The organism is Amycolatopsis orientalis DSM 40040 = KCTC 9412 (assembly GCF_000478275.1).
Taxonomy (GTDB): domain Bacteria; phylum Actinomycetota; class Actinomycetes; order Mycobacteriales; family Pseudonocardiaceae; genus Amycolatopsis; species Amycolatopsis orientalis.
Map to the genome: position 1 here is coordinate 172,024 of NZ_ASJB01000069.1, position 54,205 is coordinate 226,228.

Consider the following 54,205-nt stretch of genomic DNA (forward strand, 5'->3'; position numbering starts at 1 on the left):
GCGTCGCCCAGGTCGTGATCACGCCGAGCGAGGCGATCGCGATCGCGATGTCGAAAGCGTCCTTCGGCACCAGGTAGTTGAGCACCACGCCGAGCACGTAGGCGGCCGAGGTGAACAGGATGCCGCCGTAGGGCACGTGACGGCTGCTCATCCGGCCGACGAACCCAGGCGCCTCGCCCTTGTCCGCGAGCGCGCGCAGGATGCGGCCGGTCGAATAGAGCCCGGAGTTGCAGCTCGACAGCGCGGCGGTGAGCACGACGGCGTTCATCACGTCGCCGATGCCCGGGATCCCGAGGCGGCTGAACACGGTGACGAACGGGCTTTCGCCGCCGTTGTAGAACGGCCACGGCAGGAGCATCGCCAGCAGCAGCACGGATCCCACGTAGAACACGCCGATCCGCCAGACGACCCCGTTGATGGCCTTCGGCAGCACCTTGCGGGCGTCCTTGGTCTCGCCGGCGGCGATACCGACGACCTCGATCGCGGAATACGCGAAGATGACCGCCTGCAGCGTCATCAGCGCGATGCCGATACCGGCCGGGAAGAATCCATTGTGGGCGGTCAGGTTGTGCACTCCCGCCGTGGTGCCGCCGATGTCGGCGCCGGTGAGCACCAGCCCGGCCGCGGTGACCAGGAAGACCACGATGGCCAGCACCTTGACCACCGAGAACCAGAATTCCAGTTCGCCGAACAGTTTCACCGAAAGCAGGTTCACCACGATCAGCACACCGAGCGCGACCAGCGCGGTGATCCACTGCGGCACGTCGGGCAGCCATTTGTGCACGTAGATGGCCACCGCGGTGATCTCCGCGATCCCGGTCATCGCCCAGTTCACCCAGTACATCCAGCCGGAGGCGAAGCCCGCCCACGGCCCGATGAACTTGCGGGCATAGGTGACGAAGCTGCCGGAAGTCGGCTCGTGCAGCACGAGTTCGCCGAGTGCGCGCATCACGAAGTAGGCGGCGATGCCGCAGAGCGCGTACGACAGGACCAGTGACGGTCCGACCTGGTGGAGTTTGCCACCCGCACCGAGGAAAAGCCCGACGCCGATCGCGCCGCCGATGGCGATCATCTGCACTTGGCGGTTGCCCAGCGCTTTTGAGTAGCTTTCACCTTTTTCGGTGAGCAGCGAGGAATCCATGGTTGCCAGACGCTAGAGCGTGTGCGGCAGGTCACCAACACTGCTAAGGAAGACTTAAGGTGTGCCGGACGTCACTCCGGTGGTTTTCCTGGTATTTCCCTTTTCGATTTGACAAGTTCACTCGCGAACCCCGATCGTCGCGCGCGAAGGCGGCCTCTTACGCTACGGCCGTGGACCTCGCAGCGCTGCTGGACCGGATCGCCGACGACGTCGCCCCGGAGATCGGCCGCGGCTCCGTCGCGGACTACATCCCCGCACTGGCCAGGGTCGAACCGCGGCGGTTCGGGATGGCGGTGGCCGAAGTGGACGGTCGGCTGCACGGGGTCGGCGACTGGCGGACGCCGTTCTCCATCCAGAGCATGTCGAAGGTCTTCACCCTCGCGCTCGCGCTTTCCCACGGCGACGGGGTCTGGACGCGGGTGGGCCGCGAACCGTCGGGCAACCCGTTCAACTCGCTGGTACAGCTGGAAAACGAGGACGGGATCCCCCGCAATCCGTTCATCAACGCCGGCGCCCTCGTGGTGACCGACGAACTCGCGCACCACGGCGACGCGGCGGAAACCCTGCTTCGGTTCCTGCGTGAGGAAAGCGGGAACGCGGACATCGGGATCGACGCCGAGGTCGCCGCGTCCGAGGCCGGGCACGCCGACCGCAACCGCGCGCTCGCGTACTTCATGGCGTCCTACCGGAACATGCGCCGTCCGGTGCCCGACGTCCTCGACCAGTACGTGCGCCAATGCTCGATCGCGATGAACTGCGCGGACGTCGCGCGCTCGGCGGTGTTCCTCGCCCGGCACGGCGTCCGCAACGACGGCAGCCGGCTGCTCGGGCTCAGCGCGGCCAAGCGGGTCAACGCGGTGATGCTGACCTGCGGCACCTACGACGCGGCGGGCGAATTCGCCTACCGGGTCGGACTTCCCGGCAAGAGCGGCGTCGGCGGCGGCATCGTCGCGATCGTCCCCGGCCGGTGCGCGGTCTGCGTCTGGAGCCCCGGCCTGGACGCCCGGGGCAACTCCGTGGCGGGCGTCGCGGCGCTGGACCGGTTCACCACCCTCACCGGCTGGTCGATCTTCTGACCAGCGCGGTTTCGAAGTCCGGTGGACCGGGAAGCCACCCCGTGTGCAGACGTTCCTCCCGCTCGCCGACTTCCGGGCCTCGGCCGCCGCACTCGATCAGCGACGGCTCGGCAAGCAGCGCGTGGAGACCATCCAGGTCCTGCGCGCGCTGACGGTGCCCGGCTACGGCTGGCGCCACCATCCGGCGGCGGCGATGTGGGCCGGCTACGAGGAGGCGCTCGTCCGGTACGGATTCGACGTCTGCGAGGTCTGGTGCGCGACGGGCAGGCAAGACACGTGCCGGGAAACACTGCGGCTCGACCTGCTTGACGCCACCGGGCTGGACCGGGTCCGCACCCAGGCCGAACTGGCGGAAGACGGCGGCCTCCCGCCTTGGCTCGGTGACCCCGAATTCCACCTCAGCCACCAGTCCGCCCTCGTCCGCAAACTGCCGGAGCACTACCGCCCGCGGTTTCCGGACGTGCCCGACGACCTGCCCTATCTCTGGCCGGAGTCGGACCGTCCACGACGGATTCCCGTCCGGAAAGGATCCTGATGAAACGCTTCCACAAGGGAGACAAGGTCCGCTGGAACAGCCACGGCGGACACGCCGAAGGTGAGGTGCTCCAGGAGATCACCTCCGACACCGAAGCGGCCGGCCGTACCGTGCGGGCTTCGAAGGAAGAACCGCAATACCTCGTCCGCAGCGACAAGAGCGGTGGCAAAGCCGTCCACAAGCCCGAGGCACTCGAGAAGATGTGAGCCACCCAAGTGTCCTGGCTCTAGGCTGATCGGCGACGAAAGGGGACACTGTGCGGCAGAACGTGCACTTCATGACCTTCGCGACCGCCGACCTGGACGCCGCGCGTCGCTTCTACGCGGACGCGCTGGGCTGGCACCCGCTGGCCGACGTACCGGGCGAGATCATCTTCTTCCAGGTGGCGCCGGGTGTGGTGCTGGGCCTGTTCGACGCGGCGAGTTTCAACCGCGATCTCGCCGACGGTTCCGACCACACCACGGTCTCCGGTGTGACGGTCTCGCACAACGTCGACAGCCCCGAAGAGGTCCGGTCGATTGTGGACGCCATGACCGCCGCCGGCGGAACCATCCTGAAGGAGCCGCAGCCCGGCGAATTCGGCGGCATCTTCCATGCCCATGTCCGCGATCCGAACGGCATCGTCTGGGAGATCGCCCACAACCCCACCTGGCACATCTCCGAAGACGGCACGGTTTCGCTCGGCTGACGACAGGGAATCACCCGATCATGGCCGGATCACCCACAGAACCTGACGACCAGACGATCGACGCCGTCGGAAAGCTGGTCTTCGCCCTCGAAACGGTCGAGCAGGCGCGCGGCCACCTGTACGCGTTCCATCACCTCACCGGAACCGCCGACTTCGCACTCGGCGAGGCCGTCGAAGGGCTCAGGAAGGCCGGGCATCCGGACTGGGCGGACCGGATCCAGGCGGAGCTGATCGGGCTCAACGTGCTGGCGGATCGATGGACCTTCCAGGTGGTCGAGGAGTACGACGACGGCTACTACTCGACCTTCCGCGGAATGGCCCGGGACGTCGCCGAAGACCTGACGGGTGGGCGGCTGCATCTGCATGAAGAGCAGCTCAAGCGGCGACGCCGCACCGAAGGGCGGCCGGGGCACGAAATGGGGCGGCCCAGCACCTGAGCAGTGGGGCACGCGGGTCGTGAGTGGCAAGTGTCGTTCTAACCGTCATTACCACTCACGAGGGGGCGGCACTCACGACCACGGCGGTCTTCGCGAACGAGCGGATCAGCGGGCTGTCCTGGCCGGTCACCCACGCGACGACGAGCGGGCTCGGCGGCATGTCCGCCAGCGGCACCCAGACGAGTCCGGCGGGCAGGGCGTGCCCGCGCGGCGCGATGCCGGTCGCGCCGTTCCACAGGACGGCCTGCTGGCATTCGGCGACCGTGCGCACCACCGGGCCCGCGGGCCGCTCCCCGACGGGCACCGTCCCGTGCCAGTATTCGCGCCAGAGCGGGTCCGTTCCGTCCGGCAGCTGGAACCAGGGCCGATCGGCGACGTCGGCCAGCCGCAGTGACGTCCGGCCGGCGAGCGGGTCGCCGTGGCGCAGGACGATCCCGACCGGGTCGGAGCGCAGGACGCGGACGCTGAGGCCGGTTTCGTCGAACGGTGACCGGGTCAGCGCGACGTCGGCCAGACCGGCGCGCAGGCCGGTGGTGGGGTCGGTGAAATCCGCTTCACGGAACCGGATCGAGACCTCGGGATGACGACGGCGGAAGGCCTCGGCCAGCCGGTCGCCCGCCTCCCCCGCGCCGTCGGCCAGGATGCCGACGGTGAGCGTCGCGGGGCCCGCCGCCGCCCTCACCAGAGCGCGGGCGCGTTCGGCCTGGTCCAGCAGGGTACGGGCCTCGGCGTAGAGCGTGTTTCCGGCCGCGGTGGGTTCGACGCCGGCGGCCGAGCGGAGCAGCAGCACCACGCCCAGGTCTCGCTCCAGCTGCTGGATGGCCCGGCTCAGCGGCGGCTGGGTCATCCTCAGCCGCGCGGCCGCCCGGCCGAAGTGCCGCTCGTCGACCACGGCCACGAAGTAGCGCAGCAGGCGAAGGTCCATCACCGGCGATGATACCCATCCGGTATCGGAGCGTCGAAATCGGACTTGGACGGCGGACGGGCACCGGCGGGAGATTGGGATCATGCCCTTCGAACCACTCACCCACGAGCCCGCCGTCGAACCCGGCCAGGCCGTCGAAATCGCCCGCGACGTCGTGGTGATCCCGAACCACGGTGTCGAACTCGTCCCCAATATCGGCGTCATCGGGGGTGGGCACTCGGTGCTGGTCGTCGACACCGGGCTCGGTCCACGCAACGCCGAGAAGGTGCTCGCCTTCGCCGCCGAGCAGGCCCGTGGCCGCCGTCTGTACCTGACCACGACGCATTTCCACCCCGAGCACGCGTTCGGCGCGCAGGTCTTCGCGGATCAGGCCACTTACCTCGTCAACAGCGCGCAAGCGGCGGATCTGGTCCACAAAGGACCGGGCTATCTCGAAATGTTCCGCGGCCTCGGCGCCCCGGTCGCACGGAATCTGGAGGACGTCGTGCTGATCGCCCCTGACGTGGTCTTCGACGACGGGTACGAACTCGATCTCGGCGGACGGGTCGTGCGGCTCGGCGCCACCGGCCGCGCTCACAGCCCCGGCGATCAGGTGGTGACCGTCCCCGACGCCGGTGTGCTGTTCACCGGGGATCTGGTCGAGGCGGGCCAGTTCGCGATCTTCCCGTGGTTCCCGCCGTACGACACCGACGTCTCGGGATCGCGGTGGATCGAGGTGCTGCGACGGCTGGACGCCGCCCGGCCGGACCTCGTTGTCCCTGGCCATGGCGACGTCTCCGGGCGCCGGATCCTGACCGACGTCCGCGAGTACCTCGAACTGCTGCGCGACGAGACCTGGCGCCGCCGCGACTCGGCTCTCCCCGAAGAGACGATCGCCGCGGAACTCGAAGCGCTGATGATCGAACGCCACCCCGAATGGGAAGGCCGCGACTGGATCGCGAAGGGCGTCGGCTGCTTCTGCGCGGACCACTCAGGCCATCAGGCAGCAGGCGCCGGTGAAACAGCCGAAAGCGCCTCCGCTTGACGTGTTCTTCCAGTTGTCGAAGTGATCGATCACGACCTCGACTTCGGCCTGGCCCGCCGCGGAGACGTCGATCCCGGAGTCGGCGAAGAAGTGGCGGATATCGTCGGAAACGGCGGTCTTCATTGGAAAACTCCCTCTGAACCTGCGGTGTTCGGTACTGAAATCGTGCAGGTTCGGACCCCATCGCCGACAGTGCGAAGCACCATGGGCGACGTGTGGCTTTCGACTGCTCCACTTGCTTCAAGCGGGTCGTTCAAGTGGAGCACTCGTCAGCGGGACCACCCTCGCCGGCTCACCGGACCGGACGGTTAGGCTCCTCGGTGGCGAAAACCGCCATGCACCACGACGCCGGGAGATCTGAACCGCCATGCTGGACCGAGCAGTCATCGACGCCCTCTTCCCCGCCGACCTGCCCGAACCCGAGCACTGGGAACAGCGGTACCCGGCCCGCGACCTCCCCGAGGGCGCGCTGATCACCCGCTTCGGCCCTTCGCCGACCGGATTCGTCCACATCGGCGGCATCTACGTCGCCACCATCGACCAGGACGTCGCCCGCCGCAGCGGCGGCCGGTACCTCGTCCGGGTCGAGGACACCGACCGGTCCCGCGAGGTCGAGGGCGCCATCGACCAGTTCGAGCGCGGCTTCTCCTACTTCGGCCTCGCCGCCGACGAGGACATCCACCGCGGCGGCGACTACGGCCCCTACCAGCAGTCCGAGCGCGAGCAGATCTACCTGACCTACGTCCGGCACCTGCTCCGCCTCGGCCGCGCGTATCTCGACTTCGCCACCAAGGAAGAGCTGGCGGCGATCACCGCGCGGCAGCAGGCGACGAAGCTGCCGACCGGCTACTACGGCTCGTGGGCCATCTGGCGGGACGCCGACCCCGCCGACGTCCAGGCCAAACTCGACGCCGGCGACCCGTACGTCGTGCGGTTCCGCGCCCCGGACGACACCGGCGCCCGTGCCCGGTTCACTGACGCCATCCGCGGTCCGCTCGAAGCCGAGGCCAACCGCAACGACGTCGTCATCCTGAAGAGCTCCGACCAGAGCCCCCGGCTGCCGACCTACCACTTCGCACACGCCGTGGACGACCACCTCATGCGCGTCAACCTGGTCATCCGCGGCGACGAGTGGATCTCGTCGGTGCCGGTGCACCAGCAGCTGTTCGACGCGCTCGCCTTCGAGCCGATCACCTACGCGCACATCGCGCCGCTGATGAAGCAGGAGGGCGGCAGCAAGCGCAAGCTGTCCAAGCGCAAGGACCCCGAAGCGAGCGTCGACTTCTACATCGAGTCCGGCTACCCCGCCAAGGCCGTCCTGTACTACCTGCGCGGCCTCGCCAACGGCCGTCTCGCCGAAATGCCGCTCGACCAGGCGCTGGCCGAGCCGATCAACCTCGACGAATGCGGCGTCGCCGGACCGCTGGTCGACCTGGTCAAACTCGACGACATCTCGGCCGACCACATCGCCACACTCTCCGGCGCCGAAATCCTCGATGAGGTCCGCGTCTGGGCGGAGCGGTTCGACCCCGAGCTGCGGACCGTGCTCGACGCCGAGCCCGAGCTCGCGCTGCGGGCGCTCGCCGTCGAGCGCGACGGCGCCGAGAACCCGCGCAAGGACCTGAAGAAGTGGAGCGAGTTCCGCGCCGTCTACGGCTTCTTCTTCCCGCAGCTGCACGCCGCCGTCACCGGCCCCGACGACGAGCGGATCGCCGCGCTGGGCGTCGACCGCGAGGTCGTCCAGGCCGTCGCGCGCGACTTCGTCGGGAACTACCAGCAGCTCGACGACGGCCAGGAGTGGTTCCAGCAGATCCGCGAGGTGGCGGCGAAGCACGGCTTCGCGAAGAACGCCAAGGAGTTCAAGAAGAACCCCGAAGGCTTCCCCGGCTCCATTCGCGAGGCTTCGCAGATCATCCGGATCGCGATCACCGGTTCGACCCGGAGTCCGGATCTGCACTCGATCACACAGGCGCTGGGCCGTGAGGAGACGCTGGGCCGGTTCTCCGGTCTCGTCGGCTAGGTGGGTCGTGAGTGGTAAGTGCCGTTAGAACGACACTTACCACTCACGACCACCTCGGCCCACGCAGCCGGTACAGGACCTCGTGAGTGGTAATGAGGGTTAGAACCGTCATTACCACTCACGAGCCGAGTGTGAACTGGTCGTAGAAGGCCGACTTGATCGCGACGACGGCCTGCTCGGTGTCGCGGAACCGCTGCCGGGCCTCGTGCGAGTCGATCAGCTGCACGAGCCGCAGCCCCAGCTGATCGGAATGCGTGAGCGAAAGCGGCGAGACGGCCGCGAGCGGGCGGGACTTCGCGTCGTGCACGTGGTGCGGGTAGTAGAAGACGGACTTGTCGCCGAGCATCGGGCCGATCCGGCGCCACAGCTCGCCGTACTCGACCGAAACCAGGACCTCGCCCCAGAATCGCAGGATCGTCAGTAGCTCCACGTCCGCGTGCTTCGACTCCCCCGCGGTCGCGATCAGCTCCATGGTGGTGTCGATACAGGCCGACGTGGCGAGGGTCTTCCGGGACCGCACCAGCGCCTCGCGGGGGACGCCGAGGGCGAGGATGTCGGCCTTCATGTCCTCGTGGTGCGAGGGCGTACTGCCCGGTGACGTGTTCCCCGGGTACTCCTCGCGGATGATCATGCGGGCGATCCGGATGGACTGCTCGTCGGTGAGCAGGTCGATCGCCAGGTCGTAGGCCATGGTGGAGGCCAGCGACAGGAAGCGCCGCTGCAACAGAACGGTTTGCAGGTCCTCCAGCGGCAGGTCCGCGACACCCCGCAGCACCGGATGGTTCCGGAATCGCTCGATCAAGCCGTCTTCGAACTCGTCCAGTTCTCGCATCACTGCACCCCTCGCTCAGAAACTCGCCAGCCGGCCGTGCAGCTCCAGGTTCGGGATCCAGGTGTTCAGGATCGTCACCTGTTTGGCCTTCGCCACCCGCGCGGCGAACGCGTCGCCCGGAAACCGTTTGTGCACCTCGACCACACCGCTGACCATGATCAGGGTCGAGGTGGTGACACCCTTCGGCGCGACCTTGTCCAGCCAGCCGAGCTGTTCCGCGATACCGACCGCGAAGCCGACCACCGCGAAACCGCCGAGACCGAGCAATTCACGCCGCCATGTTCCCACGATCGGGGAATTCGCTGTGATCGGGGTCACCGGCTCGGCGTGCCGTCGACCACCCCACGAAATTCACGAAAAAGCTCGAATTCCAGGCGGGAATCCGCAGCTCGCCAGGGGTGTCGAGCACCCTTGCCCGGCACTCGGTGGCGACGAGGTGAAACGCGCGAGCGCCGAGAAACGACTTACCCCGTACGCAAGTACGGAAAGTTGTGGTCCATGAGCGCTGATCGCGTTGTCCAGCTGCGCTGGGAGTCCCGGCAGGTGGCCACCGACGTCGGTACGGCGCTGTCCTACGCCGGGATCTCCGTGATCCGCCGACGGCACGGCGAGATCGTCGACCGGGTTTGGGTGCCGGTCGGGGAAGAACCGACCTTCGCCGACGACGAAGCCCTGATCGCGGCACTGCACGACGCCTGGCGCTGGAGCAGGCCCGCGGCGTAGACCGTCCACTTCGGACGGTCTACGGAACGCTCACTCGTCACCCGACCTGTACCGCCGCTGGAGTTCTTCCTCCTGCTCGCGCGGCGACTTGGCGACCCAGCGGCCGTGGACCAGGTCGTTCTCCGTGTAGTCCGCGCGCCGCGAGACCCAGCTCGGCAGCATGAGCTTGCGAGTACCGCCTCGCCCCCGATCCCGCAGATCGGTGACCACGGCGATGCCGATCACCAGGACGAGTACCCCGAGCGCTATCCAGATCCCGACCATATCCGCTCCCCCACAGGATGAATCAGTTCCCCGAGAATAGCGTCGAACCGCGCGCAGACGGCGGCCTTTTCCGCGGCACCCGGCACGAGGCCTCGCGGACGGCCCAGGCCCAGGCCTTTGCGCTCCGGCGCAAAAGTGTCGTCCCCTCCGGCCCCTTCCGGCAGGCTTTGCCGGGTCACGAGGGGGAGAACATGAGGATTCAGCCGAGGAGCGCGGCGCCGAGCGGGGTCAAGCTGTGCAGGACCATCGCGCCGTCACGTGTACTGGCGATCAAGCCGTTGTCGCGTATGACGATCCCCGGTGTCCGCGACCTCTCGCGGGCACCGGGGATCGGGGGCGGTCAGCCCCGGGCGTTCGGGTCGAACACGCCGCCGGCCAGCCCGGTGGCGGCGTCGCCGAGCGCACCGGTGGAGTCGACGACGCCCTGACCGGCCGCGGTGGCCGAGTCGACGGCGTCCTGTCCCGCGGCGGTGGCGTTCTCGGCGAGGCCCTGACCGGTCTCGGTCAGTCCCTCGGCGGACTGGGTGACCTGGTCGGCGGCACCGGAAAGGTCGACGCCGGTCAGCTCGCTGACCTTGTCCCCCGCGCCGCCCAGCAGTTCGGCGGCCTTCTCCTTCAGCGAGTCGAACAGGCTCATCAGGGGTACTCCTCGGATCGGTCGAGCACGGGGCGGCTGAAAGTCCACCGTACAGGACAAATCGGGCACCGTGCGTGACGACCCGCCTCAAGTCCCCTCGACGCGGACGCGTTCAGAGGCAGGGCGGCCGGTAGCGATCGATGGCGAGACCGCGGAAATCGAGCCTGTTCGGGGTTTTGCCGACGAAGACCAGGCCGCGCGCCTCGGTCAGCGCCGACGCGAACGAGTACGACGGTTCACCCAGTTCGGGCAGGGTGGTCCACGCGCTGGGCGCGAAGCTGAAGAACCTCTTCGTGAGCTTCCCGCCGGTCGACGGCACCTTCGTGAGCCACTTGTCGCCACCGCTCCAGTGCGAGGCCGGGCGCAGCTGAACGTAGAGGTCGTCCGTCGCGCTGTAGGTCATCCAGAAACCGGCGGACTTCGAAAGATCGGCCTGCGCCTCGAAGCGATTTCCCAGCCAGACGACGATCACATGCCACTCGGCGTTGAGGAAGTCCACCTTGGCCGCGTATCCGCCGCGTTCACGGACGAGCAGGCTGCCGGTCGCCGGAACCGTCGTCCCCTCACCGGACGCGAGCCACTGCTGCAATCGGTCGATCGACGGGGTCGCGCATTCGCAGCCATGCCGCGAGGGCCGGCCGCCGGACGCGTTCGCCGTCGCCCCGGCACCGACGAGCGAGATCAGGAACACCGATACGGCCACCGCGAGCGTCCTACCGAAAGGAACCCTGGATCCTCCGCGCATTCCGGGAAGTTAGCACGGAAACCGCCGCACAACGGGAAAGCCGGCCGGAGTGCCCCACTGAGCGGGAACAGTCCATTGTGGAGAGTGACCTCAGTCCGCGAGCATGTCGTCCAGTTCGGCGGCGAACAGCAGGGCGGGATCGAACCCCATTCCGGCGAAATGCCCGGCGAGTTCGAGCGACAGGACGCCGTGGATCCGCGTCCAGAACGTGATGGCGCGCCGGAGTACCGCCGACGGTGCCGGATGATCGCCTGCCCACTCGCGATGCTCTACGAGATGAACATCGAAGGGCGTCGGCCCGCCGCGTCCGGCGTGCGCCTCATGGACGTCGAGCAGCACCTTCATGATCTCGTTCGAGATCCCCGTCGTGTCACCGGGTGCGTGATAGCCGGGGATCGGCGTGCCGTACACGAGCAGGTAGCGCTGAGGATCGGCCAGCGCCCATTCCCTTATGGCGTAAGCGACTTCGGCCATGCCGCCGTCCGCCGCCAGGACGGCGTCGGCGAGGCTGCGGTAGGCGTCGCGGACTAGGTCCGTGATCAGGTCATCGCGACTGGCGAAGTACCGGTAGAGCGCGGGACCACTCATTCCCACATGTTTGGCGATGGCGTTGAGGGACAGCGCGGAGACGCCCGTCGTGGCCAACTGTTCCCACGCGTACCGCTTGATCTCCGCGCGCACCTGAGCCCGGTACCGCTCTCGCGAGGTCGTCCCGTCCGTGTCCATCGGCCACTCCTTCCCGGTCTCGGCGCCCTGTTCAGTTAGAGGCTATCACTTTTCCTATTGGCACTCACTCGTTCTGAGCGACACCGTGACGCCCGCCCAGGCCGCCACCACCGGATCCCCTGCTGACCACATCCCTCGTGAGTGGTAATGACGGTTAGAACCGTCATTACCACTCACGAGCTGGGCAGGAACTCCCGGCCGAAGGACGCTTTCCGCGACGCCCGTCGCAGCGTGGCGAGCACGGCGGGTCCCAGCACCAGGATCGCCACCGTGTTGGTGATCGCGCGTCCGGTGTCCCAGCCCGCCGTCGAGGTCAGCAGGGTGAACACGGCGAACCGGTGCAGGTTCTCCAGCACCGGTGCACCGGGCACGTAGGAGATGTGGCCATCGTGGTACGGCACTTCGGCGTCGGTGATGAACGGCCAGAACCACAGGTTCATCAGGAATCCGAACACGTACGCGACGAAGATCCCGTAGCCGACCAGCATCGCGATCTCGGCCTTGCCGGTGACGCGGCGCGGCAGCAGCCCCGCGCCCATCCCGATCCACGCCGAGCACATCATCTGGAACGGCAGCCACGGCCCGACTCCCGCGGTCAGCAACGCGGAAGCGAACAGCGAGGTACAGCCCAGCACGAACCCGAATCCCGGCCCGAGCACCCGCCCGGCCAGCACCAGGATGAAGAACACGGTCTCGATCCCCGCCGTCCCCGCACCCAGCGGACGCAACGCCGCGTTCACCGCCGAGAGGACGCCCAGCATCGCGAGGGCCTTGGAATCCATGCCCCCTTCGGACATCTCGGCCAGCACGATGACGATCAGGGCGGGGAGGAGGCCGATGAACACGAACGGCGCGTCCGGGCCGTGCTGCATCGACTGCGGTTCGACGCGGACCAGTAGCGGCCACAGGAACATCATCAGCCCGGCGAGCGACGCGAGCGCGAGCACCAGCGCCGAGCGCGGGCCCAGCCGGACCGCGGGCGCGGTGGTCACCGGACCTCCTGCGGAAGCGCCGAGCGGACGTCGTCGACGGTGAGCCACGGTTCCCCGAGGATCTTGGCGACCTGCGTCGCGAACGCCGGCGAGCCGCCCAGCACCCGGTCGGTCGGGCCGTCGGAGACGATCTCCCCTTCCGCCATCACCACCACGCGCTGCGCGACCGTCGCGACGAACTCGACGTCGTGCGTGGCGACCACGACCGCTTTGCCTTCGGCCGTCAGTGCCGCGATCATCTGCGCCAGCGCGGCCTTCGCCGTATAGTCGAGGCCCCTGGTGGGTTCGTCCAGCAGCATGACCCGGGGCGCGGCCGACAACTGCACCGCGAGCACGAGCGCGAGCCTTTGTCCCTCCGAAAGGTCACGAGGATGCGACTCGGGATCGATGCCCGGGGCGAGCCTGTCGAGCAATGCGCGGCAGAATCCCGTTTCCGCGCCCGACTCCGCGTCGGCGGCTTCGCATTCGGCAGCCACGGTCTGGAGATACAGCAGATCGCTCGCGGTCTGCGGCACCATGCCGACGAGCGCGCGGGCCGCGGCGCTGCTCAGCGTCTTCGGGTCCTTGCCCTCGACGGTGACCTTGCCACCCTGCCGGGGTCCGGAGCCCTGCACCGCCCACAGCAGCGACGACTTGCCCGAGCCGTTGCGGCCCATCATCGCGAGTACTTCGCCCGCGCGCAGGGAGAGGTCGGCCTCCCGCACCGCGACCTTCGGCCCGTACCGCACCACGATCCCGGACGCGGTGAGCACCTCCTCGCCCTCGCTCGTGCTCCGGACCGGCGGGGCGCCCAGTGCCAGCGAGGAAGCGCGCCGCCGGGCGTCGCGCACGGTCATCGGCAGCGGGTCCCATGAGGCCAGCCGTCCTAATTGGACGATCGGCGGCGCGATGGGCATGTCCTTGAGCACCTCGGGCGGCGGGCCGTCCACCACTCCCCCGGTACCCGGAACATAGATCATCCGGTCCGCGAACGGGATCACGCGTTCCATCCGGTGTTCGGCCATCAGCACCGTCGTGCCGAGGTCCTCCACCAGCCTGGCCAGCGTCGCCAGCACCTCCTCAGCGGCGGTCGGATCCAGCGCGGACGTCGGTTCGTCCAGCACGAGCACCTTCGGATGCGTGGTGAGCACCGACCCGATCGCCACCCGCTGCTGCTGTCCGCCGGACAACGTCCGCAACGCGCGCCTGCGCAGTTCGGCGATGCCGAGGAGATCCAGGGTCTCCTCGACGCGGCGGCGCATCACCTGCGGCTCGAGGCCGAGCTGTTCCATGCCGTACGCCAGTTCGTCCTCGACGGTGTCGGTGACGAAACCCGCGAGCGGGTCCTGCCCGACGACGCCGACCAGATGCGCGAACTCGCGCGGTGGCCGCGACCGCGTGGTGACCCCGTCGACGGAGACCGTGCCTTCCAGATGGCCGCCGGTGAAATGCGGGACGAGGCCGTTGATCGTGCCGAGCAGCGTCGACTTCCCCGCCCCCGTCTGGCCCGCGAACAGCACGAGTTCGCCCTCGCCGATGGACAGCGTCACGTCGGCCAGCACCGGCTCGGAGCGGTCGCGGTAGGTGAAGGTGACGTGGTTCAGTTCGATCATGCGTGCACTTCTTCTTCGAGCGCGGCGTACGGGGGTTCGGGGACCGGGGTCAGGAAGGCGGGCAGCACGCCGACCAGCACGCCGAGCAACGGCAGCCACGACAGCGACGGCCAGGACAGGGCGATCAGTGACGGGTTGAGGTCCATCGGATTCACGCTGGAGGTCATGAACAGCACGCCCGCGACGCCGATCCCGCTCGCGGCGACGACGAGTTCCGCCGGCTGCCAGCGATCGGGGCGGTAGCGAGTGCGCCGGACGCGTTTGCCCGCGGACCAGAATCCGGCGAGTCCGACCACCACCCCGGCGGAAAGCACCGGTGCGGCGAGATATCTGGGCGTCGAACCGTCCAAAGTGGCGTAAACGCCGACACAGACGCCGAGCAGCCCGGCGATCATCAGCGTGCCGGTGAGCAGCCGGGCGCGCGCCTCGATCCGGCCCGCGCGGCCGTAACCGCGGGAGTCCATCGACGCGGCGAGCTGCAGCGAGCGGGACAAGGCGTCCTCCAGTACCGGGATGAGGATGGCGTGCAGTGCCTTCGCCTTCTTGCCCGAACCGCCCCGGAGCTTCCGGGCCCGCTGGACCCGCAGCACGCTCTCGGCGAGCTGCGGGAACACCGACAGCGCGACGATCACCGCCGTGCCCACCTCGTACAACGCGGGTGGCATCGCCTTGAGCAGCCGTTTCGGATTCGCCAGCGCGTTGGCCGCGCCGAGACAGATCACCATCGTCGCCAGCCGCATCCCGTCGTAAAGCCCGCCCAGCAACGATTCCGCGGAAACGTCACCGAAGAGCCGGATGCCCGCCGCCCAGGCGGGCAGCGGGATTTCGGGCAGCCGCAGGATGATCGTGGCCCCCTCGGAACCGCCGAAGACGAGCCGGAAGAACACCCGCACCGCCACGATGACCGCGCCGAGGTAGAGGTAGAGCCGGAACGCCAGCGCCCACGGGGCCTCGGAGCGCCGGGCCACCACGACATAGCCCGCGACGGCCACGATCGTCAGCAGCAGCCACGGATTCGTCGTCCGGGCCGCCGCGACGGCCAGCCCCAGCGCCCACACCCACCAGGCGGCCGGATGCAGGTCGCGCGGCAGGAAGTACGACGTCATCAGGCTCCCTGCGCGCGTTTACGCCTGCGCGCCACCAGGAATCCGGCCACGCACAGCGCCAGGACGGCGCCGCCCGCCGCCCACGGTGCCCAGTCGCTCGCCCCGGACTCGCGTTCGATCAGCGCGTTGACGTCCTCAGCGTTCTCCCCGCCGGTGAACGCGACGTTGCTCGACGGATCCTTCGCCTTCGGCCGCGCCGACGCGCTCGGACGGGGCTTCGGCGGCGGCAACGCGCCCGGACTCTGCCCCGCGACCGGAGGTGCTCCCGCACCGGGCTCTCCGCCCGCGGGCGCCTGCTCGCCTTCTCCGGGTTGCTGCCCGTTTCCGGCCTGGGGCTGGGGTCGCTGCCGTTCGCCGGGATCGCCGGTGACCGGCTTCGCCTCCTCACGGGGAACGCAAGGCTGGCCTTCGGTACCCGGCCGCACCGCGGAGACGCGGGGAACCGGGTTGGTCTCCGTGGTGGCGTTCAGCGAGAACGACCAGCCTTCGAACCCGCCGGGAATGAAGTCCCGGTTCTTCACGCCCCACTGGCTGTAGTCCCAGGCGCAGTTGTTCGAGGCATGCCAGTAGGACCAGTACCCACCGGCCGGTGGGGTGTCGACGCACTGCTCACGGTAGTTTTCGCGACCGGCGACCGGAAGCTGCTCGGTCGCGGACGGCCGGTTCTCGATCCGGCAGACGAACCCCTCGCCCCAGCGCTGCACCCCGGCGATCTGGAAACCCGCGCCCTTGAGCGCGTCCAGTCCGGTGCCGCGCGACGACTGGGGGTCGCAGCGCACGATGGTCGTGCCGCCGAGTTGCTGGAAGTCGACGACCACGGTGACGCCGGTGGCGTCCTTGCAGAAACCGGGGTGGCCCTTGCCCTGATCGATCGCGTACGCGGACGGCGAAGTGGCGGCGATCAGGACGATCGCCGCCACCAGGCCGAAGAGCCTCCTCATTGGACGGTGCGGGCCGGGTTCGACGGTGTGACCCCGGGCGGCGGGTTGGTCGAGGCGGACTTGTTCAGCGAGAACGACCAGCCTTCGAAGCCACCGGGGACGACGTTGCGGTTGAGGGCACCCTGGGTGCTGTACGTCCAGGCGGAACCGGATCCGTCGGCGTACCAGTAACCCCAGTACGCGTTCGCGGGCGGGGTGTTGACGCACGCTTCCTTGTAGTTCGGGTTGCCCGACAGCGGAAGGGTTTCGGTCGCGGACGGGCGGGTCTCCAGGCGGCAGACGAAACCGAGGCCCCATCGCGCGGTCCCGGCGACGGCGATCCCCGCGTCCTGCAAGGCCTTGATGCCCGTACGGGCGGTGCCGGGGGTCGCGTTCGGCGAGCAGCGCGTGATCGTCGGCGCGGCGGTGCCGCCGTTGCCGTCCAGTTCCTGGAAGTCGACGACGACGGTGACGCCGGTGAGGGCGTCGTTCCCCGTGCAGACGCCGTTGTACCCCTTGGCCGGATCGACCGCCTGCGCGGTCGCGGGCACGGCGATCGTCAGTCCGATGAGGACGGACGTGACGGCGAGCAGTTTTCTCATGACGAGACCCCCTTGGTGTTGGTGAACCGGCGAAGCAGGAAAATCAGCGTGATCACCGCGAGCAGCAGCGCTCCGGCGAGTCCGGCCAGGCCCCACGTCAGCCACGACGGCGGGCCGGGGGCCGGTGTCTGCGAGCCGGACATGGCGTGCGCGGCGTCGGCTGTGGCGACCTCGGAAAGCGGTAGCCGGAGCGCGGGCGACAACGGCGATTCCGCCGCGGTGAGCCACGAACGGCCGGCGACGCCCTGCGCGGCCGCCAGGCTCGTCGGGAAGTCGGTGCTCCCGTCGGAGCCCTTGGCGAATCCACCGTCGGCCTGGACGAGTCCGCCCAGCGCACGCGCGGTCCGGCTCGCGTCCAGCCCCGCCACCTGCCGGGCGGCGGCGACGGCGGCGCTGAGCGCGACGTCCGGTACCCCCGCCTCACCGGCCACCATGCCTTCGCCGGTCGGCCGGACGCCGAGCGCGCCCACCGCGGCGGTGAACGCCGACACGCGCCGCTCGGACCAGCCGTCCGGCCGTTTGGTGGCGGGTGCGGCGTCGGTGAACGGCCGTGCGGCGAGGGCCGTGACAGCCGCGGCCGTCGCACCGAGGTCACCGGATCCGCACTCCGGGGTGTCGAGGTGCTTCGGGAAAGTGCCGTCGGCGCACTGGGCACCGAGGAGCAGTTCTACGGCGGCACCGGGATCGGCGGCGGTGGCGAGCAGGGCCCAGGCGTGGCGTTCGACCGTCTCGTCCGCGTCGGCGAAGGAACCGGTGTCGGTGAACCTGCCGTCCGGACCGCGCCGTGCCACCAAATCGGCCCGCAGCTGAACCGCGACATCGGACGCCTTCGCGAACTCGGCGACGAGCACGAGCTTCGCCAGCGGCCCGGCGTAGGACGCCCCGCCCTGTTCGTACGGCGCGCCATGCGCGTAGGCCCGCACGGCCTCCGGCGTGAGCAGGAACCGCGACGCGCGTGCGACCGAGTCCGGTTGCTCGTCCAGCGCCCGCAACGCGAGCACGACCTCCGCGGTGGCGTCGTAGTCGACGTAGGTCTTGCCGTCCTCGATGACCTCGACGTGGTCGCCGCCGACCAGCCGGTTCGCCAGGTACGCGCCCAGCCGGGCCGACGGCGTCGCCGTACCCGTGCCCGCCGGCGGGACCGCCGTCACCGGCGGCGTGCGGAGAACCGTGGTCCCCCTCTGTCCCGTCCTCTTCGGTTTCGCCGCACCGGCCTTCGGGGCGGGCCCGGTGGCGGGCTTGGCCGCGGGCGGCGTGACGGTGACCGTGCTCGTGCCCGGGTTCGGCGGTGGCCCGGCGCGTTTCGCGAGCGCGTAGAAGCCGGTCTGTGCCAGTCCGAGCGAGCCCTGGGCACCGGCGCGGATCCAGGTGTCGAGCCCGCTGATGCCGCCGGTGCGCGCGGCCTGGTAGGCAGCGGGACTGTAGGCGATCGCGCCGACGTCGTCCGCGAGCCTGGTGCCGGAGTCGGCCGCGGCCGTGGCCTGCGCGGACTTGAGGAAGCGCATCCCGCGGTCCACCGCCGCTTCCGCCCCTCCGGCGTCGGCGAGCGCTTGGACGATCAGGCCGGTGCTGTTGGTGTTCGGGGCCTCGGTGCCGACGCCGCCGCCCCAGCCGCCGTCCGCGCTCTGGTGCGCGGTGAGCCAGGAGACGGTTTTGGCGATCGGCGCGTCGAGTCCGGTCGCGCCCGCCTTCCGCGCGGCCAGCAGCGCCGACAGCGAGAGACCGGTGGCGTCGCCGTCCGGCGCGGACTGGTCGGTCGCCTTGCCCTCGTCGCACGTCGCGACCTTGTAGCCGCCCGGGCGGACGTGGTCGCCGGTCTCGGTCGTCTTGACGTCGCTGAAGAAGATGCGGAAGTAGCCCTCGGAACACTGCTGGGTCAGCAGTTTGTCGATCGCGAGCCGCTCGTTCTCGCCCGCCGCCGCGAGCCCGATGACGCCGAGCGCCTGGCCGAACATGTTGGCGTTGTTGCTCACGGAGCCCGCCAGGTCCGGGTTCTTCGAGTAGTCGCTGATCCGGCCCTTGTCCGGGCCCTGGCGCATGATCGCGCCGTGGGTCTCGGCGATCATGTCGTGGCCGTCGAAGTTCCGCGGGTCCCGGCCGGAGACCTGGGCGGCGACCAGCGTTTTCGCCACCGCGCCGCCGACGATGACGGCGTCGTACCCGGCTCCGGGGACCAAGCCGTCCCAGGTGAAGTAGTCGGTGGCGTGTCCCTGGTCGTCGAGGAACTTCATGATCGGTTCGGCGCGCGCGCCTTCGCCCGACGCGTACATCGCGAACAGCACGTCGAGCATCAGGCCATGGTCGGGTAACACGCCGCCGTTGGGATCGTCGAGCGTGCCGTCCGGCTTCAGTTTCGACGCGAGCCACCGGGAATTCGCCTGCGCCGCGTCGCGGTCGCTCGCGGCCGTCGCCGTGCCCGTGAGCAGTGCGGCGACCACCCCGGCGCTGACGGCGAAGGACAAGGCGGCCAGAGATCCGCGGCGCATGTACTCCTCCTTTGCGGCACGACGGAGGACAGGCGCGGAACGCCGCGGTCACCCCTGTTTATCGCGACAGTGGTTCGGACTTCTGGTTCGTTCGTCCGCCCGTTCGGTATCCCGGCTCGCCCTGGTGAAAGGGCCCACGGTTGCGCGACAGCGCCGGATTTCGACCGGCTTCCCCGTCACGGGCGGCGGTGTTGAATTGTCGAGCCAGCCGAGGTTAGCACCCGATCTTCGGCGGCAGGCACCGCTGACCAGGTCGTTGCCAGGATCACAGCGCCACTCGCGTGCGGCGGTACCGCGGCACGCGTCCGGGATGACATTCTTCGGACCGTCCGATTCAGCGCGGTCGTGGGGGAAGTCCGGTGAGAGTCCGGCGCTGTCCCGCAACGGTATGCCTTCCCGGCGAGCCCGGTCACCCACGTCGCGCGGTGTCACCACCGACTCCTGTCGTGGAAATGCGGGAAAGGGTTCTCATGAGACGTTTCGTCCTCGCCGTCGTCATGCTGTGCGGCCTCGGAGTGGTCGCCGCACCGGCTGCGGCCGCGGCCACCACCGACAAAGCGGACGCCGCCGCGGGCTGGCTCGCCAGGCAACTGACCGACGGGGAACGGTTCGAGGCCGACTTCGGCGGCCAGAAGTTCCCTGACCAGGGCCTGACGATCGACGCCGTCTTCGCGTTCGCCGCCGCCGGGGTTTCGGACACGAACGCGGGCAAGGCGATCGCGTGGCTGGCGAAGCCGGAGATCACCACCGGCTACGTCGGCGCCGGCACCGAGGCTTACGCGGGCGCGCACGCCAAGCTGATGCTCGCCGCGCAGATCCGGGGCAAGAACCCGTCGTCGTTCGGCGGTGTCGACCTGAAGGCGGGTCTGCTCTCGCTGCTCACGCCGTCCGGCCGGTTCTCCGACCGGTCCGCGTTCGGCGACTACTCCAACGCCCTTTCGCAGTCACTCGCGCTGCTCGCGCTCGACCGCACCACCGAGGGCGCTCCCGCGTCCGCCGTGACCTTCCTCGCGGGCACGCAATGCGCGGACGGCGGCTTCCCGCTGAACTTCGGGGAAGCGACGTGCACGAGCGACGTCGACGCGACCGCGACGGTCGTCCAGGCGTTGCGCGCCACCGGTGACACGGTGAACGCAGGCGAGGGCACGGCCTGGCTCGTCACCAAGCAGCACGCGAACGGCGGCTTCGGGTTCGGCGCGAACGCGCCCAACGCCAACAGCACCGGCCTCGCCGCCGAAGCGCTGGCGGGTCACCGTCCCGCCGCGGCGGCCAAGGCCCGCGAATTCCTGCGGTCGCTGCAGATCGGCTGCGCCGGCGCGGTGGCAGACCGGGGCGCGATCGCCTACGACGCCACCGGTCTGAACCCGTCGACCGCCCCGCGCGCGACCGCCCAGGCGATCCTCGGCCTGGCCAGGGTTCCGTTGAGCGACCTGCACGGCGGTGGCCGTCCGCAGGCGCCGGTACTCGCCTGCCCCGGCGCTTAGCCGCCGCGGGGCTGCCGCATCCAGAGGACTAAATGCCCCGATCGACCACCGGCTGACCGTATATCCCGGTCCGTGAAGGCCTCCTTCCCTACCTTGAGGGTAGGTAAGGAGGCCTTCACGACAGCGAGCGGGCGCCGCGGGGCTGCCGCATCCAGAGGACTAAATGCGGGCGGGGAGGGGTGCGGTCACGAGTCGGCGAAGCGGCGCGCGAGTTCGACGCGTGAGCGCACCCCCAGCGCGGTGAAGATGTTGCGCAGGTGGTGATCCACGGTCCGGTGGCTGATCACCAGCCGCCGCGCGATCTCCTTGTTCGTCTCCCCCGCCGCGACCAGGCGCGTGATGGCGTCCTGCTGCGGGGTGAGGCCGGCGAGGGACCGGTGCGGCGCGTCGACGGTCTCGCCGGTCGCCCGGAGCCCGGCGCGGGCCCGTTCGGCGAACCGGGTCGCGCCGACGTTTTCGAAGCCGCGCAAGGCATCGCGGAACTGATCCCGCGCGTCCCTCGTCCGCCGATGGCGGCGCAGCAGGGTGGCGTACGCGAACCGCGTCCTGGCGAGTTCGACGGCGCCGCCCGCCCGCCGGTGCGCCTCGATGGCCGCCCGGAAACGCCGTTCCGCCACCACCGGATCCTCGGCGGTCAGCGCGTGACAGCGGTGGCTCAGCGCGAGCCAGCAGGGTTCCGCCCCGGCCAGGGTCCAGCGATCGAACACCTCCAGCGCCGTCCGCGCGCGTTCGGGCCGCCCGGCGAGGACGGCCGCCTCGACCAGTTGCGGGGTGGCGAGGACCCGGATCACCGGCTGGTCGCCGGAAACACCCGACGCGAGGTCTTCGAGCCTGCTCAGCGCGTCGTCCGGCCGGTCGTCGGTCAGGTCCAGGCAGGCGTTCGCCCACGCCGAGACGGCGGCGGGCCTGCCGAGGCCGCGTTCGGCGATCCCGCCCGCCGCCTCGTCCAGTTCGGGGGCCCGTTCGCCCAGCAGCGCGGCGGCGAGCCCGAGCAACGTCAGATGCTCCATCCGCAGGTTGTGGGGCGCGTGCAGGCCCTCGCGGGACGCCGCCCGCGCGCACGGGAGGCGGTCGAGCGCGATGGCCGACAGCGACAGGTAGATCAGCGCCCACGGCAGTTCCGCGTGCCGCCTGCCCAGCCGCGCGCGGCTCACGGCCGCGGCCGCGTACTCATGGGCCCGTTCCGCGTGCCCACGGGCGAAGGCGGCCTCGGCGGCCCAGACGGCTCCGGCGACGTCGGCGTCGTCCATCCCCCGTCGGACGGCCTCCTCCAGCGGGTCGACGGCGTCGTCGTGACGTCCGGCGTAGACCGAGGTGAGACCGCTGAAATGGGCGGAGGCCAGTCCGTCTCCGGCGGGGACCGTCCGCGCCAGGCCCCGGTACCCGCTCAGGTCGCCGCCGAGTCTGCGCGCCTCACCGGCCAGCAGGAGCGCCGCGGCCGGATCGGGCAGCAGTTCCGCGGCCGTGCCCAGTTCGTGGGTGGCGACCGCGGGATCGCCGTCGCGCAGTTCGATTTCCCCGTGCAGCAACGCCACCGCGCCCGGTTCGGCATCGACGCGCGAGAGCAGCAGCCGCGCCCAGCCCGGCCTCCCCGCCTGCCAGGCGGCATCGGCGGCGGCCAGCAACCTGGCCGCCCGCACCGGCGGATCGACGGTCAGGGCGGCGGCGCGTTCGAGTTGCCTGGCCGAGGCCGCGTGGTCCGCCGCCGGTGCGGTGGCGAGGGCGTCGGCGAGCGGGGCGGACGGCGCCGAGGTGGCCATCGCGCGATGCCAGAGCGCGTCCGGCCCCTCCCCCTCCGCGGCCAGCCGCGCGTGCGCCGCGCGGCGATCCGACGGTGACGCCGCCGCCGACCACGTCGCTTGCGCCACCTTGCTCGCCGGGGAATCCATGACGACGGCGAGGAACCGGACGCGTTCGCCGGCAGGCATCGCGTCCAGCCTGGCCGTGTACCCGGCCAGGCGTTCCCGCAGGACCGGCGACACCGGCTCGCGGCCCGCGGCCTGAGCCGGGGTGAGCTGCGCCGCCAGCGCGACGAGGTCCGCCGGATTCCCGCCGCCCAGTTCGACCAGCTGCGGGCGTACTCCGGCGGGCACACTCCGGTCACGCAGCAGCAGGTCCGCCGCCTCGGCGGTCAACGGGGCCAGCTCGACGGACTCGAACTCGTCGGATCCGGACCGCGAGGCGAGCACCATCCCGACCGGGGTCCCGGACAGCCTCCGGGCCGCGAAACCCAGTGCCGCCAAGGACTCCGCGTCGACCCACTGCGCGTCGTCCACCCAGCAGATCGCCGGTCCCGGGATCTCACTAAGCCGCCGATGCGCTTCCGCTCCGCCGGTGACCGGGGCGCCGAACAGGCGGTGCAGCGCCCCGAACGGCAGCGCGCGCTCCGCTCGCAGGCCCCGCACGCCGAGCAGGCGGACGCCGGACGCGCCGCGCAGCTCGGTCAGGAGCGCCGACTTCCCGAGTCCTTCCGCGCCGCGGACCAGCACGGCGTGCCCGGCGAGCGACCGCAGCCCGCCGAAGAGATCGTCCCTGCCCCGTAGCGGGTACACGACGTCCCGGACAGGCATCGGCGCCTCCTCGAAATCCCTTTCGATGAAACACCAAGCGCAAGTGTTTCACAAGATCCTGCTGGGCACCTTCCCTTCCACGAGTGCCGCGAGCAGCGTCGACGCCGCCTCGAGATCGGGTGTGCGTGACGCGAGGACGTCCGAATACAGGAACGCCTCCCCCAGCCGGACGATCGCGTAACAGAGGCTGTCCAAGCTGACCGCGGGCACGAAGCCGCCGTCGTCGACGTCGCGGCGCAGCAACTCGACGTGCGCCGCGATCACCCTCGGCTGGACCCGCCCGTCCGGATCGGTGAGCAGCCGGATCGCGAGCACCGGCTCGTCGTCGAGGAAGCGGCGGAACCCGGCACTCGCCGCCAGGACCGACCGGTATTCGCGCATGATCGCGAGACAGCGCAGTTCGCCCGCCGCATTACGCACCACATCGCCCTCATCGCGCTCCCAGGTGCGCGCGGCGGCGGTGAGGGTGTGCTCGGACAGGTAATAGAGGGCATCACCGAGCAGGTCTTCCCGGTTGCCGACGCGGCGGAACAGGGTGCTGCGCGAGATGCCCAGGTCTTGGGCGAAGGCGGACGTGTCGACACGGATGCCGCGATCGATCCACCGCGCCGCGGTGCGGACTATGTCCTCGGCTGAGGGGTTCACGATCGCCGATCGTACGGGCGGCGGACCCGCTGAACGTGGGCGCGGACGAACACTGGCGATTTCGCCGATGCGGCGTCGTCGTCCGTTTTGCCACAGTCCCTCACCACGGACTGTGTTCAACGGCGAACGGAGACGGCACCATGCGTAGTACGACCCGGATCCTTTGTGGACTGGCCACCGTCGCGGCACTCACGGTCGCTCCCACGGCCTACGCCGCCGAGAACCCCTACGAACGGGGACCGGACCCGACGGAGAGCAGCATCGAAGCCTCCCGCGGCTCGTTCGCGGTGTCGCAGACTTCGGTGTCGAGCCTGGCCGTCACCGGCTTCGGCGGCGGAACCATCTACTACCCCACCAGCACCGCACAGGGCACGTTCGGCGCTGTCGCCATCTCGCCGGGGTTCACCGCGACCCAGTCGAGCATCGCGTGGATCGGCCCGCGGCTGGCGTCGCAGGGATTCGTCGTGTTCACGATCGACACCAACACCATCTACGACCAGCCCGACAGCCGCGGCGACCAGCTGCTGGCCGCGCTCGACTACCTGACCCAGCGCAGCAGCGTCCGCTCCCGCATCGACACCTCCCGCCTCGCGGTGGCCGGGCATTCGATGGGCGGCGGAGGTTCGCTCGAAGCGGCACAGGACCGGCCGTCACTGCAGGCGGCCGTCCCGCTCGCGCCGTGGAACACGCAGAAGTCGTGGTCCTCGCTGCGGGTGCCGACGTTCATCATCGGCGGCGAATCCGACACCGTCGCGCCGGTGGCCTCGCACTCGATCCCGTTCTACACCAGCATTCCCGCCTCGGCGGAGAAGGCGTACATGGAGCTGGACAACGCGAGTCACTTCTTCCCGAACACGGCGAACACGACCATGGCGAAGTACACGATCTCGTGGCTGAAGCGGTTCGTGGACAACGACACCCGCTACGAGCAGTTCCTCTGCCCCGCCCCGGACGACCGCACGATCAGCGACTACCGGGACACCTGCCCGCACGCCTGAGCGCATCGGGTCCCGGCGCGCCGCGCCGGGACCCGATCTCCACCCCCGCGTCCCCTTTCGCCGTTGGGAGTTTCCCGCGTGACCCTGTCGACTTTCGAGATGTCCGGCGTGTCGGTGAGCTTCGGCGGTCTCGTCGCGCTGTCCGGCGTCTCCCTGACCGTCGCCCCGGGCCGGGTGCTCGGCGTGATCGGCCCGAACGGCGCGGGGAAGACCACGCTGTTCAACGTGGCGTGCGGTTTCGTCCGCCCGGACACCGGCACGCTGACCTGGCGTGGCACCGAACTGCGGAGGCTGCGCCCGCATCACCTCGCGCGCCTCGGCATCGCCCGCAGCCTGCAGGAGCTCGGTCTGTTCGACGGGATGACGGTGCTGGACAACGTCCTGGTGGGCGCGGACAGGCACGCGAAAGCGGGCTTCTGGTCTTCACTGCTGGGACTGACACGGGACGAGAAGGCACTGACCGAGCGGGCGATGGCCTACCTCGACGAGTTCGGCATCGCCGACGTCGCGCACCGCTACCCCACGAGTCTCCCCTATCCGGTCCGCAAACGCGTCGCCCTCGCCAGGGCACTGGCGGGCGAACCGGATCTGCTGTTGCTCGACGAACCGGCGGGCGGGCTCTCGGCCGCCGAGATCGCCGACGTCGGCACGCTGGTACGGGGTCTGACCGACCGCATGTCGGTGATGCTCGTGGAACACCACATGGATCTCGTGATGGCGGTCTGCGACGAGATCGTGGTGCTGGACTTCGGCAAGGTGATCGCCCACGGCACCCCGGACGAGATCCGCGCGGACCCGGCCGTGCAGGCGGCCTACCTCGGCGAGGAGGTGGCCGGTGCTGACCGTTGAGAACCTCTCGGCGGGCTATGGCCCGGTCCGTGCGCTCGATTCCGTGAGCCTGTCCGCCGCCCCCGGTGAGATCACCGCGGTCCTCGGCGCGAACGGCGCCGGGAAGACCACCTTGCTGCGCACCATCTCCGGGCTCGTCCGGCCGTCGGGCGGCCGGATCTCCCTCGCGGGCCGCGATCTCACCGGAGTGTCCACAGAGGACCTTCCCGAGCTCGGCCTCGCGCACGTCCCCGAAGGCCGCGGCGTCCTGGCCGAACTGACCGTCGAGGAGAACCTGCGGCTGGGCGCCCTCGGCGCGCGCGGTCGCGCGACGGCGACCGGTCTGCGCCGGATCTACGACCTCTTCCCGGTGCTCGCCGACCGCAGGAACGGCCTCGCGCATGTCCTTTCCGGCGGGGAACGGCAGATGCTGGTGATCGGCCGCGCGCTGCTGTCCCGGCCGAAGGTCCTGCTGCTCGACGAGCCGTCACTGGGCCTCGCGCCGCGGATCGTGGCGCAGATCTTCGACCTGCTGCGCGGTCTCGTCCGCGACGACGGGCTGGCCGTCGTGCTGGTCGAGCAGAACGCGCGCAGCGCGCTGTCCATCGCCGACCACGGCGTCGTGCTCAACCTCGGCGCGGTCGTCGTCCGGCGGGACGCGGCCGCGCTCGTCGCGGACGACGACCTCCGGCATGCCTACCTCGGATTCTGAAAGGGGCCTCGTGCAGCAACTGCTGACCACCGCGCTCACCGGCCTGACCCTCGGCGTGGTCTACGCCGCCTTCGCGCTGGCCTTGGTGCTGATCTGGCGGGCGACGCGGATCGTGAACTTCGCGCAGGCGCCGATGGCGATGATCACCACCTACCTCGCGCTGGTCCTGATCGACGCGGGCTGGTCGTACTGGCTCGGTTTCACCGTCGCCCTGCTTTCGGGGCTGGTACTCGGCGCCGTGGTGGAACGGTTCGTGGTCCGGTTCGTCTCCGGGAAGCCGGAGATCAACGCCGTCATCCTCACCCTCGGCTTGTTCATCGTGCTGCACGCGCTGGCGGCGCTGGTGTTCGGCGCGCGGTACCGGTCGTTCCCCGCGCCGTTCGGGCTGACCGGTTTCCAGGTCGGCGGCACGACGATCGCGCTGACCGGATTCGGCGTGTTCACCGTCGCCGCCGTCGCGGTGGTGCTGACCGGGCTCGTGCTGCTGTTCCGTGGCACCGATCTCGGCCTGCGGATGCGGGCCGCCGCGTTCGACCAGGAGGTGGCCCGCCTGCTCGGGGTGCGGGTCGGGCGGATGCTCACCCTCGGCTGGGCGCTGGCCGCCCTCGCCGGTTCGCTGGCCGGGCTGCTGATCGCCGGCGGCGGGCTGGTCCATCCGTCCTATATGGACGGTGTGGTCGTCTACGGTTTCGTCGCGGCGGTGCTCGGGGGCCTGGACAGCCCGGTCGGCGCGGTCGTCGGCGGCGTCGTGCTGGGCCTCTCCCTGAGCCTGATCAGCGGTTACGTCGGGGCCGAGCTGGTCCCGCTCGCGGCGCTGGGGATCCTCATGGTGGTCCTGCTGCTCAAACCCGGCGGGCTGTTCGCGAGTGTCCGCGAGCGGAGGGTCTGACATGCCGCGCAGATCTCCTCTCCTCGCCCTCGCCGCACTGGTCGTCGTCGTTCTCGTGCTGGAGAACACCGGCCCGTTCCTCACCGCGCAGTTCACCGCGATGGCGTACTTCGCGATCGCCGCGGGCGGATTGACCGTCCTCATCGGACTGAACGGACAGCTTTCGCTCGGCCACGGCGCGCTCATGGCGGTCGGCGCGTACTCGGCGGCGTTGCTGCTGAAGACGGCCGCCTTGCCCCTACCGGTGGTCCTGCTGCTGGCCGTCGGGGTCACGCTGGCCGTCGGCGCGCTGGTCGGTGTCGCCGCGGCCCGGCTGCACGGGCCGTATCTCGCGGGCGCGACGCTCGCGCTCGCCGTCGCCGTACCCGGCATCCCCCTGTTCTTCGGCGGGACACTCGGCGGCGAGCAGGGACTGCCGGTCCGGATGCCGGAGATCCCCGGCTGGCTGGCGGACGCCGCCTACTTCGCCACCGGCCAGGACCTCACGCCGATCCGGTATCTCGCCTACCTTTCCTGGTTCGCGGTGATCCTCGTGTTCGTCCTGCTGGCGAACCTCTCCCGTGGCCGCGTCGGCCGCAACTGGCGCGCGGTGCGCGACGGGGACGTGGCCGCCGAACTGGCCGGGATCGACCTCGGCCGCACCCGGGTGCAGGCCTTCGTGGTCAGCTCGGGCTGCGCGGGACTCGCCGGGGCGCTGATGGCGTTGTCCGCGCGACTGGCGGCGCCGAGCGGATTCGCGCTGACGTTGTCGCTGCTGCTGGTCTCCGCGGTGGTGCTCGGCGGGCTGGGCAGTCTCACCGGCGCGCTCGCCGGGGCGGCGCTCTTGACGTTCCTGCCGCCCTTGGTGACCGGCGCGGGAACGGATCTCGGCCTGTCCGACGTCCAGGCCGCGCAGCTGGCGCCGTTGAGCTACGGCCTGGTCACCGTCCTGATCGTGCTGCTCGCACCGGCCGGCCTCTCCGGCGGGCTGCGGAAACTCATCCACTGGAGGCGAAGTTCATGAAACGCTGGTCCCGGGCCGTGGCCCTCTTCCTGGCCGTCACGGTCACGACAGCCTGCGGCGCGGGTGGCAGACCCGAGGGCGGGGAGAAGGGCTCGTCCGTCGGCGTCACCGACACCACCGTCAAGATCGGCGCGCATTTCCCGTTGACCGGCGTCGCCGCGCCGGGCTACAGCGAGATTCCCAGCGGCCACCAGGCGTACTACGACTACGTGAACGCGAACGGCGGGATCAACGGCCGCAAGATCGAGTTCGTGGTCAAGGACGACGGGTACAACCCGACGAACACCAGCGCGGTCACCAACGAGCTGGTGCTCAAGGAGGAGATCTTCGCGATGGTCGGCGGCCTCGGCACGCCGACGCACAGCGCCGTCGTCGAATTCCTGAACAGCTCGAAGGTCCCGGATCTGTTCGTGTCGTCCGGATCGCTGCGCTGGGGTGACGACCCGAAGAAGGCGCCCTTCACCTTCGGCTGGCAGCCGGACTACGAGATCGAGGGCAAGATCATCGGTGACTGGGTGCGGAAGAACCTGCCGCAGGCCAAGGTCGGCCTCTTCCTCCAGGACGACGACTTCGGCCGCGACGGAGAGAAAGGCGCGCGCCGCTTCCTCGACAAGCAGATCGTGGAGGTCGCGAAGTACTCGCCGGGCAACACCGACATCGCCCCGCAGATCGCGAAACTCAAGGCCGCGGGCGTGGATCTGGTGCTGGGCTTCACCGTCCCCTCCTACACCGCGCTTTCCCAGCTGGCGTCGTTGAAGATCGGTTTCAAGCCGAAATGGTTCTACAGCAACGTCGGCTCCGACCCGGCCCTCGTCGGCTCGCTGCTCGCGCGGTTCTCCGAAGGCAAGGTCACCCAGGGTGCGTCGCTCATCGACGGCGTCCTCACCACCGAATACCTGCCGGGTGTCGACGCTCCGGACAGCGCGTGGACGAAGCTGTGGCAGAAGGTCTGGAGCGGGCACGGCAAGGGCGGGGAGCTGACGAACTACCGGATCTACGGGATGGCGCAGGCGTACACCTTCGTCCAGGCCCTGCAGGCGGCCGGGCGGGACCTGACCCGCGAGGGGGTCGTCGAGGCGATCCAGCGGTCCGGCAAGACGTTCGAAGGACCGGGCCTGGCGCCGTTCCGCTACACCGGGGAAAGCCATCTGGGCATCTCCGGGATGTCGGTGGTCGAACTCCAGGGCGGGGCGGGCAAGGACCTGACTCCGGTCCTCGTGACCGACATCGGCGAAGCACCCATCGAGGCGAACGACTCGGCGGCAGGCGACGCTCCGCCGCCGAACGGCATACCGGAGGCGAAGACGGGCAAATAGCGGGAAGGACGCCGGTCGCGCGCGGCCGGCGTCCTTCCCCGGCACCTTGATCAACTTTTGCCGCCCCACTACCACCAGGGTAAAATCGATGCCGATCCGTTGGGTCCCAGCGGTTTCCATTCCGGCGCGCCGCGAGGCCGCCAGCTTGCTGTCGCCAGAGAAAGGAGCAGCCCGCGATGGCGCGCCGAGCACCCGGCATCGAGCATTTGGACGAACTCGCCACCACGGTGGCCGCGCTGACCAGGACGCTGGAGACCGAATCGGACGAGACAGTGCTCCTGAACGCCGTCTGCGTCACTGCGGTGCGGGCGGTACCGGGCGCCGACATGGCCAGCATCACCGTGGTCCGCGGGGACAGGCCCGAAACGGCCGCGGGGACGGACCCTCGCGCGTTCGCCGTCGACAGCGTCCAGTACGAGACCGGCGACGGTCCCTGCCTGCGGGCCGCGCGCACCGGCCGGACCGTCCGGCTCTCCGTGGAGGAGGCCCGTGAGTCCTGGCCGCGTTTCACCGCCTCGGCCGAAGAAGCGGGTGTCGGCAGCTACCTCTCCACTCCCCTGGACGTCGACGAACAGCTGACCGGGGCCTTGAACCTCTTCGGTCTCGGTACCCACGGCTTCCAGGACGACGACTCGCATCTGCTCCGGCTCTACACCACTGTCGTCAACTTCGGGCTGCGGAACAGACGCAAGCGCGAGGACGCGCGCACCGTCACCCGGCAACTCGAGACCGCCATCCAGAACCGGGCGGTGATCGAACAGGCCAAGGGCATCCTGATGGCCGTCCACCGGATCACCGCGGAAGAGGCATTCCGGCGCCTGATCACCGAGTCGCAGCACACCAACACGAAACTCCACGACGTCGCGGCCCGGTTCGTCCGGGACGCCCGGCTTCCCTGAGCCCGGCCGAAGGGGTTTGGATCGCATGCCGAACGGACATCCTGTCAGCCCATTGGCGTGAACCTCATCGCCGCGTCAAGCAGCCGGCGCCGTCGTGACGAGGCACCGGACGTGAGGTGGCGATCGGCATGGAAACCTACTTCGGCGAAGCGGCGCTGCTCGGGCTGCATCGCTATGTGCGGCGGGTGAGCCGGGAACTGGGCCTGCACGGCGACGCGTTCTGCACGCAGGTGGAGCCGATTGCCAGTGCCTACATCGCCCTGGACCGGCGGCTTCCCGGCCGCCCCGATCGGGATGTGGCGCTGGTGTGGAACGAACGGCACGGCTGGGCACTGGCCGTCGAGACGAACAGCGGCGAGGACCTCATCGTCGTCGGGTACCTGGGCGACGAGCTGCTGGCGCCGCCGCGGTCGGTGGCCGGATTCGCCAGGGAAATGCTCGCGGGTGAACGCGCCCCGCGATTCGTGGACCCGCCGCCGCTCGAGGACGAAGGCGATCTCATGCGCCGGCTCGCCGCCTATCGCGATCCCGAGGCCGTCCTGGCTTTTTCACCGCGGGCGGAGGACCGTGAGAACGGTGGATGACCCGCACCGGCAGGAAATGGCGAAGGAACTGCTCGAGCGAGTCCGAACCCGCACCGAAGTGAACCGGGCGATCGGGATCCTCCAGGTCTGGAACGCCTGCGACCGGAGAACGGCGAGCGACGACCTGCGGGACGGCCGGGAGCACCGGGACGAAGCCCAGCGGATGATCGCCGTCGTCGACGCCGCCGCCGACGGGAGCGCCGATCCGGACACCCGCTGGGACTGAAACCTCCCCCGGCCCGAGTTCGCTCGCTGGTGCGACAGCGTGGGCCGGGTGCGCGATGATGGACCCGAGGCAGTGATTACGACCGGGTTCTCATTGACGGAGGTTGCGGGCGGTGGACGGTCGGCGCCGGGAACGGCTGTGGCGGCTCGTCACCGAACGCGTCTCGGAGCGGGACTCCGGAATCGGCTGGGTCGGTGTGGTCTGCGCGGTCGCCGTCGAGGTACTCGACATCGACGGTTCCGCGATCTCCCTGCGCGTGCGGGACCACGACCAGGAGCTGATAGCCGCGGACGGGGACTGGGCGATCTCGCTGGAGGAACTGCAGTACACCGTCGGTGAAGGTCCCGGCGTGGAAGCCTTCGCCTCCGGCGGTCCCGTACTGGTCAGCGACCTCACGCTCGACGAACAACGCTGGCCGGGCTTCGCGGACGCCGCCGCCGGGCAAGGACTCGGCGCGATATTCGCCTTCCCGTTGCAGATCGGCGCGATCCTGCTGGGCACACTGGACCTCTATCGCCGCGCGGCGGGTCCGCTGTCGCCGGAGGAACTGAGCGACGGCCTCGCGCTGGCGGATCTGGCCACCACGGCCCTGCTGACCGACAGCACCGGCGAGGGCGGGCAGAACGCGCTGTGGGCACGCCCCGACGTCGTCGGCTATTACGACGACGTCAACGTGGCGACGGGGATGCTCGCCACCGAACTGAAGATCAGCCTCGAAGACGCGCTGCTCCGGCTGCGTGCCCATGCCTTCAGCCATCAGCGGCCGGTGACCGAGGTCGCCAAGGCGGTACTCGACCGGCAACTGCGATTCGACTCTCCCCAGGAGCCTTCGTGAGTGGTGATGACGGTTAGAACCGTCATTACCACTCACGAGGGCAGGCAGGGTCTCAGCTCGCCGGCAGCACCCGGCCACGCACCTCGCCGAACCCGATCCGCGCGCCGTCCGCGCCCGGTGCGGAGCCGGTGATCACGACCTCGTCGCCGTCCAGCAGGAACGTGCGCTCCTCGCCCTTGACCGTGAGCGGTTCCTTGCCACCCCAGGACAATTCGAGGAACGCGCCGCGCTGATGCTTCTCCGGACCGGAGATCGTCCCGGAGCCGTACAGATCTCCCGTACGCGACGACGCGCCGTTGACCGTCAGATGGGCCAGCATCTGGGCGGGCGACCAGTACATCTCGCGGAACGGCGGGCGGGCGACCTCTTCACCGTTCCATTCGACGACCAGGTCGATGTCGAGGCCCCACGGGGCACTCTCCCGCAGATACGGCAGCGGCTCCGGATCCGTCTGGCCGGGCAGCGGGATCCGGGCGGCTTCGAGGGCCAGGATCGGTACCACCCAAGGGGAAATGGAGGTCGCGAAGCTCTTGCCCAGATGCGGGCCGAGCGGAACGTATTCCCACGCCTGGATGTCGCGGGCCGACCAGTCGTTGAGCAGGACCGCGCCGAAAACGTGACGGGGGAAGGCATCCGGGGAGATCGGGGTGTTCCGCGGCGTTCCCGCGCCGACGATGAACCCCAGCTCCGCTTCGATGTCCAGGCGGGCACTCGGCCCGAACACCGGCGCCGGGTCGGCCGGGGCCTTGCGCTGACCGCTCGGGCGCACGATGTCCGTACCGGAGACCAGGACCGTGCCGGAGCGGCCGTGGTAGCCGACCGGGAGGTGTTTCCAGTTGGGCAGCAACGGTTCCGCGTCGGGGCGGAACAGCCTGCCGACGTTCGAGGCGTGGTGCTCGGAGGCGTAGAAGTCGACGTAGTCCGCGACCTCGATCGGCAGGTGCAGGGTCACCTGGGCGACGGGATGCACCGCGCTGTCAGGGATTTCGCCGGAGACCAGCTCGCGGATCCGCTCCCGGACGGCCACCCAGCGGTCGTATCCCTGCGCCATGAACGGGTTCAACGACGGCGCGGCGAACACGTCGTCGCCGAGTGCGGCGGCCAGATCGACGACCGAGTCCCCGACGCGGACGCCGACGCGCGGCGAGTCGCCGTCGACGGAGAAGACGCCGTAGGGCAGGTTGCCGAGGCCGAACAGGGATCCGGCGGGGATGTCGATCGTGGTCATGCCTCTCCTCGGGGCGTTTCGAGCAGGCCGAGGCCGGCCAGCTCGGTCAGGGGGTCGGTGATACTGCAGGTGCCGAACGAGGTGAAGCCCACACGGGCGGCGGCGACGCGCTCCGCGTCCAGTGCCCGCACCCGCCCGGCGACGACCGCGCCGTCCCGTTCCGCGAGCAGGGTTTCGGGGTCACCGTCGGCGTGGAGGACGGCGTCGGTGGCGAGCAGCAGGTTCAGGAACCCGTGCTGTTCGAAGCCGGTGTCCGGATCGGTGTTGCGCAGCGCGTGGTGGAGCCCGGCGGTGGCCTTGAACGGCACGCCCGCCCCGACCGCCGCCCGGACCGCGGCGGCGAGTTCGGCTTCGTCGGGGTACAGCTCGGCCCGGACGCCGCCGGTGCGGAACTTCGCGCGGTGGCCGGTGCCGGAAAGGGCGGTCAGCAACGGGATCCGCCGCTCGTCACGCGGGATCTCGACGAACACCGGCGCGGTGGCGGCGGAAATCGCGGCGAGCACCTCGTCCGGCGTCATTCCCGCCGGGACGGCGATCTCCAGGGCTTCGAGTTCCACCGGCAGTGCGGCGACGGCCTTGAGCACACCTTCGAGCTGCTCGGGACCGCCTGGCAGGGTCACCGCGATCGGCAGCGGCGCGGCACGTTCACCCAGTACGCCGGCGAGGTGGTCGAGCGCGGTGGCGGCGACCACCAGGGGTCCGACGAGGCCGGAGTACCACGCGGAGACGTGCTCGTCGTGCGCCGCGACGGCGTCCGGCAGCGGCGCCGAACCCGGGGGGAACACGGCAGCGTCGTCGCACAGCCCCGCGAAAAGCGGGGGAATCCGTCCGCGGTCCGCCATAGCCGGCCTCCTCGCCGATTTAGTTCATACTTTTACTACCTGACCGGCAGCGTAGTCCGCTCGTCCGGGCGACGGGAAGGGCTGCCGCTTCGCGAGACCGGAACCTAACGACGGCTGCGGGTGCCGAACTCTTCGCGGCTGGTGATCAGCTTGCCCAGGAGCATCACGAGGATGCGCTGTTCGGTCTCGGTCAGCGCGTTCGTCCAGCCGAATTCGCGCTCGTTGTGTTCGCGGAAGACCGAGACCATCTCTTCGCGGCCCGCGTCGGTGAGCGACAGCTGCACCGAACGGCCGTCGCGCTCGTCCGGGACGCGGTCGAGCAGTCCGTCCGCGACCAGCGACTTGACCAGATTCGACACCGCGGCCCGGCTCATCCCGGTCAGCCGGGCGGTGCTCGTCGGTTCGAGCGGCCCGGCGAGCCAGACGACGAACAGCAGCCGGAACGCCGACCACGACCGGCCGCGTGGCCGGTGCACGGCGGCTTCGAGGTCGTAGGTCACCAGGTCCGAGGCGCGGTTGAGGGTCAGCAGCACCTCTGTCGCCAGCTGGTGGCGGAAGCCGTACTCCTGCGCGAGACGCCGGTTCGCCAGCGCCACGAACGACCAGAAGTCCAGTCCGGCCGCGTCCACGTCTTCCATCGCCGAACCCTAGCCCGGCCCGCGAAAGTGGTCAAAGTCGAAACTACTTTGCCTGGCCTCCCCTTACCGCCTCGTGAGTGGTAACAACGGTTAGAACCGTCATCACCGCTCACGAGCCTTGACCAGCCCCTCATCAGCGTCTCGAGCCCCCGCCAGTACATGAAGGCCCCCTTCCTTGCGCCTAGCGCAAGGAAGGGGGCCTTCATGTACTGGGGAAGGTGTGAAGGTCGAGTTTCCTCGGCTGAGCCGAGGGAAGGGGACCTTCACGCCCACCTGTTGTGGCTGCCGGTTCCTGTGTGCCACCTGTGGCGATTATCGATTCCCGGGTCAGGGGTCGTGAGTGGTAATGACGGTTCTAACCGTCATTACCACTCACGAGGGCAGTGGAGGTGTCTACAGTCGGGCACTAAATCCGTGGAGGTTCCTCCATGGCGAGCCGTCCCCCATCACCGGTTTGCTGGAGGCATGAGCAGAACGGAAGTTCCACCGGGGACCGCGAGGGCCGTCCGGGTGCGGTCGGGAGACCTGGTCCGCGTGATCGACGTCGACGGAGGCCAGGTCGGCGACGTCTTCGCCTTCACCGACGGCGGGACCGAACTGGCCGAGCACCACAGCGCCGCGCACACCCGCGCCGCGAACGACAGGCTGTTCCCCGCCATCGGCGAGTCCTTCGTGACCGACCGCCGCCGCCCCATCCTGACCCTGGTCGAAGACACCTCGCCCGGCGAGCACGACATGCTCGTCCCGGCTTGCGACCCGGCCCGGTACGCCGCGCTGGGGGCTCCCGGTCACCGCTCCTGCGCGGTGAACCTCACTGAGGCGCTGGACGAGATCGGCCTGTCCTTCACGGGCGCCGTTCCCCAGCCGATCAACGTGTTCATGCGCGTCCCGGTAAGCGAAGACGGCCGCCTGAGCAGGCTCACCGCGTCGTCGCGACCCGGCGACGCGGTGACGCTACGGGCCGAACTCGACTGCGTCGTCGTGCTCTCCGCCTGCCCGCAGGACCTCGTCCGGATCAGCGCGGGCCGTCTCTCCCCGCTCGCCATCGAAACCGTCCACAATGGAGGAACCCGATCATGACCACCACCGTCGACCACGCCCACCCCGCGCTGGCGCCGATCACCCTCGGCGGTCTCGCGCTGCGCAATCGCTACGCCGTCGCGCCCATGTCCCGCGTCTCGGCGCGGCCGGACGGCACCCCCACCGGCGAGATGGCCGACTACTACGCCGAATTCGCCCGCGGCGGGTTCGGGCTGGTGTTCGGCGAGGGCACCTATCCCGACACCGCCACCAGCCAGGGTTACCTCTACCAACCGGGCCTCGCGAACGACGAACATGTCGCGGGCTGGCGGGTGGTCACCGCCGGAGTTCGCGCGGCGGGCGGGCGGATGATCGCCCAGCTCATGCACGCTGGGGCGATCTCTCAGGGGAATCCGCACCGGGAACACACCGTCGGACCGTCGGCCGTCAAACCCCTCGGGGAGATGATGCGCGCGTACGGCGGCTCCGGGCCCTGGCCCGTGCCCCGGGAGCTGACCGCGGCCGAGATCGACGACGTAGTCGAGGGCTTCGCCGCCGCGGCCGAGCGCGCCCGCCGGGCCGGGTTCGACGGCGTCGAGGTGCACGCGGCGAACGGCTACCTGCTCGACCAGTTCCTCACCGACTACACCAACCAGCGCACCGACTCCTACGGCGGACCGGTCGCCAACCGGATCCGGCTGACCGCCAGGGTCGTCTCCGCCGTCGCCAAGGCCGTACCGGATCTGCTGACCGGCGTCCGGCTGTCGCAGACCAAGGTCAACGACTTCGCCTACCGCTGGCCCGGCGGCCGCGCCGACGCCGAGGTGATCTTCGCCGCCGTCGCCGAAGCGGGCGCGGACTTCCTGCACATCGCCAGCGAGGGCCGGAACTGGCTGGAGACCGCGAAACTGGCCGACGGCGGCACCATCACCGCCCTCGCCAGGAAGGTCACCGGGCTGCCGGTGATCGCCAACGGCGGGATGCACGACCTCGCCCAGGCACACGAGGTGCTCACCGGCGGGCACGCCGACCTGCTCTCCCTCGGGCACGGCGCGCTGGCCAACCCGGATCTGCCCGCCCGCGTCGCGGCGGCGGAACCGCTCGCCGAATTCGACCGGGCGATGGTCACCCCGGCGGTCACGGTGGCGAACGCGCGCCGGTGGCGGGAGAGTCGGCAGGCGTGACGGAAACAAGCTGGCACGGCGGCGCGGCCGCGGTGGCGACCCTGACCTTCGACGTGGACGCGGAATCCCCGATCCTCGCGCGAGGACGGGGCTACGCCGATCATCTGTCGACCATGTCGCATCAGGCGTACGGCCCCAGGGTCGGGGTGCCGCGCATCCTCGACCTCCTCGGTGAACTGGACGTGCCGGCGACGTTCTTCGTGCCGGGCTGGGTCGCCGAGCAGCGGCCCGGCCTGGCGGCCGCGATCGTCGAACGCGGGCACGAGGTGGCCCATCACTCCTACAGCCACCGCCCGCCGACCACGATGACCGCCGCCGAACAGCGGGCCGATTTCGAACGCGGCATGGCGGTCTTCGCGAGCCAGGGCATCGAGATCAGCGGGCATCGCGCGGCGGGCTGGGAGTCCACTTGGGACACTCCGGACCTGGTGGCCGAATACGGCTTGAGCTACGACTCGTCGCTGATGGCCGACGACCGCCCCTACCTGATCGAAACCGGCGCGGGCCGGATCGCCGAACTGCCGGTGCACTGGTCGCTCGACGACTGGGAGCAGTACGCGTTCCTGCCCGCGCCCCAGATCGGTTCGGTGATCACCTCGCCGGTGCGGGTGCTGGAGATGTGGCGCGCGGAGCTGGACGCGATGCGCCGTCACCGGTGCCTGTTCAACCTGTGCCTGCACCCGTTCCTGTCGGGCAGGCCGGGACGGCTGGCCGCCGTACGGGCACTGATCGAGTTCGGGCTCGGCGTCGGCGACGTCCGGTTCGCCCGGTGCCGGGACGTGGCGGCCGCGGCGCTGGCCGATCCGGCACTGCCTGCCGAACCCTTGCGGCGCCTGGAAGTCGACCCGGCGGTCTACCCGGACTGAGCCGCCGCCTCCAGTGCCAGGAACAGGTCGACGCGGTCCGCCGTCCGCCCCACGTCCCGTCCGGTCAGCTCCGCGACCTTGGCGAGCCGGTTGCGCAGGGTGTTGACGTGCACGTACAGGGCGGCGGCGGTGGCCGCCCACTGGCCGTCGTGGTCGAGGAACGCCCGCAGCGTCGTCTCCAGGTCGCCGTCGCGGACGCGGTCGTGCTCGCGCAGCGGACCGAGCAGGGCGTCGGCGAAGGCATGGCGCCACTGCTCGTCGTGCGATTCCAGCAGTAGCCGGTAACTGCCCAGCTCGGCGAAACTCGCCGCCACCGGGCCGCCGCGCCTGCCGCGGAGCACACGACAAGCTTCACGGCTGCGCAACAACGGCGTGCGCAGCCCGGCCGCACCGGAGACGGGATCGGCCAGCCCGACGACCACGCGCCCGCCCCCGGACCGGTGTGCCACCGCCGCCGCCAGCCGGGGTGCGAGCGCCGCGGGTGACCGCGTTCCCGACCGCCAGGACAGCACCGCAACGACGTCCCGGCTGCCCGCCGCCACGACCGCGGGCAAACCGTCGGCCAGCAGGAAATCGGTCACGGCCTCCGCCATCCCCGGCCGGGTCGCGGCGTCGTCGTCACCCGCGAACGCCAGCGCGAAGACCGCGAGCGGCCCGTCCGGATCGACCCCGAAAGCGCGCAGCCTGCCCGGCACCTCCGCGGCCCGTTGCGCGCCGGAGAGGACCATGTCCAGCAGCTCGACGGCGAACCGCATCTCGATCGCCTGCACCGCCTGATGCCGCGCGACCTCCAGGCTGAGGTAGCGCGCGGTCTGCTCCAGCGCGTCCCGCTCCCCTTGGCTCAGTTCGGCCACGGGACGCAGACAGAGCAGCGCGGCGTCCGCTTCGCCGATCGCGCCGACCGGGAACAGCGCCGCCCGCGTCCCCGCGCCCAGATCGGCTTCCAGTGGCGGTGGATGCCCGGCCAAGGCCTCCGCCGCGGCGCGCAGTTGCCCGGCGTCGAGTACGGCACCGGCCGCCGCCAGCTCCCGGCCCATCCGGTCCACGACCGCCAGCGGCAGCTCGTGCTCCCCGCGAAGGACCGCCAGCACCCCGGAAGCACCGGCGCCCCTCGACAACGCCGAAGTCAGCTCGTCCCCTCGGCGCACCAGCGACATCAGCGCGTGCTGCCTGCCCCTGGCCTGGATCGCCGCCGCGGCGCGGGTGACCGCCGTGAACGGCACCGCCACCGAGATCTCCAGCAGCGGCAGCGCGGCTTCCCGGCACGCCTCGGCGAGGGCCGGGGGTGTGTCGGGCTGCTCGACGCGCAGACCGAAGATGATCCCCGCCGCTCCCGCGCGGACCACCCGCGCGACGAAGTCCGCCGGCTCGGTGCGGTCCAGCCACAGGCCGTTGGTCAGCACGACCTCGCGCTCGCGGACGTACGGCGCGGGGTCGGGCAGCTCGGTGTTGTGCACCCACAGCACCTGCTCGTCCAGTGCCCCGTCGCGGCCGGGAACGACCACGCTCAGTTCGAGGTCCGGGTCCGCGACCAGCGCCGCCAGGCTCAGCATGGCTGTGAATATATCCAGCCGGAGTTGTCCTTCATGGACGATCGGCCATTTCATCGGTTTTTCATGCTCGCGAATTAGCGTGCGCTCGAAGGCACTTCGGGATTCGAGGAGACCAACTGTGACGGCTGTTTCGCGCACGATCGCCGAGCGCTACACCTTGCTCGAGAAGCTGGGCGACGACGGGGCGGCCGTGCTGTGGCGCGGCGAGGACGGATCCGGCGGCCGCGAGGTCGCGATCAAGGAACTGCCGCTGCCCGCCGTCGACGAGGCGGCCCGCGCGGCGCTCGTGGAACGGCTTCGGCGCGAGGCCATGTCCGGGGTGGATCATCCGTCGGTGGTGCCCGTCCACGAGGTCGTGGTCGCGGACGGCGCGGCCTTCCTCGTGATGGATCCCGTGGAAGCGCGGACCTTGGAGGACTTGACGTCGGCCGGTCCGCTGGAGCCGCGGTTCGTGGCCGAAATCGGCGGAAAGGTACTCGGCGCGCTCGCTGCCGCGCATACGGCGGGCGTCGTGCACGGGGACGTGCGGCCCGCGAACATCCTGGTGTGCCCCGACGGCGCGGTGAAGCTGACCGGTTTCGGGATCGCCAAGGCCCTCGATCCGGCGGGCACACCGGCCTTCCTCGCCCCCGAAACGATCGCGGGGCACGAAGGCACTCCCCACTCCGATCTCTGGTCGCTCGGCGTGACACTGCTCAGCGCGAGCGAGGGCGGGAATCCCTTCCAGCGGAGGAACGTCGCGGCCACGCTGTACGCCGTCGTCAACGAGCAGCCGTCCTTCACCCGGACACACGGCCCGCTCGCGGACGTCCTCCGGGGGCTGCTGGCGAAGGCCCCGCAAGCGCGCATGCTGCCGGACCACTCGTTCCCGCTGCTGGCCCAGGCCGCGAGCGGGGTCGAAACCCCGGCACCGGTCCTGCCCGCGCCGCCGCGTCCCGGACTCGCCGCGCCCTCGGCGTTCGCGGTCGTGGCAGGCGTGGCGAGCATGCTCTTCGGCTTCTACGTACTGGCCGACGCGATGATGATCCACCGCGCGTACTTCGTGTTCGACATACTCTGGCCGCCACTGCTGCTCGCCCGCGTCGGGATCGTGCTGGCGGGCGCACTGTGGGTGGCCGGTGGCGGTCTTCTGTTCGCCAGGGTCCGCCATGGCCAGGTCATGCTCAGCGTCGCCGGCGGGCTGACGCTGCTCACCGTGCTGATGCTGAACGCGGTCGACGACGAACGGGAGTACTTCGGCCTCGCCCTGCAACCGGGTCTCACCCTCGACCTCCTGGCCCTCGTCTTCGCCGTCGTCCTGACCATCGTCGTGTGGTTCGTCCCGGCCGAACGTCGTCCTGCTGTGGGCTGATCCGCCCACAGCAGAGAAACCGGCGGACGGCCGGGCCCCGGCGGCATGGTCGGGGACATGACCGACAACGAGAAACAGCCGCTCTTCGACCAACGGCTCCGGGAACGGTTCTTCAGCCAGCGCGTGCTGGTCCTCGACGGCGCGCTCGACGACGACAACGGGACGGTGCTCACCACCCAGCTGCTGTCACTGGCGAGCGAGGACCCGCGCAAGGACATCGCGTTGTGGATCCATTCGCCGGGCGGCTCGGTCCCGTCGATGCTGGCGATCCGCGACGTGATGCGGCTCGTGCCGTGCGATGTCGCCACCCTCGCGCTGGGATTGGCGTGCAGTGCCGGGCAATTCCTGCTGTCCGCGGGCACGCCGGGCAAACGGTTCGCCCTGCCGCACGCGCGGATCCTGATGCACCAGGGTTCGGCGGGCATCGGCGGTTCGGCCGTCGAGGTGGAGGTGCAGGCGGACGATCTGCGCTACACCCGGGACACGGTGCTCGGCCTCATCGCCGAGGACACCGGGCAGCCCATCGACCGGATCTTCGCCGATTCCCTGCACGATCGCTGGTTCACCACCGAGCAGGCGCGCGAATACGGCTTCATCGACCACGTCGTCGAACGGCTCGACCAGGTCGTCCCCGTGCGCACTCACAAACTCGGCCTCGGTTCGGAAAGGGGTGTCGGCGCATGAGCAGCTACACCATCCCCAACGTCATTTCCCGCAGTCCCGCCGGCGAGCGGATCATGGACGTCTACTCGCATCTGCTGTCGGAGCGGATCATCTACCTCGGGACCGCGATCGACTCCGGCGTGGCGAACGCGCTGATCACCCAGCTGCTCTACCTGGAGGCGGACAACCCGGAGCAGGAGATCAACCTCTACATCAACACCGAGGGCGGCGACCCGTCCGCGATGCTCGCGCTCTACGACACCATGCGCTTCATCAAGGCGCCGGTGGCGACGACCTGTGTCGGCCAGGCCGTCGCGGCGGGGGCGATCCTGCTGGCCGCGGGCGAGGCCGGGCACCGGTTCGTGCTGCCCCACACCCGCGTGGTGCTGCACCAGCCCGCGGCGCAGGGCCGCGGCACGATCCCGGACCTGATCCTCCAGGCCGACGAGGTCGTGCGGGTGCGGACGCAGCTCGAGGAGATCCTTTCCGCCCATACCGGTCGCAGCGTCGCGGATCTCCGGCACGACACCGACAGGGACCGCGTGTTCGACGCGGCGGGCGCTGTCGCCTACGGGCTCGCGGACCGCGTCCTCGATCAGCGCGACTGACCGCTCAGGCGGCCATGAGCACGGGTCCCGCCGGGCGGCGGCCGACCGCGAGACCCGTGCCGCGGCGCCGCCGGACCGAGCCCGCGATGCCGACGAGCAGATCCGCCAGGTCGACCCCGAGCGCGCCGGTGACCGCGGCGATCATCTCGCTGGAAGGCTCTTTGCGGCCGCGCTCGATCTCCGACAGGTACTGCGGGGAGATCCCGGCGCGCTCCGCGACGTCGACGAGACGGCCGCCTTGTTCCTCCCTGGCCGCGCGCAGGCTCTGGCCCAGCACCTCACGCCACAGCGGTTCCGGCTCGCGATCGGCGGTGGAGGCGCGCTTCTGGTGGAAAGGGAGGATGTCCGCCATACGGTCATCGTGTCATCGGGACGGGGCCCGCGTGCGCTGTTCCGCTCAAGGCGAAACCCAGGCCGAGGCGGCGACACCGCGCAGGGCCTCGTTCAACCGGGTCCGGACCTCCTCCGGGCTCAACCCGAGTTCCGCCGCGACGGCGGGAGCGGGAATGGACCGACGACGCTCGACCACCGCTTCGACGACGACACGCTGAGGCGCGGGCAGCGCCCGGTATTCGTCCAGGAGGACGGCGTCCTCCAGCGCTTTGGCGAGCAGTCCTTTGTCGACACGGCTTTCGAGCACGAGCTGGAGGGCGGAAACCACCCTGTCGCGATCCTCGCGGGAGACCAGGACCGGATCCGGCAGGAGACCTTCCCCGCGCAGGTCCCTGGCGATCCGCACGGCCGTCCGCCGCGAGATCCCGACCCCGGCGATCACGTGGAAGATCAGCGCGACCAGCCGATCCGGCCGCGCGCCGGCTTCGACGCGCCGGTGCTGGAGCAACACGAGTGGGGAATACCCACGCCCGCGCACGCCAAACCCCGGCCACCCGTCCGGATCACGAGCCGCGGAACGCCCGCCGGTAGGCACCCGGCGTCGTACCGACCTGGGCGCGGAACCGGCGGCGGAGGTTGACCGCCGACGTGAGCCCGACGCGGGCCGCGATCACTTCCACCGGCAGATCGGTCTCCTCCAGCAGGGTGCGCGCCTCGGTCACCCGGCGTGTCAGCAGCCATCCGCCCGGCGTCGTACCGAGCCTGTCGGCGAATCGCCGGGCGAGGGTGCGCGGCGAGACGCTGAGGTACGCGGCCAGCTCGCCCACCGACAACGGTGTCCCGAGCCGCGCGCCCGCCCATTCGAGGAGGCCGTCCAGCTCGTCCGAGGGCGACGGGGCGGGCACGAACTGCGCCTGACCGCCGTCGCGATGCGGCGGCATCACCATGTGGCGCGCGACGAGCGCGGCGTGCGCGGCCCCATGGTCCCGCCGGACGAGGTGCAGGCAGAGGTCGATCCCCGCGCCCGCCCCGGCGCTCGTGGCGACGTCGCCGTGATCCACATAGAGCACGTCGGCTTCCACGCGGATCCGGGGGAATTCCTCCTGCAGCCGGGCCGCGCACGCCCAGTGTGTCGTCGCCGAACGGCCGTCCAGCAGCCCGGTGCGGGCCAGCGCGAACACCCCGGAACAGATCGTGACGAGCCGCGCTCCCCTGGCGTGCGCGCGCAGAAGCGCCCGGCGCACGGGAGCGGACAACGGCGCGTCCACCGGGGTCCAGCCCGGGATGAGCACGGTGTCCGCGGCCGCCAGCGCGGAAAGGCCGCGGGTCACGGAGATCGCGTATCCGGCCGTGGTCGGTACCGGACCGGGTTTCTCGGTGCAGATGTCGAAGTCGTAGTACCGCGGCACCCCGGCTCGCTCCGTCCCGAAGACCTCGGCGGCGATGCCGAGTTCGAACGTCGACTGCACCGGCCGCACGAGGGCCGTCACACGATGCATGGCAGGAAAATACCCCATGGTGTCTTGTCCGACACTTTCCGGCGGCTCGATGTCGACGGCAGCATGGGGTCATGCACCCCGAGATCCTCGCCCAAGAGGGCTACACTTCCGTCTCCGTCAAGGATTCCCCCGTCCGCGAGATCTTCCCCGGGATCCGCTTACGTCCTTTGTGGACAGGACAGCACGGGGCGCACGCCAACGTGCTGGAGATGGATCCCGGCACGTCATGGCCGCGCCGCGACGTCCACGAACCGGGCCCGGAGGAGGTGTACGTCCTCTCGGGCACCTTCAACGACGGCGCGCGTGACTATCCGGCGGGCACTTTCCTGCATGCTCCGGCCGGTTCCTGGCACGTGCCCGCTTCGGTCACCGGATGCACGCTCTTCGTCTTCTACCCGGAGGGATGACTTTCGGCCCGGTGAGTCGTGAGTGGTAATGACGGTTCTAACCGTCATTACCACTCACGAGACTGGACCGGCTTGGCACGCCCGCGGCGCGGCTCAGCCGATGACCGACAAACTGCTCTCAGCCCACCGCCCCGTCGCCGCGAATTCCGTTTCGGTGAAATGACAGTCCACAAAGGTCAGTCGCGACAGGTAGCCGGAGAACACGACCGCGCTCTTGACGCGGACGACGTCCACCGACGCGTAGTCGGATCGCGCGTTTTCGACGTACAGATCGGAGGCGGAGGTGATCGACACGCCGAGCCCGATCGCCCGGCAGTCAAGGATTTCGGCTCGGCGCGCGGTCAGCTCGCGGATGGTCGCGTTGGACAGATCGACACCTTCGAAGACGACATCGGACAACGCCAGCCTGTCGAGCCGGGCGTTCGCCAGGTTCACGTCCGAGACGAGGGAGCGCGTGATCTCCCCTCACCCGCGGACCCCGTCGTGGTCACCGCCGTCGAGATGAACGGAGTCGAAATCGAAGTCACCCCGGAACAATGCCTCCTCGCGCGCGAGCCCATCCCGCTCGACCGAGGGCCGCCGCACCTTGACGCCGTCGAAATCCCGGAATTCCATGGCCGGACCGTACCCGGCGACCGGCCTTTCACCCGAAAAAGGGGCCCGCCCGAAGGCGGACCCCGTTCGGCCGTCGACTCAGTCCCGAACGCCCTTCACCGCGTCCTTGATCTTCTCTCCGGCCTGCTTCACGTTGGCCTTGCCCTGCTCGGCTTTGCCTTCGGCCTGCCACTGCTCGTTGTCCGTGGCGTTTCCGACGGCTTCCTTGGCCTTACCCTTGAGTTCTTCCGCCTTGTTCTCGGCCTTGTCGTTCATCGGGCCTCCGTTCGTTGTGGTCCGGTGCCTCCGGATACCCGTCATTCCCGCTCTGAAACGGGCTCCGTCTGGCTAGTTCGGCCCATACGGTCTTGCCGTCGTGGCGGACTTCCTGACCCCAGGCCGAAGAACACGCTTCGATCAGGGCGAGGCCGCGGCCGCCGTGGTCCGTGGGTGGACGCGGGACGGCGGGTGTGCGGGCGGAGTCGTCCACCTCGACCAGCAGCCGGCCGGGCAGCCACACCAACCGCACCCGGCGCGGTGGCTTCCCGTGCCGCAACGCGTTGGACACCAGTTCGTCCAGTACGAGAATGGTGTCCGCGAGTTCCTCCTCCGCGAGGTCCGGGAGTTTCGCGCGCGCCCAGGCCCGCACCCGGGCGGGCTCGGTCAGGTCCGCATCGGCCCGCAGAGGCAGACTCGCGACCTGGTCAGCGGTCCGCGCGGCCTGCTCGGTGTACACGGGGACCTCCCTGTGTTCGGTGACCCGTCAGGGGCTCACCGAACCCGGATACCCCGAATGCGCGATCCTTAACGGTCAACGTTCGCTCCCCGTGTGACCGCACGGGTAGACCGTTTTCGCGGCGAGGGTTTCGCACGCCGGGCAATTGTTCACCGGCCGCTCGCGACGGCCCCAGAACGGGTGGGTGGCCCCGCAGAGCGCGGTGACCGGGTCACCCCGGCCGGGATCCGGATTGCAGGCGGGGCAATAGGCGTGCGCCGCCCGTTCGATTTCGGCGGTCATCCTTCTCCTCCGTGGAGGTGCTGCCGCGCGTCTTCAGGACTCTTCCGGGAGCGTACCGCCGTGCCGGTCGACTCGCTCGCGTCGTCAGGCATCGTCCGCAAAGGTTCGACGAGGACGAAAACCGCTCCGCAGCAGATGATCCCCGCGGCCATCGCCAGTCCGGGCAGGGTGCCGAACACGGTTCCCACGAGGCCGCCGGTGACCCCGCCGAGGGTCCCGGTGCCGAAGACCACCGAAAGCGCGGTCCCGTTGACCCGGCCCCTCATCTCCGGCGGGGTGATCCGCTGCACCAGGCTGAGCACGTGGATGTCGAAGACCGAGTCGGCGAACCCGATGAGGAACTGGCTCACGATCAACGCCGTCAGCGCCGCACCTTGCCCGACGACGGGCAGCATCACGAAAGCCAGGCCGGTCACGAAGATCGACATCGCCAGCGTCCGGCCCAGGGTGAACCGCCGGGCGATCGCCCCGGCCGACACCGCTCCCAGGATGAGCCCGGCCGTACCGATGGCGAACGCGAGACCGACGGCGCCCGGGCCCAGTTGTCCGTAGTCGTAGGCGAACACCAGGACGAGCGTGCTCGCCGTCGCCACGCCGAGATTCACTGTCGTACTCGCGAACATCAGGTTGCGCAGCCGCGCGTCGGACAGCAAGACCGACAGGCCCTCCTTGGCCTCTTTCAGTGCCGAACGCGGCTTCCCCTGCTTGCTCGCGAGTGGTTCTCGATGGCGCATCAGCATCAGTGACACCAGTGAGACAAGGAACGACAGCGCGTCGGCCAGGATCGCCAGTGCGGTGCCCAGGATCTGCATCAATCCGCCCGCGGCGGCCGCTCCACCGACCTCGGCGACCGCACGGGAGGTCTGCAGGCGTTCGTTGCCCGCCACGATCCCTTCCGGTCCGGCGAGCACCGGAAGACAGGACTGCGCCGCGACTTCGAAGAACACCGTCAGCACGCCCACCACTCCGGCGACGACGAACAACTGGCCGAGCGCGAGAACGTCGAACAGGTACGCGACCGGGATGGAACCCATCGCCGCCAGTCTGCCGACATCGGCCAGGATCATCGTCTTCCGGTACGGGATCCGGTCGACCCACACCCCCGCCACCGAACCGATCAGCACGAACGGTACGAACCGCAGCGCGGCCAGCAGGCCGACGTCCCAGGCCGTTCCGCCGAGTCCGAGCAGGGCGACGGTCGGCAAGGCGATCCGCGAAACCTTGTCGCCGAACGCACTGACCGTCTGGCCGATCCACAAACGCCTGAAATCGCCGGGAAAGGCGAACGGTGAAGGCATGGAAGTCCAATCATGAGAACGGAAAATCAGCCTAAGATCCAATAGACGTCAGAGCGGGGTCGGCTATACGGAATTCGAGGGAGCGGAAATGCCCCAGCGGCTGGTCGGTTCCGGGGGAATCGCGGGGATGACCCAGTTGCACCAGGCGGTGCCGCTGGTCGAACGGCAGCACGCGATCATCGAACTGCTGCGGGTACGGGCACCGCGCCGGGTGGCGGGCGCGCACCTCGCGACGGCGACCGGAGTGAGCCTGCGCACCGTGGAACGAGACATCACCCGGCTGCGTGAAGCGGGCGTACCCATCACCATCCATCGCGGACCTCGCGGTGGTTACGGCATCGACGCCCGGACCGCGCTGCCGCCGATCTCACTGACGCCGGGCGAGGCTTCGGCGCTGATCGCGTCGCTCGTCGCCGTCGGCCCGTACACCTCGGCGGTGGCACAGTCCGCGCTGGGCAAGATCCTCGACGCGCTCAGTGAGGAGGTTCCCGTCCCCCGATAGTGGACAGCCGGGACCCTGAATGGCCGATGTGCCGCTCCGGCGTCCGGTCCTATCGTTCGGACGCATGGCAAGCGACTTGCAGCGGCGCAAGATCTCGGGGGTCTTCGCCGCGATGGACGTCGACGGCGACGGTTTCCTTCAGGAGCAGGACTTCCGGGCGCTGGCCGAACGCTGGTCGCGGGTGCGCGGCCAGGATGACGGGCCACGCCTGACCGGCATCATGCTGAGCTGGTGGACGACCCTGCTGTCCGCCTCGGACCGCGACCGCGACGACAAGGTCACCCTCGACGAGGTCCTGCTGGTGGTGGACCGGCTGCCGGGCACACCGGAGGCCGTGACCGCGACGGCCGACGCGATGTTCGAAGCGATCGACGAGAACGGGGACGGTCTGATCTCCGCGGCGGAGTACCGCCGGTTGATCGAGGTCTGGAACGGCCGCCCCACCGACACCGACACCACGTTCCCGCTGCTGGACTCCGACGGCGACGGCATGCTGTCCCGGACCGAGTTCGCGGCGCTGTGGCTGGAATTCTGGGCGGGCGACGACGCCGAGGCGCCGGGCACCCTCGTGTTCGGGCCGCTCGCGGCCTGACCGTCTGCCCATTCGGTCAGTGCGGATGACCATGTGGTCCGAAAACCGCCGTTCAGGGCCGATTTCGCGCTAGTTTCGGTGAAGCGGCCGGAAAGGGACCAGGGGCTTGACGCCCCGCCGGCCGCGGTGTCGCCCACGCCCGCTTGCCCATGCGGCTGTGCGACGCCGGTGGCGGCCTGGATTCGGCGTCCTCCCACCACCCCCTGGGGCGGCACCGCACCGGGCCGCCCCCTGGTCCCGAAACCGGCACGCGGCTTTCGGGCGGATCCGGCGTCCTTACGGGCCGGGGCCCGCCCGGCACGGCGGCGAGGACGGTGTCACGGGCTCAAGATGGCGGCGTGGACGCGAACGTCACGGACCTCGGAGTGGCCGTCTACACGGCCGACCCGCTGACCAGAGCGGGCCTGATCGACATGCTGTCGCGGGCCGCGGTGCTCGACGTTGTGCCGTCCGCCCGGCGTGGCGCGGACGTCCTGGTGGTCGCGGAGGACCCGCTCGGCCACGATCTCCCGATCCTTCGGCGAGCGGTGACCGAACAGGGCGTCCTGCCCGGCGTGCTGATCGCCGGACCGCTGCCCCCGGACGGTCACCGTTCGGCCGTGACCGCCGGTGTGCGCCGTCTGCTGCCGTACGCGGCGGCACGGGCGGAGCGGTTGATCGCCGAAGTCATGGCCGCGCGGACGGCGGCTCTGACGTCGCCGCGGGAACTGGCCGCGGGATACGACGCGCTGGTGGGCACGCCGGAGGGGTCCGCGCTGTTCGACGAACGCGAGATCCGCGTGCTGCGGCTGATCGCGGAGGGCAGGGACACCGCGGAGATCGGCGCGGAAATGGGCTATTCCCAGCGCACCGTCAAGAACATCCTGCACCGGGCCCAGCGGCGGCTGGCGCTGCGGAACCGGGCGCAGGCGGTGGCGGCCGCCATCCGCGCGGGCCTGATCTAGCGCGGAGCTGAAGGGAACTTTCCCCGCATAAGATGCGGTGAAAGCGCCCTTCACCGCGTGAGATGAGGTGAAGGGGCCCTTCAGCTCCGCGGCACCTGGGTCAGGACGCCTAGATGACGCCTGCCCGCACCGCGTAGGCGACGGCGTGCGGCCGGTTGCGCAGGTTCAGCCGTCCGGTGATGCCCTGGATGATGTGCTTGACGCTGCGCTCGGAGTAGCTGAGTTCCCCGGCGATCTCGACGGTGTCCTTCCCGTCGGCCATCAGGCGCAGCACGTCGATCTCGCGCGTGGTGAGCCCGGCGGTGTTGACGCCCATCGGGTCGAGGACCTCGCGCTGCATCCGTTCGACGTGCTTGAGCAGCTCGCCGAGCAGGCTCGGCGGGAGCACGCCACCGCCGGTCGACGCCGCCCGGATGGCGTGCGCCAGCCGCTCACCGGTCGTCGCGGAGCGCGGCAGGACCGCGACCACCCGGCATTCGATGGCGGGCACCAGTTCCGCCTCGCCGATCTGGCTCACCACGAGTACCACCGGTTTCCCGCCCTCCGCGGCCAGCCGCCGCAGGACCAGCACGATCTCGGGCGTCAGCCACTCGGCGGCGAAGACCAGTACGTCGGCCTCGGCGCGCTGCTCCCAGTCCCGGATCTCGATCCCCTGCTGCGTGCCCAGCTGGCTGACCAGGCCGGCACTGGTGATCGGATCGGGCGCGTGCACCGCCACGGTGAGCTGCCGGATTTCCGTGTCCACGTTTCGTCCCCTCCGCTTGATCCGCGGCCCCAGTCGGATGGGACCCAGTCTGCGAAGGAGCCCTTCACGAATTCTCAACGAGGCGTGAAGGACTTCGTGGCCAGCTGAAACGCCTCGACGTACTTGGGCAGTTCGCCCAGGATCTCGCGGAGCCTGTCCCCGGCGCCGTCGAAATCCGGGTCGGCGAGCCGCGCGTACCCGAAGGCCAGCGTCCGCCGAAGCTCGGCGATGCGCGCTTCGGCCTCGTCGCTGCCCAGCACCAGCCTGCCGCTGTAGGCGAGGTCGAGCAGGACGTCACCGGCGAAGGGCTCTCGATCCTGGCTCACCGCAACCGCCCTACTCTCGCCGCCGGACCGGCCCAGCATGCACAGCCGCGGCCGCCACCGACCACCGCAGGTGGGCTTTCTGCCCCTGAGAACGTGCGGTTCTGCCCGGTCGCCCCTCGATTGCGTGCCCCCTCGCGACGCGACTAGGGTTTTCCCGGGCAGGGTGATCTTTTTCGGAAGTCGGGCGCAGGCGGCAGGTCATGGACGAGGTTCCCTCGCTGACGGTGCGGCTGCTGGGCGGCGCCACCGCCCTGCACGGTGACGGCGAACTCAAGCTCGGGCCCGCTCAGCGGCAGGCGGTCTTCGCCGTACTCGCCCTGCACACCGGTCAGTTCGTCTCGCGCAAGGAACTCATCGACGCCGTCTGGGGTGAGCGGCCGCCGGACACCGCCACCGGCATCGTCTACAACTACGTGTCCGCGTTGCGCCGCGCTCTCGAACCGGCAGGCAGGCCGCTCGTCGCCTCGCGCGCCGGTTACCGCCTCGACCTGCCGAAACCGCAGATTGACGTCCATGTCTTCGAAGCAGGACTGGACCGGGCCCGCACGCATCGGCTCGACGGGGCGCACCACCGGGAACTGGAGTCGCTGCGCGCCGCGCTCGGGCTGTGGCGGGGTCCCGCGCTGGACGGGATCCCCGGACCGTTCGCCGAAACCCAGCGCGCCCGGCTGGACGAGCTGCGCCTGTACGCGCTCGAACGTCAGGCTGAGGTCGCGCTGCACCTGGGCGTCCACGACGGGCTCGCGGGCGAACTGGCCGAGCTGGTCCAGCGGCATCCGCTGCGCGAACGCCTGCACCGGATGCTGATCACCGCGTTGTTCCGGGACGGCAGGCAGGCCGAGGCCTTGGCCGCGTTCGACCACGCCCGCGAGACGATCGTCGAGCAGTCCGGCCTCGAACCCGGCCCTGAGCTGCTGGAACTGCGGCGACGGGTACTCGACGGCGATCCGTCGCTGCACCACCGGGACCGGCCGGAACGGCATCGGCCCGCGCACTCCCTGCCCGAACGCCCGTCCGCCTTCGTCGGCCGTGACGTCGAACTGAGCCGGGTGCGGCACCACCTGTCCGCCCTGCTGGACGAAGGGCGTGGCGGGACGGTCTGGCTGGACGGCGAGGCGGGCAGCGGCAAGAGCGCACTCCTCGCGGAGGCCCTCGCCCCGGCGCGCGGCCGCACGCGCCGGGTCGAAGCCGACGAGCTGACCAGCGCGGTCCCGCTCAGCCTCATCAAAGACTGCCTCGGCTGCGACGCGCACGACGACCTCACCAGGACGGTCTCCGAACTGTGCGAAGACGGGCCACGGGTGCTCGTCTTCGAAGATCTGCACTGGGCCGACGAGGAAAGCCTGCTCGACTGGCAGCGGCTTCACCGGCTCACCGGGCGATTCCCCCTGCTGCTGATCGGCTCCGCACGTCCCTTCCCCCGGCGCCGCACGCTCGACGACCTCCGGTCCGGGCTCGACGCCGAGATCGTCTCGCTGCCGCCGTTCGACGGCCCGGCCGTGGCCGCGCTCGCCGAGGAATCCCTGGCCAGGGACCCCGGCGAGGAGTTCCTCGGGTTCGCCGCCGAGTACACCGCCGGCAACGCCGGCTATCTGCGCGAGCTGTTCGCCGAGTTCGCCGCCGGTCGCGACCTCACCACCGCGCCGCACAGCGGGCTCGCCACCGCGGTGGAAACCCGGCTCGTCACGCTTTCCGTGCCGTGCGCGCGAACGCTGAATTCGGCCGCGCTGCTCGGCTCGGCGTTCACGATCGCCGAGCTGGCCGGGGTCACCGGCCGTGAACCGGAGGCGCTCGCCGAGGCGGTCGAAGAAGCGCTCGCGGCACGCGTGCTGGAAACCGGCGAAGGCCGCCTGCGGTTCCGGATCCCGCTGGAGCGTGCGGTGTTCGCCGCGAACACCCCGCCTGCCATCCGCTCCGTGCTGCACCAGGAGATCGCCGAGACCATGGTGAAGTCCGGGACATCCGCGGACCGCGTCGCCGAGCAACTGCTCCAGGCGGGCGACGAACTGACCGCGCGCTGGATCCCGCGGTGGCTGCTCGACAACGTCGGCGCGTTGTCCGCCGAGTCGGCGGTCGAACTGCTCCATCTGCTCTCGCGCCAACGGAATCTCACCGAGGAACAGCACGAGAGCCTGGCGGCCGAACTCGCCGCGTTGCTGCTGCCCGAAGCGGCGCCACGGGTGCGCAACCGAACCGCCATGAGGACGTCCTAAACTGCGTGGCACAGTAGTAATCCGGCCACTTTCGGTGAAGACGGGAAAGGGAGCCGGCGTGACGAACGGGTTGCGCGTCGAGCTGCTCGGGCCGCCTCGTGCCTGGATCGACGACGTCGAGCTGAAGCTCGGCCCCACCCGCCAGCGCGCGGTCTTCGCCACCCTGGCCGCACGCCGCGGCCAGGCGATCCCGCTCGGCGAGCTGATCGCCGCCGTCTGGGGCGAAGCGGCGCCCGCCAGCGCCACCGGCAGTGTGCACACCTACGTTTCCGGTCTGCGCGGGGCGATCCGCGACGCGGGCGGCGCCGCGCACGAGATGCTGCATTCCTCGGGATCGAGTTATGTGCTGCGCCTGGACCCCGACGCGCTCGACGTCGGCCTGTTCGAACAGGAGACCGCGGCCGCCCGGCGGCTCCTGGCCCACGCCGATCAGCGCGGTGCGGCCGCGCGGCTCACCACCGCGCTCGACCGCTGGCGCGGCGAGGCCTATTCCGGCATATCGGGCCCATTCGCCGAAACCGAGCGCGTCCGCCTCACCGAACTCCAGCTGTCCGCCACCGAACTGCGGGCCACGGCCCTGCTCGGCCTCGGCGACCATCGCGAACTCGTCGCCGAGCTGGCCGCCCTGATCCAGCGGCACCCGTTGCGCGAGTCGCTGTACGAGACGCTCATGCGTGCCTTGTACGCCGGCGGACGGCAGGCCGAGGCGCTGACCGTCTACCGCGACGCCAGACGAGTGCTGCGGGACGAACTCGGGGTCGAACCAGGGCGTCCGCTGCGGGAACTGCATCAGCGCATCCTCGACGGCACCGAAAAACCTGTCGCCGGAACGAAAAAGGCCGCGCTGCGGATCGTGCCGCCGCCGGTGGCCAAGGCGATCGAACGCGGCGGCCCGGCGTACCTGCCCGGCCGCGCGCGGCAGGTCGGACGGCTGGACGGATTCGTCACCGACCTCCTCGCCGGGCGTGGCCGTCCGGTCTGGATCGAGGGCGAACCGGGCATCGGCAAGTCGGAGCTGCTGATCGCCGGGCTGGCGGGCGCCGGGGCACGCGGCTGCCAGCTGGCCTGGACCGCGGCCGACGAACTCCAGCAACGGTTCCCGCTGCAGGTGATCATGGAATGTCTCGGGGTGCACCACGGTTCGGCTGATCCGGCCAAGGCCAAGCTGGCCGGTGCGCTGCACACCGAGCCCACGCACGGGAACTGGGGCCCCGCCGATCCGGTCCTGTCCACTGTGGACAAGCTGCTGGCGCTGGTCGACGAGACCTGCGCGGCAGGCCCGCTGGTGCTGGTGATCGACGACCTCCACTGGGCCGACGAG

The 54,205-nt window shown here is 70.2% G+C and carries 63 protein-coding genes and 2 riboswitches (2 of these 65 running past the window's edge); of the genes, 31 read left to right on the plus strand and 32 right to left on the minus strand.

What is annotated here, in order from left to right; genetic code table 11:
* Positions 1 to 1,141, minus strand: the 5' portion of a protein-coding gene (locus tag L324_RS25070) for an amino acid permease (RefSeq protein WP_037313433.1). 257 nt of this gene lie to the left of the window's left edge; 1,141 of the gene's 1,398 nt are visible here — the first part of the coding sequence; the start codon lies at positions 1,139 to 1,141; the stop codon falls past the left edge of the window.
* A gap of 170 nt (positions 1,142 to 1,311) precedes the next feature.
* On the opposite strand from L324_RS25070, the gene L324_RS25075 reads away from it, so the two are divergent.
* The 5 genes from L324_RS25075 to L324_RS25095 all read left to right on the plus strand — a co-directional run bounded on the left by L324_RS25075 (position 1,312) and on the right by L324_RS25095 (position 3,877).
* A complete protein-coding gene (locus L324_RS25075) occupies positions 1,312 to 2,217 on the plus strand; it encodes a glutaminase (protein WP_037313436.1) in 906 nt (301 codons plus the stop codon).
* 43 nt (positions 2,218 to 2,260) lie between these two features.
* Positions 2,261 to 2,752: an MSMEG_6728 family protein gene (locus L324_RS25080; protein WP_037313439.1), complete on the plus strand. Its 492-nt coding sequence runs from the start codon at positions 2,261 to 2,263 to the stop codon at positions 2,750 to 2,752.
* The gene (locus L324_RS25085; RefSeq protein WP_037313442.1) at positions 2,752 to 2,958 is read left to right on the plus strand and encodes a hypervirulence associated TUDOR domain-containing protein; all 207 of its coding nucleotides are present in this window, start codon (positions 2,752 to 2,754) and stop codon (positions 2,956 to 2,958) included. Before L324_RS25080 ends, L324_RS25085 begins: the two co-directional genes overlap by 1 nt.
* Positions 2,959 to 3,029: 71 nt before the next feature.
* Complete coding sequence (locus tag L324_RS25090) at positions 3,030 to 3,440, plus strand: VOC family protein (protein ID WP_235783641.1); 411 nt, start codon at positions 3,030 to 3,032, stop codon at positions 3,438 to 3,440.
* A 20-nt stretch (positions 3,441 to 3,460) separates the two neighbouring features.
* A complete protein-coding gene (locus tag L324_RS25095) occupies positions 3,461 to 3,877 on the plus strand; it encodes a hypothetical protein (protein WP_037313448.1) in 417 nt (138 codons plus the stop codon).
* Between the two features lie 55 nt (positions 3,878 to 3,932).
* On the opposite strand, the gene L324_RS25100 is transcribed toward L324_RS25095, so the two are convergent.
* On the minus strand, positions 3,933 to 4,802 hold the full coding sequence (locus tag L324_RS25100; RefSeq protein ID WP_037313451.1) for a LysR family transcriptional regulator: 870 nt from the start codon (positions 4,800 to 4,802) through the stop codon (positions 3,933 to 3,935).
* An 82-nt stretch (positions 4,803 to 4,884) separates the two neighbouring features.
* Between L324_RS25100 and L324_RS25105 the strand changes: the two genes are divergently transcribed.
* A complete protein-coding gene (locus tag L324_RS25105) occupies positions 4,885 to 5,826 on the plus strand; it encodes an MBL fold metallo-hydrolase (protein ID WP_037313454.1) in 942 nt (313 codons plus the stop codon).
* On the opposite strand, the gene L324_RS43120 is transcribed toward L324_RS25105, so the two are convergent.
* The gene (locus tag L324_RS43120; protein ID WP_162835876.1) at positions 5,773 to 5,949 is read right to left on the minus strand and encodes a hypothetical protein; all 177 of its coding nucleotides are present in this window, start codon (positions 5,947 to 5,949) and stop codon (positions 5,773 to 5,775) included. The genes L324_RS25105 and L324_RS43120 overlap by 54 nt on opposite strands.
* A 244-nt stretch (positions 5,950 to 6,193) precedes the next feature.
* On the opposite strand from L324_RS43120, the gene L324_RS25110 reads away from it, so the two are divergent.
* Complete coding sequence (locus L324_RS25110; RefSeq protein WP_037313457.1) at positions 6,194 to 7,846, plus strand: glutamate--tRNA ligase; 1,653 nt, start codon at positions 6,194 to 6,196, stop codon at positions 7,844 to 7,846.
* 118 nt (positions 7,847 to 7,964) lie between these two features.
* Here the strand turns inward: L324_RS25110 and L324_RS25115 are convergent, their stop codons facing one another.
* Together L324_RS25115 and L324_RS25120 are read right to left on the minus strand one after the other, a co-directional pair.
* Positions 7,965 to 8,678, minus strand: coding sequence for a hypothetical protein (locus L324_RS25115; RefSeq protein ID WP_037313461.1), 714 nt, complete (start codon positions 8,676 to 8,678; stop codon positions 7,965 to 7,967).
* Between the two features lie 15 nt (positions 8,679 to 8,693).
* Entirely contained in the window at positions 8,694 to 8,996 is a 303-nt protein-coding gene (locus L324_RS25120) for a hypothetical protein (RefSeq protein ID WP_235783642.1), read from the minus strand.
* Positions 8,997 to 9,176: 180 nt separating this feature from the next.
* Between L324_RS25120 and L324_RS25125 the strand changes: the two genes are divergently transcribed.
* Positions 9,177 to 9,401 carry a hypothetical protein gene (locus L324_RS25125; RefSeq protein WP_037313463.1) on the plus strand — a complete coding sequence of 75 codons (225 nt, stop codon included), beginning with the start codon at positions 9,177 to 9,179 and terminating at the stop codon, positions 9,399 to 9,401.
* Positions 9,402 to 9,431: 30 nt separating this feature from the next.
* Here L324_RS25125 and L324_RS25130 read toward each other — a convergent pair whose 3' ends face one another.
* The 10 genes from L324_RS25130 to L324_RS25175 all read right to left on the minus strand — a co-directional run bounded on the left by L324_RS25130 (position 9,432) and on the right by L324_RS25175 (position 19,471).
* Positions 9,432 to 9,665, minus strand: coding sequence for a hypothetical protein (locus L324_RS25130; RefSeq protein WP_037313466.1), 234 nt, complete (start codon positions 9,663 to 9,665; stop codon positions 9,432 to 9,434).
* A 340-nt stretch (positions 9,666 to 10,005) separates the two neighbouring features.
* Positions 10,006 to 10,302, minus strand: coding sequence for a hypothetical protein (locus L324_RS25135; RefSeq protein WP_037313469.1), 297 nt, complete (start codon positions 10,300 to 10,302; stop codon positions 10,006 to 10,008).
* Positions 10,303 to 10,414: 112 nt separating this feature from the next.
* A complete protein-coding gene (locus L324_RS25140; protein ID WP_051174086.1) occupies positions 10,415 to 11,047 on the minus strand; it encodes a hypothetical protein in 633 nt (210 codons plus the stop codon).
* A 90-nt stretch (positions 11,048 to 11,137) separates the two neighbouring features.
* Positions 11,138 to 11,773 carry a TetR/AcrR family transcriptional regulator gene (locus tag L324_RS25145; protein ID WP_037313476.1) on the minus strand — a complete coding sequence of 212 codons (636 nt, stop codon included), beginning with the start codon at positions 11,771 to 11,773 and terminating at the stop codon, positions 11,138 to 11,140.
* 173 nt (positions 11,774 to 11,946) lie between these two features.
* On the minus strand, positions 11,947 to 12,765 hold the full coding sequence (locus tag L324_RS25150) for an ECF transporter S component family protein (protein ID WP_037313479.1): 819 nt from the start codon (positions 12,763 to 12,765) through the stop codon (positions 11,947 to 11,949).
* Positions 12,762 to 14,357, minus strand: coding sequence for an ABC transporter ATP-binding protein (locus L324_RS25155; RefSeq protein ID WP_037313482.1), 1,596 nt, complete (start codon positions 14,355 to 14,357; stop codon positions 12,762 to 12,764). The genes L324_RS25150 and L324_RS25155 overlap by 4 nt, the downstream gene beginning before the upstream one ends.
* Positions 14,354 to 15,463: an energy-coupling factor transporter transmembrane component T gene (locus L324_RS25160; RefSeq protein ID WP_037313486.1), complete on the minus strand. Its 1,110-nt coding sequence runs from the start codon at positions 15,461 to 15,463 to the stop codon at positions 14,354 to 14,356. Before L324_RS25160 ends, L324_RS25155 begins: the two co-directional genes overlap by 4 nt.
* On the minus strand, positions 15,463 to 16,404 hold the full coding sequence (locus L324_RS25165) for a hypothetical protein (RefSeq protein WP_037313489.1): 942 nt from the start codon (positions 16,402 to 16,404) through the stop codon (positions 15,463 to 15,465). Before L324_RS25165 ends, L324_RS25160 begins: the two co-directional genes overlap by 1 nt.
* Positions 16,401 to 16,985 (minus strand): hypothetical protein, encoded by a 585-nt coding sequence (locus L324_RS25170; RefSeq protein WP_037313492.1) that lies wholly within the window; start codon positions 16,983 to 16,985, stop codon positions 16,401 to 16,403. Before L324_RS25170 ends, L324_RS25165 begins: the two co-directional genes overlap by 4 nt.
* On the minus strand, positions 16,982 to 19,471 hold the full coding sequence (locus tag L324_RS25175) for a hypothetical protein (RefSeq protein ID WP_037313495.1): 2,490 nt from the start codon (positions 19,469 to 19,471) through the stop codon (positions 16,982 to 16,984). The genes L324_RS25170 and L324_RS25175 overlap by 4 nt, the downstream gene beginning before the upstream one ends.
* Before the next feature lie 83 nt (positions 19,472 to 19,554).
* Positions 19,555 to 19,670: riboswitch (cobalamin riboswitch) on the minus strand.
* A 109-nt stretch (positions 19,671 to 19,779) separates the two neighbouring features.
* Positions 19,780 to 19,906: riboswitch (cobalamin riboswitch) on the plus strand.
* 35 nt (positions 19,907 to 19,941) lie between these two features.
* On the opposite strand from L324_RS25175, the gene L324_RS25180 reads away from it, so the two are divergent.
* The gene (locus L324_RS25180) at positions 19,942 to 20,955 is read left to right on the plus strand and encodes a prenyltransferase/squalene oxidase repeat-containing protein (protein ID WP_051174087.1); all 1,014 of its coding nucleotides are present in this window, start codon (positions 19,942 to 19,944) and stop codon (positions 20,953 to 20,955) included.
* 185 nt (positions 20,956 to 21,140) lie between these two features.
* Here L324_RS25180 and L324_RS25185 read toward each other — a convergent pair whose 3' ends face one another.
* On the minus strand, positions 21,141 to 23,525 hold the full coding sequence (locus tag L324_RS25185; protein WP_037313501.1) for a helix-turn-helix domain-containing protein: 2,385 nt from the start codon (positions 23,523 to 23,525) through the stop codon (positions 21,141 to 21,143).
* 48 nt (positions 23,526 to 23,573) lie between these two features.
* Positions 23,574 to 24,170 carry a QsdR family transcriptional regulator gene (locus tag L324_RS25190; RefSeq protein WP_037313504.1) on the minus strand — a complete coding sequence of 199 codons (597 nt, stop codon included), beginning with the start codon at positions 24,168 to 24,170 and terminating at the stop codon, positions 23,574 to 23,576.
* Positions 24,171 to 24,310: 140 nt separating this feature from the next.
* Here L324_RS25190 and bdeA point away from each other — a divergent pair, with 140 nt between their 5' ends.
* The 10 genes from bdeA (at position 24,311) to L324_RS25240 (ending at position 32,460) form a co-directional block, all read left to right on the plus strand.
* Positions 24,311 to 25,168, plus strand: coding sequence for a bis(hydroxyethyl) terephthalate hydrolase (gene bdeA, locus L324_RS25195; RefSeq protein ID WP_037313507.1), 858 nt, complete (start codon positions 24,311 to 24,313; stop codon positions 25,166 to 25,168).
* Between the two features lie 99 nt (positions 25,169 to 25,267).
* Complete coding sequence (locus tag L324_RS25200; protein ID WP_051174096.1) at positions 25,268 to 26,017, plus strand: ABC transporter ATP-binding protein; 750 nt, start codon at positions 25,268 to 25,270, stop codon at positions 26,015 to 26,017.
* Positions 26,004 to 26,708 carry an ABC transporter ATP-binding protein gene (locus L324_RS25205; protein ID WP_037313692.1) on the plus strand — a complete coding sequence of 235 codons (705 nt, stop codon included), beginning with the start codon at positions 26,004 to 26,006 and terminating at the stop codon, positions 26,706 to 26,708. The genes L324_RS25200 and L324_RS25205 overlap by 14 nt, the downstream gene beginning before the upstream one ends.
* A gap of 10 nt (positions 26,709 to 26,718) precedes the next feature.
* On the plus strand, positions 26,719 to 27,597 hold the full coding sequence (locus tag L324_RS25210) for a branched-chain amino acid ABC transporter permease (RefSeq protein WP_037313514.1): 879 nt from the start codon (positions 26,719 to 26,721) through the stop codon (positions 27,595 to 27,597).
* A gap of 1 nt (position 27,598) precedes the next feature.
* The gene (locus tag L324_RS25215) at positions 27,599 to 28,600 is read left to right on the plus strand and encodes a branched-chain amino acid ABC transporter permease (protein ID WP_037313517.1); all 1,002 of its coding nucleotides are present in this window, start codon (positions 27,599 to 27,601) and stop codon (positions 28,598 to 28,600) included.
* A complete protein-coding gene (locus L324_RS25220) occupies positions 28,597 to 29,916 on the plus strand; it encodes an ABC transporter substrate-binding protein (protein WP_037313522.1) in 1,320 nt (439 codons plus the stop codon). Before L324_RS25215 ends, L324_RS25220 begins: the two co-directional genes overlap by 4 nt.
* Positions 29,917 to 30,092: 176 nt before the next feature.
* Positions 30,093 to 30,815: a GAF and ANTAR domain-containing protein gene (locus tag L324_RS25225; RefSeq protein WP_037313526.1), complete on the plus strand. Its 723-nt coding sequence runs from the start codon at positions 30,093 to 30,095 to the stop codon at positions 30,813 to 30,815.
* A 128-nt stretch (positions 30,816 to 30,943) separates the two neighbouring features.
* Positions 30,944 to 31,399 carry a DUF6292 family protein gene (locus tag L324_RS25230; protein ID WP_063624619.1) on the plus strand — a complete coding sequence of 152 codons (456 nt, stop codon included), beginning with the start codon at positions 30,944 to 30,946 and terminating at the stop codon, positions 31,397 to 31,399.
* On the plus strand, positions 31,392 to 31,625 hold the full coding sequence (locus L324_RS25235; protein WP_152546992.1) for a hypothetical protein: 234 nt from the start codon (positions 31,392 to 31,394) through the stop codon (positions 31,623 to 31,625). The genes L324_RS25230 and L324_RS25235 overlap by 8 nt, the downstream gene beginning before the upstream one ends.
* 112 nt (positions 31,626 to 31,737) lie before the next feature.
* Positions 31,738 to 32,460, plus strand: a complete 723-nt coding sequence (locus L324_RS25240; RefSeq protein ID WP_152546993.1) for a GAF and ANTAR domain-containing protein — start codon at positions 31,738 to 31,740, stop codon at positions 32,458 to 32,460.
* Between the two features lie 52 nt (positions 32,461 to 32,512).
* Here the strand turns inward: L324_RS25240 and fahA are convergent, their stop codons facing one another.
* From fahA to L324_RS25255, 3 genes are all read right to left on the minus strand, one after another.
* The gene (fahA, locus tag L324_RS25245) at positions 32,513 to 33,688 is read right to left on the minus strand and encodes a fumarylacetoacetase (RefSeq protein WP_037313532.1); all 1,176 of its coding nucleotides are present in this window, start codon (positions 33,686 to 33,688) and stop codon (positions 32,513 to 32,515) included.
* Positions 33,685 to 34,530, minus strand: a complete 846-nt coding sequence (locus tag L324_RS25250) for a hypothetical protein (protein ID WP_037313535.1) — start codon at positions 34,528 to 34,530, stop codon at positions 33,685 to 33,687. Before L324_RS25250 ends, fahA begins: the two co-directional genes overlap by 4 nt.
* Before the next feature lie 104 nt (positions 34,531 to 34,634).
* Entirely contained in the window at positions 34,635 to 35,168 is a 534-nt protein-coding gene (locus tag L324_RS25255) for a MarR family winged helix-turn-helix transcriptional regulator (protein ID WP_037313539.1), read from the minus strand.
* Between the two features lie 465 nt (positions 35,169 to 35,633).
* On the opposite strand from L324_RS25255, the gene L324_RS25260 reads away from it, so the two are divergent.
* Genes L324_RS25260 through L324_RS25270 form a run of 3 tightly spaced genes read left to right on the plus strand, consistent with a single transcriptional unit; the run spans position 35,634 to position 38,238 of the window.
* Positions 35,634 to 36,248 (plus strand): DUF1989 domain-containing protein, encoded by a 615-nt coding sequence (locus L324_RS25260; protein ID WP_037313542.1) that lies wholly within the window; start codon positions 35,634 to 35,636, stop codon positions 36,246 to 36,248.
* Positions 36,245 to 37,372 (plus strand): oxidoreductase, encoded by a 1,128-nt coding sequence (locus L324_RS25265; protein WP_037313546.1) that lies wholly within the window; start codon positions 36,245 to 36,247, stop codon positions 37,370 to 37,372. Before L324_RS25260 ends, L324_RS25265 begins: the two co-directional genes overlap by 4 nt.
* Positions 37,369 to 38,238 (plus strand): polysaccharide deacetylase family protein, encoded by an 870-nt coding sequence (locus L324_RS25270; protein ID WP_037313549.1) that lies wholly within the window; start codon positions 37,369 to 37,371, stop codon positions 38,236 to 38,238. Before L324_RS25265 ends, L324_RS25270 begins: the two co-directional genes overlap by 4 nt.
* Here L324_RS25270 and L324_RS25275 read toward each other — a convergent pair.
* Positions 38,226 to 39,791 carry a PucR family transcriptional regulator gene (locus L324_RS25275; RefSeq protein WP_037313553.1) on the minus strand — a complete coding sequence of 522 codons (1,566 nt, stop codon included), beginning with the start codon at positions 39,789 to 39,791 and terminating at the stop codon, positions 38,226 to 38,228. The two genes, L324_RS25270 and L324_RS25275, sit on opposite strands and share 13 nt — an antisense overlap.
* Positions 39,792 to 39,909: 118 nt before the next feature.
* Here L324_RS25275 and L324_RS25280 point away from each other — a divergent pair, with 118 nt between their 5' ends.
* Genes L324_RS25280 through L324_RS25290 form a run of 3 tightly spaced genes read left to right on the plus strand, consistent with a single transcriptional unit; the run spans position 39,910 to position 42,413 of the window.
* The gene (locus L324_RS25280) at positions 39,910 to 41,142 is read left to right on the plus strand and encodes a serine/threonine-protein kinase (protein WP_037313557.1); all 1,233 of its coding nucleotides are present in this window, start codon (positions 39,910 to 39,912) and stop codon (positions 41,140 to 41,142) included.
* A gap of 57 nt (positions 41,143 to 41,199) precedes the next feature.
* Positions 41,200 to 41,826 carry a ClpP family protease gene (locus tag L324_RS25285; RefSeq protein WP_037313699.1) on the plus strand — a complete coding sequence of 209 codons (627 nt, stop codon included), beginning with the start codon at positions 41,200 to 41,202 and terminating at the stop codon, positions 41,824 to 41,826.
* Entirely contained in the window at positions 41,823 to 42,413 is a 591-nt protein-coding gene (locus L324_RS25290) for a ClpP family protease (RefSeq protein ID WP_037313561.1), read from the plus strand. The genes L324_RS25285 and L324_RS25290 overlap by 4 nt, the downstream gene beginning before the upstream one ends.
* A 4-nt stretch (positions 42,414 to 42,417) precedes the next feature.
* Here the strand turns inward: L324_RS25290 and L324_RS25295 are convergent, their stop codons facing one another.
* The 3 genes from L324_RS25295 to L324_RS25305 are packed head-to-tail and all read right to left on the minus strand — an operon-like array spanning position 42,418 to position 44,245.
* Entirely contained in the window at positions 42,418 to 42,765 is a 348-nt protein-coding gene (locus L324_RS25295; protein WP_037313564.1) for a helix-turn-helix domain-containing protein, read from the minus strand.
* 45 nt (positions 42,766 to 42,810) lie between these two features.
* Positions 42,811 to 43,257, minus strand: coding sequence for a hypothetical protein (locus L324_RS25300; protein ID WP_037313568.1), 447 nt, complete (start codon positions 43,255 to 43,257; stop codon positions 42,811 to 42,813).
* 52 nt (positions 43,258 to 43,309) lie between these two features.
* Positions 43,310 to 44,245: a GlxA family transcriptional regulator gene (locus L324_RS25305; RefSeq protein ID WP_037313571.1), complete on the minus strand. Its 936-nt coding sequence runs from the start codon at positions 44,243 to 44,245 to the stop codon at positions 43,310 to 43,312.
* 71 nt (positions 44,246 to 44,316) lie between these two features.
* Between L324_RS25305 and L324_RS25310 the strand changes: the two genes are divergently transcribed.
* Positions 44,317 to 44,652 (plus strand): cupin domain-containing protein, encoded by a 336-nt coding sequence (locus tag L324_RS25310; protein WP_037313575.1) that lies wholly within the window; start codon positions 44,317 to 44,319, stop codon positions 44,650 to 44,652.
* Positions 44,653 to 44,745: 93 nt separating this feature from the next.
* On the opposite strand, the gene L324_RS43705 is transcribed toward L324_RS25310, so the two are convergent.
* The 6 genes from L324_RS43705 to L324_RS25335 form a co-directional block, all read right to left on the minus strand.
* Positions 44,746 to 45,087 (minus strand): pentapeptide repeat-containing protein, encoded by a 342-nt coding sequence (locus L324_RS43705; RefSeq protein WP_235783643.1) that lies wholly within the window; start codon positions 45,085 to 45,087, stop codon positions 44,746 to 44,748.
* Positions 45,088 to 45,117: 30 nt separating this feature from the next.
* Positions 45,118 to 45,267, minus strand: coding sequence for a hypothetical protein (locus tag L324_RS43710; RefSeq protein WP_235783644.1), 150 nt, complete (start codon positions 45,265 to 45,267; stop codon positions 45,118 to 45,120).
* A gap of 78 nt (positions 45,268 to 45,345) precedes the next feature.
* The gene (locus L324_RS25320) at positions 45,346 to 45,522 is read right to left on the minus strand and encodes a CsbD family protein (protein ID WP_037313578.1); all 177 of its coding nucleotides are present in this window, start codon (positions 45,520 to 45,522) and stop codon (positions 45,346 to 45,348) included.
* Positions 45,479 to 45,982: an ATP-binding protein gene (locus tag L324_RS25325; RefSeq protein WP_063624618.1), complete on the minus strand. Its 504-nt coding sequence runs from the start codon at positions 45,980 to 45,982 to the stop codon at positions 45,479 to 45,481. Before L324_RS25325 ends, L324_RS25320 begins: the two co-directional genes overlap by 44 nt.
* 75 nt (positions 45,983 to 46,057) lie before the next feature.
* Positions 46,058 to 46,264 (minus strand): hypothetical protein, encoded by a 207-nt coding sequence (locus L324_RS25330; protein WP_037313582.1) that lies wholly within the window; start codon positions 46,262 to 46,264, stop codon positions 46,058 to 46,060.
* Positions 46,261 to 47,562, minus strand: a complete 1,302-nt coding sequence (locus L324_RS25335) for an MFS transporter (RefSeq protein ID WP_051174088.1) — start codon at positions 47,560 to 47,562, stop codon at positions 46,261 to 46,263. Before L324_RS25335 ends, L324_RS25330 begins: the two co-directional genes overlap by 4 nt.
* A gap of 88 nt (positions 47,563 to 47,650) precedes the next feature.
* Here L324_RS25335 and L324_RS25340 point away from each other — a divergent pair, with 88 nt between their 5' ends.
* The 3 genes from L324_RS25340 (at position 47,651) to L324_RS25350 (ending at position 49,600) form a co-directional block, all read left to right on the plus strand.
* A complete protein-coding gene (locus tag L324_RS25340; RefSeq protein WP_037313586.1) occupies positions 47,651 to 48,064 on the plus strand; it encodes a helix-turn-helix transcriptional regulator in 414 nt (137 codons plus the stop codon).
* Between the two features lie 64 nt (positions 48,065 to 48,128).
* Positions 48,129 to 48,656 (plus strand): EF-hand domain-containing protein, encoded by a 528-nt coding sequence (locus L324_RS25345; protein WP_173426400.1) that lies wholly within the window; start codon positions 48,129 to 48,131, stop codon positions 48,654 to 48,656.
* 338 nt (positions 48,657 to 48,994) lie between these two features.
* On the plus strand, positions 48,995 to 49,600 hold the full coding sequence (locus L324_RS25350; RefSeq protein WP_037313589.1) for a helix-turn-helix transcriptional regulator: 606 nt from the start codon (positions 48,995 to 48,997) through the stop codon (positions 49,598 to 49,600).
* Between the two features lie 109 nt (positions 49,601 to 49,709).
* Here the strand turns inward: L324_RS25350 and L324_RS25355 are convergent, their stop codons facing one another.
* Positions 49,710 to 50,345 carry a helix-turn-helix transcriptional regulator gene (locus L324_RS25355; RefSeq protein ID WP_081736461.1) on the minus strand — a complete coding sequence of 212 codons (636 nt, stop codon included), beginning with the start codon at positions 50,343 to 50,345 and terminating at the stop codon, positions 49,710 to 49,712.
* A gap of 74 nt (positions 50,346 to 50,419) precedes the next feature.
* The gene (locus L324_RS25360) at positions 50,420 to 50,671 is read right to left on the minus strand and encodes a hypothetical protein (RefSeq protein ID WP_037313592.1); all 252 of its coding nucleotides are present in this window, start codon (positions 50,669 to 50,671) and stop codon (positions 50,420 to 50,422) included.
* Between the two features lie 200 nt (positions 50,672 to 50,871).
* On the opposite strand from L324_RS25360, the gene L324_RS25365 reads away from it, so the two are divergent.
* Together L324_RS25365 and L324_RS25370 are read left to right on the plus strand one after the other, a co-directional pair.
* Positions 50,872 to 52,884 carry an ATP-binding protein gene (locus L324_RS25365; RefSeq protein WP_051174089.1) on the plus strand — a complete coding sequence of 671 codons (2,013 nt, stop codon included), beginning with the start codon at positions 50,872 to 50,874 and terminating at the stop codon, positions 52,882 to 52,884.
* A gap of 58 nt (positions 52,885 to 52,942) precedes the next feature.
* Positions 52,943 to 54,205: the beginning of an ATP-binding protein gene (locus L324_RS25370; protein WP_037313598.1), read on the plus strand. The gene runs 2,391 nt beyond the window's last position; 1,263 of the gene's 3,654 nt are visible here — the first part of the coding sequence; its start codon is at positions 52,943 to 52,945; the stop codon falls past the right edge of the window.

Coding starts and splice junctions, on each gene's coding strand:
- L324_RS25155 (WP_037313482.1), bottom strand. CDS start 14,357: ATGATCGAACTGAACCACGTCACCTTCACCTACCGCGACCGCTCCGAG.
- L324_RS25255 (WP_037313539.1), bottom strand. CDS start 35,168: ATGGAAGACGTGGACGCGGCCGGACTGGACTTCTGGTCGTTCGTGGCG.
- L324_RS25215 (WP_037313517.1), top strand. CDS start 27,599: ATGCCGCGCAGATCTCCTCTCCTCGCCCTCGCCGCACTGGTCGTCGTC.
- bdeA (WP_037313507.1), top strand. CDS start 24,311: ATGCGTAGTACGACCCGGATCCTTTGTGGACTGGCCACCGTCGCGGCA.
- L324_RS25090 (WP_235783641.1), top strand. CDS start 3,030: ATGACCTTCGCGACCGCCGACCTGGACGCCGCGCGTCGCTTCTACGCG.
- L324_RS25095 (WP_037313448.1), top strand. CDS start 3,461: ATGGCCGGATCACCCACAGAACCTGACGACCAGACGATCGACGCCGTC.
- L324_RS25225 (WP_037313526.1), top strand. CDS start 30,093: ATGGCGCGCCGAGCACCCGGCATCGAGCATTTGGACGAACTCGCCACC.
- L324_RS25365 (WP_051174089.1), top strand. CDS start 50,872: ATGGACGAGGTTCCCTCGCTGACGGTGCGGCTGCTGGGCGGCGCCACC.
- L324_RS25290 (WP_037313561.1), top strand. CDS start 41,823: ATGAGCAGCTACACCATCCCCAACGTCATTTCCCGCAGTCCCGCCGGC.
- L324_RS43120 (WP_162835876.1), bottom strand. CDS start 5,949: ATGAAGACCGCCGTTTCCGACGATATCCGCCACTTCTTCGCCGACTCC.
- L324_RS25180 (WP_051174087.1), top strand. CDS start 19,942: ATGAGACGTTTCGTCCTCGCCGTCGTCATGCTGTGCGGCCTCGGAGTG.
- L324_RS25110 (WP_037313457.1), top strand. CDS start 6,194: ATGCTGGACCGAGCAGTCATCGACGCCCTCTTCCCCGCCGACCTGCCC.
- L324_RS25085 (WP_037313442.1), top strand. CDS start 2,752: ATGAAACGCTTCCACAAGGGAGACAAGGTCCGCTGGAACAGCCACGGC.
- L324_RS25165 (WP_037313489.1), bottom strand. CDS start 16,404: ATGAGGAGGCTCTTCGGCCTGGTGGCGGCGATCGTCCTGATCGCCGCC.
- L324_RS25230 (WP_063624619.1), top strand. CDS start 30,944: ATGGAAACCTACTTCGGCGAAGCGGCGCTGCTCGGGCTGCATCGCTAT.
- L324_RS25260 (WP_037313542.1), top strand. CDS start 35,634: ATGAGCAGAACGGAAGTTCCACCGGGGACCGCGAGGGCCGTCCGGGTG.
- L324_RS25320 (WP_037313578.1), bottom strand. CDS start 45,522: ATGAACGACAAGGCCGAGAACAAGGCGGAAGAACTCAAGGGTAAGGCC.
- L324_RS25130 (WP_037313466.1), bottom strand. CDS start 9,665: ATGGTCGGGATCTGGATAGCGCTCGGGGTACTCGTCCTGGTGATCGGC.
- L324_RS25140 (WP_051174086.1), bottom strand. CDS start 11,047: ATGCGCGGAGGATCCAGGGTTCCTTTCGGTAGGACGCTCGCGGTGGCC.
- L324_RS25335 (WP_051174088.1), bottom strand. CDS start 47,562: ATGCCTTCACCGTTCGCCTTTCCCGGCGATTTCAGGCGTTTGTGGATC.
- L324_RS25200 (WP_051174096.1), top strand. CDS start 25,268: ATGTCCGGCGTGTCGGTGAGCTTCGGCGGTCTCGTCGCGCTGTCCGGC.
- L324_RS25135 (WP_037313469.1), bottom strand. CDS start 10,302: ATGAGCCTGTTCGACTCGCTGAAGGAGAAGGCCGCCGAACTGCTGGGC.
- L324_RS25295 (WP_037313564.1), bottom strand. CDS start 42,765: ATGGCGGACATCCTCCCTTTCCACCAGAAGCGCGCCTCCACCGCCGAT.
- L324_RS25345 (WP_173426400.1), top strand. CDS start 48,129: ATGGCAAGCGACTTGCAGCGGCGCAAGATCTCGGGGGTCTTCGCCGCG.
- L324_RS25305 (WP_037313571.1), bottom strand. CDS start 44,245: ATGCATCGTGTGACGGCCCTCGTGCGGCCGGTGCAGTCGACGTTCGAA.
- L324_RS25115 (WP_037313461.1), bottom strand. CDS start 8,678: ATGCGAGAACTGGACGAGTTCGAAGACGGCTTGATCGAGCGATTCCGG.
- L324_RS25265 (WP_037313546.1), top strand. CDS start 36,245: ATGACCACCACCGTCGACCACGCCCACCCCGCGCTGGCGCCGATCACC.
- L324_RS25145 (WP_037313476.1), bottom strand. CDS start 11,773: ATGGACACGGACGGGACGACCTCGCGAGAGCGGTACCGGGCTCAGGTG.
- L324_RS25330 (WP_037313582.1), bottom strand. CDS start 46,264: ATGACCGCCGAAATCGAACGGGCGGCGCACGCCTATTGCCCCGCCTGC.
- L324_RS25175 (WP_037313495.1), bottom strand. CDS start 19,471: ATGCGCCGCGGATCTCTGGCCGCCTTGTCCTTCGCCGTCAGCGCCGGG.
- L324_RS25105 (WP_037313454.1), top strand. CDS start 4,885: ATGCCCTTCGAACCACTCACCCACGAGCCCGCCGTCGAACCCGGCCAG.
- fahA (WP_037313532.1), bottom strand. CDS start 33,688: ATGACCACGATCGACATCCCCGCCGGATCCCTGTTCGGCCTCGGCAAC.
- L324_RS25310 (WP_037313575.1), top strand. CDS start 44,317: ATGCACCCCGAGATCCTCGCCCAAGAGGGCTACACTTCCGTCTCCGTC.
- L324_RS25285 (WP_037313699.1), top strand. CDS start 41,200: ATGACCGACAACGAGAAACAGCCGCTCTTCGACCAACGGCTCCGGGAA.
- L324_RS25170 (WP_037313492.1), bottom strand. CDS start 16,985: ATGAGAAAACTGCTCGCCGTCACGTCCGTCCTCATCGGACTGACGATC.
- L324_RS25220 (WP_037313522.1), top strand. CDS start 28,597: ATGAAACGCTGGTCCCGGGCCGTGGCCCTCTTCCTGGCCGTCACGGTC.
- L324_RS25185 (WP_037313501.1), bottom strand. CDS start 23,525: ATGCCTGTCCGGGACGTCGTGTACCCGCTACGGGGCAGGGACGATCTC.
- L324_RS25160 (WP_037313486.1), bottom strand. CDS start 15,463: ATGACGTCGTACTTCCTGCCGCGCGACCTGCATCCGGCCGCCTGGTGG.
- L324_RS25100 (WP_037313451.1), bottom strand. CDS start 4,802: ATGGACCTTCGCCTGCTGCGCTACTTCGTGGCCGTGGTCGACGAGCGG.
- L324_RS25125 (WP_037313463.1), top strand. CDS start 9,177: ATGAGCGCTGATCGCGTTGTCCAGCTGCGCTGGGAGTCCCGGCAGGTG.
- L324_RS25340 (WP_037313586.1), top strand. CDS start 47,651: ATGCCCCAGCGGCTGGTCGGTTCCGGGGGAATCGCGGGGATGACCCAG.
- L324_RS43710 (WP_235783644.1), bottom strand. CDS start 45,267: ATGGAATTCCGGGATTTCGACGGCGTCAAGGTGCGGCGGCCCTCGGTC.
- L324_RS25275 (WP_037313553.1), bottom strand. CDS start 39,791: ATGCTGAGCCTGGCGGCGCTGGTCGCGGACCCGGACCTCGAACTGAGC.
- L324_RS25250 (WP_037313535.1), bottom strand. CDS start 34,530: ATGGCGGACCGCGGACGGATTCCCCCGCTTTTCGCGGGGCTGTGCGAC.